At 40.5% G+C, this 57,671-nt stretch carries 37 protein-coding genes (1 of these 37 running past the window's edge); 10 read left to right on the forward strand and 27 right to left on the reverse strand.

What is annotated here, in order from left to right:
• Positions 1-339: 339 nt before the first annotated feature.
• The gene (locus tag NF418_RS06685) at positions 340-10,905 is read right to left on the reverse strand and encodes a MucBP domain-containing protein (RefSeq protein ID WP_256778936.1); all 10,566 of its coding nucleotides are present in this window, start codon (positions 10,903-10,905) and stop codon (positions 340-342) included.
• Between the two features lie 512 nt (positions 10,906-11,417).
• Entirely contained in the window at positions 11,418-13,697 is a 2,280-nt protein-coding gene (gene pcrA, locus NF418_RS06690) for a DNA helicase PcrA (protein ID WP_256778937.1), read from the reverse strand.
• A 212-nt stretch (positions 13,698-13,909) separates the two neighbouring features.
• Between pcrA and NF418_RS06695 the strand changes: the two genes are divergently transcribed.
• The 4 genes from NF418_RS06695 to aroB are packed head-to-tail and all read left to right on the forward strand — an operon-like array spanning position 13,910 to position 17,958.
• Positions 13,910-14,932: a 3-deoxy-7-phosphoheptulonate synthase gene (locus tag NF418_RS06695; RefSeq protein WP_256778983.1), complete on the forward strand. Its 1,023-nt coding sequence runs from the start codon at positions 13,910-13,912 to the stop codon at positions 14,930-14,932.
• Between the two features lie 9 nt (positions 14,933-14,941).
• Positions 14,942-15,967, forward strand: a complete 1,026-nt coding sequence (locus tag NF418_RS06700; RefSeq protein WP_256778938.1) for a 3-deoxy-7-phosphoheptulonate synthase — start codon at positions 14,942-14,944, stop codon at positions 15,965-15,967.
• A gap of 41 nt (positions 15,968-16,008) precedes the next feature.
• Entirely contained in the window at positions 16,009-16,878 is an 870-nt protein-coding gene (locus NF418_RS06705; protein WP_256778939.1) for a shikimate dehydrogenase, read from the forward strand.
• 12 nt (positions 16,879-16,890) lie between these two features.
• A complete protein-coding gene (gene aroB / locus NF418_RS06710) occupies positions 16,891-17,958 on the forward strand; it encodes a 3-dehydroquinate synthase (protein WP_256778940.1) in 1,068 nt (355 codons plus the stop codon).
• A gap of 43 nt (positions 17,959-18,001) precedes the next feature.
• On the opposite strand, the gene NF418_RS06715 is transcribed toward aroB, so the two are convergent.
• The 12 genes from NF418_RS06715 to NF418_RS06770 all read right to left on the reverse strand — a co-directional run bounded on the left by NF418_RS06715 (position 18,002) and on the right by NF418_RS06770 (position 35,312).
• The gene (locus NF418_RS06715) at positions 18,002-18,802 is read right to left on the reverse strand and encodes an ABC transporter ATP-binding protein (RefSeq protein WP_256778941.1); all 801 of its coding nucleotides are present in this window, start codon (positions 18,800-18,802) and stop codon (positions 18,002-18,004) included.
• 9 nt (positions 18,803-18,811) lie between these two features.
• Entirely contained in the window at positions 18,812-19,705 is an 894-nt protein-coding gene (locus NF418_RS06720) for an ABC transporter permease (protein ID WP_105145274.1), read from the reverse strand.
• Between the two features lie 50 nt (positions 19,706-19,755).
• Positions 19,756-20,730, reverse strand: a complete 975-nt coding sequence (locus NF418_RS06725; RefSeq protein ID WP_256778942.1) for an ABC transporter substrate-binding protein — start codon at positions 20,728-20,730, stop codon at positions 19,756-19,758.
• Between the two features lie 21 nt (positions 20,731-20,751).
• Positions 20,752-21,711 (reverse strand): ABC transporter substrate-binding protein, encoded by a 960-nt coding sequence (locus NF418_RS06730; RefSeq protein ID WP_256778943.1) that lies wholly within the window; start codon positions 21,709-21,711, stop codon positions 20,752-20,754.
• A gap of 433 nt (positions 21,712-22,144) precedes the next feature.
• Positions 22,145-23,146 carry a tagatose-bisphosphate aldolase gene (gene lacD / locus NF418_RS06735; RefSeq protein WP_172000282.1) on the reverse strand — a complete coding sequence of 334 codons (1,002 nt, stop codon included), beginning with the start codon at positions 23,144-23,146 and terminating at the stop codon, positions 22,145-22,147.
• Positions 23,147-23,168: 22 nt separating this feature from the next.
• A complete protein-coding gene (gene nagA, locus NF418_RS06740; RefSeq protein WP_256778944.1) occupies positions 23,169-24,314 on the reverse strand; it encodes an N-acetylglucosamine-6-phosphate deacetylase in 1,146 nt (381 codons plus the stop codon).
• Positions 24,315-24,510: 196 nt separating this feature from the next.
• The gene (locus NF418_RS06745) at positions 24,511-30,354 is read right to left on the reverse strand and encodes a discoidin domain-containing protein (RefSeq protein ID WP_256778945.1); all 5,844 of its coding nucleotides are present in this window, start codon (positions 30,352-30,354) and stop codon (positions 24,511-24,513) included.
• A gap of 493 nt (positions 30,355-30,847) precedes the next feature.
• Complete coding sequence (locus NF418_RS06750) at positions 30,848-31,186, reverse strand: YlbF/YmcA family competence regulator (RefSeq protein ID WP_256778946.1); 339 nt, start codon at positions 31,184-31,186, stop codon at positions 30,848-30,850.
• A 12-nt stretch (positions 31,187-31,198) separates the two neighbouring features.
• Positions 31,199-32,302: a prephenate dehydrogenase gene (locus NF418_RS06755; RefSeq protein ID WP_256778947.1), complete on the reverse strand. Its 1,104-nt coding sequence runs from the start codon at positions 32,300-32,302 to the stop codon at positions 31,199-31,201.
• A gap of 7 nt (positions 32,303-32,309) precedes the next feature.
• The gene (gene aroC, locus NF418_RS06760; RefSeq protein WP_256778948.1) at positions 32,310-33,476 is read right to left on the reverse strand and encodes a chorismate synthase; all 1,167 of its coding nucleotides are present in this window, start codon (positions 33,474-33,476) and stop codon (positions 32,310-32,312) included.
• Position 33,477: 1 nt separating this feature from the next.
• Complete coding sequence (gene aroD, locus NF418_RS06765; protein ID WP_256778949.1) at positions 33,478-34,152, reverse strand: type I 3-dehydroquinate dehydratase; 675 nt, start codon at positions 34,150-34,152, stop codon at positions 33,478-33,480.
• Positions 34,149-35,312 (reverse strand): class I SAM-dependent rRNA methyltransferase, encoded by a 1,164-nt coding sequence (locus NF418_RS06770; protein WP_256778950.1) that lies wholly within the window; start codon positions 35,310-35,312, stop codon positions 34,149-34,151. Before NF418_RS06770 ends, aroD begins: the two co-directional genes overlap by 4 nt.
• A gap of 215 nt (positions 35,313-35,527) precedes the next feature.
• Here NF418_RS06770 and NF418_RS06775 point away from each other — a divergent pair, with 215 nt between their 5' ends.
• The gene (locus NF418_RS06775; RefSeq protein WP_256778951.1) at positions 35,528-37,726 is read left to right on the forward strand and encodes an LTA synthase family protein; all 2,199 of its coding nucleotides are present in this window, start codon (positions 35,528-35,530) and stop codon (positions 37,724-37,726) included.
• A gap of 673 nt (positions 37,727-38,399) precedes the next feature.
• Here NF418_RS06775 and NF418_RS06780 read toward each other — a convergent pair.
• From NF418_RS06780 to NF418_RS06790, 3 genes are read right to left on the reverse strand one after another with little or no spacing between them, the layout of a single operon-like run.
• Positions 38,400-39,440: an ArsR/SmtB family transcription factor gene (locus NF418_RS06780; RefSeq protein WP_256778952.1), complete on the reverse strand. Its 1,041-nt coding sequence runs from the start codon at positions 39,438-39,440 to the stop codon at positions 38,400-38,402.
• An 11-nt stretch (positions 39,441-39,451) separates the two neighbouring features.
• A complete protein-coding gene (locus tag NF418_RS06785; RefSeq protein WP_256778953.1) occupies positions 39,452-40,723 on the reverse strand; it encodes an MFS transporter in 1,272 nt (423 codons plus the stop codon).
• A 35-nt stretch (positions 40,724-40,758) separates the two neighbouring features.
• On the reverse strand, positions 40,759-42,027 hold the full coding sequence (locus NF418_RS06790; RefSeq protein WP_256778954.1) for an MFS transporter: 1,269 nt from the start codon (positions 42,025-42,027) through the stop codon (positions 40,759-40,761).
• A gap of 273 nt (positions 42,028-42,300) precedes the next feature.
• Between NF418_RS06790 and NF418_RS06795 the strand changes: the two genes are divergently transcribed.
• Complete coding sequence (locus NF418_RS06795) at positions 42,301-43,788, forward strand: DUF1846 domain-containing protein (protein WP_256778955.1); 1,488 nt, start codon at positions 42,301-42,303, stop codon at positions 43,786-43,788.
• Positions 43,789-43,846: 58 nt separating this feature from the next.
• Here the strand turns inward: NF418_RS06795 and NF418_RS06800 are convergent, their stop codons facing one another.
• Positions 43,847-45,517, reverse strand: a complete 1,671-nt coding sequence (locus NF418_RS06800; RefSeq protein ID WP_256778956.1) for a formate--tetrahydrofolate ligase — start codon at positions 45,515-45,517, stop codon at positions 43,847-43,849.
• A 216-nt stretch (positions 45,518-45,733) separates the two neighbouring features.
• Between NF418_RS06800 and NF418_RS06805 the strand changes: the two genes are divergently transcribed.
• The 4 genes from NF418_RS06805 to NF418_RS06820 all read left to right on the forward strand — a co-directional run bounded on the left by NF418_RS06805 (position 45,734) and on the right by NF418_RS06820 (position 49,335).
• On the forward strand, positions 45,734-46,429 hold the full coding sequence (locus NF418_RS06805) for a phosphopantothenate--cysteine ligase (RefSeq protein ID WP_256778957.1): 696 nt from the start codon (positions 45,734-45,736) through the stop codon (positions 46,427-46,429).
• The gene (gene coaC, locus NF418_RS06810; protein ID WP_256778958.1) at positions 46,422-46,967 is read left to right on the forward strand and encodes a phosphopantothenoylcysteine decarboxylase; all 546 of its coding nucleotides are present in this window, start codon (positions 46,422-46,424) and stop codon (positions 46,965-46,967) included. The genes NF418_RS06805 and coaC overlap by 8 nt, the downstream gene beginning before the upstream one ends.
• Positions 46,957-47,526, forward strand: a complete 570-nt coding sequence (locus NF418_RS06815) for an ECF transporter S component (RefSeq protein WP_256778959.1) — start codon at positions 46,957-46,959, stop codon at positions 47,524-47,526. The genes coaC and NF418_RS06815 overlap by 11 nt, the downstream gene beginning before the upstream one ends.
• A gap of 90 nt (positions 47,527-47,616) precedes the next feature.
• Complete coding sequence (locus NF418_RS06820; protein WP_256778960.1) at positions 47,617-49,335, forward strand: phospho-sugar mutase; 1,719 nt, start codon at positions 47,617-47,619, stop codon at positions 49,333-49,335.
• A gap of 148 nt (positions 49,336-49,483) precedes the next feature.
• Here the strand turns inward: NF418_RS06820 and tnpA are convergent, their stop codons facing one another.
• From tnpA to NF418_RS06865, 9 genes are all read right to left on the reverse strand, one after another.
• The gene (gene tnpA, locus NF418_RS06825; RefSeq protein WP_029172398.1) at positions 49,484-49,948 is read right to left on the reverse strand and encodes an IS200/IS605-like element ISSsu4 family transposase; all 465 of its coding nucleotides are present in this window, start codon (positions 49,946-49,948) and stop codon (positions 49,484-49,486) included.
• A 411-nt stretch (positions 49,949-50,359) separates the two neighbouring features.
• On the reverse strand, positions 50,360-51,727 hold the full coding sequence (locus tag NF418_RS06830; protein ID WP_256778961.1) for an AAA family ATPase: 1,368 nt from the start codon (positions 51,725-51,727) through the stop codon (positions 50,360-50,362).
• 15 nt (positions 51,728-51,742) lie between these two features.
• A complete protein-coding gene (locus tag NF418_RS06835) occupies positions 51,743-52,774 on the reverse strand; it encodes a hypothetical protein (RefSeq protein ID WP_256778962.1) in 1,032 nt (343 codons plus the stop codon).
• A gap of 2 nt (positions 52,775-52,776) precedes the next feature.
• Positions 52,777-53,415 (reverse strand): hypothetical protein, encoded by a 639-nt coding sequence (locus tag NF418_RS06840; protein WP_256778963.1) that lies wholly within the window; start codon positions 53,413-53,415, stop codon positions 52,777-52,779.
• Between the two features lie 54 nt (positions 53,416-53,469).
• Positions 53,470-54,258 (reverse strand): nucleotidyltransferase domain-containing protein, encoded by a 789-nt coding sequence (locus NF418_RS06845; protein ID WP_256778964.1) that lies wholly within the window; start codon positions 54,256-54,258, stop codon positions 53,470-53,472.
• Between the two features lie 2 nt (positions 54,259-54,260).
• Entirely contained in the window at positions 54,261-54,662 is a 402-nt protein-coding gene (locus NF418_RS06850) for a hypothetical protein (RefSeq protein WP_256778965.1), read from the reverse strand.
• The gene (locus NF418_RS06855) at positions 54,625-55,272 is read right to left on the reverse strand and encodes a tetratricopeptide repeat protein (RefSeq protein WP_256778966.1); all 648 of its coding nucleotides are present in this window, start codon (positions 55,270-55,272) and stop codon (positions 54,625-54,627) included. The genes NF418_RS06850 and NF418_RS06855 overlap by 38 nt, the downstream gene beginning before the upstream one ends.
• 298 nt (positions 55,273-55,570) lie before the next feature.
• Positions 55,571-56,527, reverse strand: a complete 957-nt coding sequence (locus NF418_RS06860; protein WP_256778967.1) for a DNA/RNA non-specific endonuclease — start codon at positions 56,525-56,527, stop codon at positions 55,571-55,573.
• A gap of 754 nt (positions 56,528-57,281) precedes the next feature.
• Positions 57,282-57,671 carry the 3' end of a hypothetical protein gene (locus NF418_RS06865; RefSeq protein WP_256778968.1) on the reverse strand. Its footprint extends 684 nt past the window's final position, so only the last 390 of its 1,074 coding nucleotides appear in the window; its start codon lies off the right edge, out of view; it ends in the stop codon at positions 57,282-57,284.

Consider the following 57,671-nt stretch of genomic DNA (forward strand, 5'->3'; position numbering starts at 1 on the left):
GCGGCGAGATTGGGGAATAGTCAATGGGACGATGGGCTGAGACATAATAAATCCTCCAGTTTGTTTTTTATAACAGTATACCGGAGGAAGGAGTGAGTGGATAGATACCTTGTTATTGGGCGGTTACTTTTTATAACAGTATACCGGAGGAAGGAGTGAGTGGATAGATACCTTGTTATTGGGCGGTTACCCTTGTTATTGGGCGGTTACTCAGCTTATCTCCTAAAAACAAGAAAGAGAGAACGAATTTCGTCCTCTCTAGATGTTAGCTTTTCGTCTACCCACTACAGTTGACAAAGAGCCTATTATCTTAATGTTAGATATACATATGATTTCCAATTAGTCTTCTTTACGACGACGTTTAGCTGTAAGAGCAAATGTACCTAATAACATTGTCGCACCAATTACTCCAGCAGCCGCTGATGAAGACTCGCCAGTATTTGGCAACTGTGCTGTACCAGGTCTAGTTGGAGTTGATGTAGTTCCATCTGGACGTACAGGAGTCGTTGGTTGCTCTGGCTTAGCTGGTGTTGGTGTTTCTGGTTGTGTCGGTGTAACAGGTATTTCAACCTTACGATAGATGTGTGTGGTATTACCGTCTGAATCTGTCACAGTCTTAACAAATTCGTAGCCTGGGATTGACTTGCTTGATGTTGTACCTTCCTCTTGCGGTGCAATTGGATTGCCGTTTTCATCTACGTGGTTAGTTACAACCTTCTTAGCTGGTGCTTCAACCTTACGATAGATGTGTGTAGTATTACCGTCAGAGTCTGTCACAGTCTTAACAAATTCGTAGCCTGAGATTGACTTGTTAGGTGTTGTACCTTCCTCTTGTGGTGCAATTGGGTTACCATTTTCATCTACGTGGTTGGTTACAACCTTCTTAGCTGGGGTTTCAACCTTACGATAGATGTGTGTGGTATTACCGTCTGAGTCCGTCACAGTCTTAACAAATTCGTAGCCTGAGATTGACTTGTTAGGTGTTGTACCCTCTTCTTGCGGTGCAATTGGATTGCCGTTTTCATCTACGTGGTTAGTTACAACCTTCTTAGCTGGGGTTTCAACCTTACGATAGATGTGTGTGGTATTACCGTCTGAGTCCGTCACAGTCTTAACAAATTCGTAGCCTGAGATTGACTTGTTAGGTGTTGTACCTTCCTCTTGTGGTGCAATTGGGTTACCATTTTCATCTACGTGGTTGGTCACAACCTTCTTAGCAGGTGTTTCAACTTTACGGTAGATGTGAGTTGTGTTTCCGTCTGAGTCCGTTACTGTCTTACCTGTGAACTCATATCCTGGGATTGACTTGTTAGGTGTTGTACCTTCCTCTTGTGGTGCAATTGGGTTACCATCTTCGTCAACGTGGTTTGTCACAACCTTCTTAGCAGGTGTTTCAACTTTACGGTAGATGTGAGTTGTGTTACCGTCTGAGTCCGTTACTGTCTTACCTGTGAACTCATATCCTGGGATTGACTTGTTAGGTGTTGTACCCTCTTCTTGCGGTGCAATTGGGTTGCCATCTTCATCAACGTGGTTGGTTACAACCTTCTTAGCAGGTGTTTCAACTTTACGGTAAACGTATGTGACAACTGTTTCGCCCTCTACAACTATTCCGTTTTCAGTTCCTTCTGTACGAACGAGTTCGTAAGTTGTACCATCTGCGGTTGTAATTGTAGCTGGTTTGTTGTCTCTTGTATCGTAAGATGTACCTACTTCTGAAGCTGGAGTATCTGTCACTGGACTTGCAAGGACTGTACCATCTTCTTTGACGTAATGAACAACAACTGTACCTTGTTTTGTGACAGGGGTTGGACTAGAAATCTTACGGTATACATAGGTAATTTGAGTTGTTCCTGCTACGACTTTACCTGATTCTTCGCCTTTGGTCAATACAGGAAGGAGTTCATAAACCGAGCCGTCCTCTGTAGTGATAGTTGTTGGCTTATGATCTGTTGTGTCATAGTTAGTACCAGTTGATGAAACTGGTGTGTCAGTGACAGGTGCTTTGATAACATTACCTTCTGTATCGATATAGTTGACAACTACATCACCAGTAACTTCTTCATAAACATAAGTAACTTGCTTATCTTCTCCTGAAGTGATGGTTCCGTTTTCTTCCCCAGTAGTTAATTTTGGAACGATTTGGTAAGTTTTACCATCTTCAGTTGTAATAACTGCTGTTTTTTGTTCTTCAGTAGAATATGTCTTACCTGGTTCGGCATTCACTTCGTCTTTAACTGAAGGCTTGATGACTGAACCATCAGTCGTTACATAATTCACTGTTACAGACCCTGCTGGCTCGTAAACGTATTGAACTATCGTAGTCCCCTCTATTACTCTACCTTTCTCAGCAGCTGATGTGTCTTTCACTTCTTTGTAGAAGTAAATTATACCCTCTTTGGTAATCGTTGTTGGCTTATAATCTAGAGTTTCATAAACAGTGCCAATCGTAGTTTCTGGAGTATCTACAACATCCTCAGCAATTTTCTCACCGGCTGTATTGTAGTATTCAACCACTACATTACCAGTCTGAACAACTGGGGTTGGGCTTGAAACTTTTCGATATACATAAGTTACTTGAGTCGTACCAGCGACTACTTTACCTGATTCCTCGCCTTTAGTCAATACAGGAACTAGCTCATAAACTGAACCATCTTCTGTAGTAATCGTTGTTGGTTTGTTATCAGTTGTATCGTAAGTTGTTCCTGTTGATGTTAGATTAGTATCTGTTACAGGAGCTTTAATAACATTACCTTCTGTATCGATATAGTTGACAACTACATCACCAGTAACTTCTTCATAAACATAAGTAACTTGCTTATCTTCTCCTGAAGAGATTGTTCCATTTTCTTCACCAGTCGTTAATTTTGGAACGATCTGATATGTCTTACCATCTTCAGTAGTAATTGTAATTGGCTTGCTATCTTCTGTTGTGTATGACTTACCAGGTTCAGCATTCTCTTCATCTTTAACTGGAGTCTTGATAACTGTACCATCAGTCGATACATAATTAACGGTTACAGAACCAGCTGGCTCGTAGACATATTGGACGGTTGTAGTACCTTCCACAACAGTACCAGTTTCACTTGCAGACGTACCTTTTACTTCCTTGTAGAAGTACTTCACACCATCCTTAGTGATAGTTGATGGTTTAAATTCAGTAGTGTCATAAGAAGTACCAGTTGTTGTTTCTGGTGTATCTACAACATCCTCAGCAATTTTCTCACCAGCTGTATTGTAGTATTCAACCACTACATTACCTAATTGAACAACTGGTGTTGGACTTGAAACTTTACGGTAAATATAAGTTACCTGAGTTGTTCCTGCTACAACCTTGCCTGATTCTTCACCTTTTGTCAACACTGGAATCAATTCATAAACTGAACCATCTTCCGTAGTGATTGAAGTAGGTTTATTATCAGTTGTATCATAAGATGTACCCGTAGAAGATACCGGTGTATCTGTTACCGGTGCTTTGATGATATTACCTTCCGTATCAATATAGTTTACTACTACATTACCAGTAATTTCTTCATAAACATAGGTAATCTGCTTATCTTCACCTGAATCAACTGTTCCATTCTCCTCACCTGTAGTCAAGTTTGGCACAAGTTTGTAAGTCTTACCATCTTCAGTAGTAATTGTAGTTGGCTTGTTGTCTTCAGTTGTGTATGTCTTACCTGGTTCAGCGTTTTCTTCATCCTTAACTGGAGTCTTAATCACTGTACCGTCAGTTGTTACATAGTTAACTGTTACAGAACCTGCTGGCTCGTAAATATAAGTCACTTCGGTTGTTCCTTCTATTACTTTTCCAGTCTCATTGTCACCAGTCTTCACTTCTTTGTAGAAATACGTTACACCATTATGCTTGATAACTGCTGGTTTGTAATCTGTTGTATCGTAAGCTGTATCAAGTGCCGCATCAGTTGTATCATTCACTGATGTTGCAATTGTTTCACCATTAGTGTTCACATAGTTAACGACAACGCTACCGTTTGGATTTGGAGCTGGAGTTGTTACTTTTTGGTAAACATATGTTACTTGAGTTGTACCTTCAACAACAGATCCATTTTCTTCACCCTTAGTCAATACCGGAACAAGTTTGTACTCAGTACCATCTTCAGTTGTGATTGTTTCTGGCTTGTTATCTGTTGTATCGTAAGCTGTACCTGTTGATGTAGATGATGTATCTGTTACAGGTGCTTTGATGACATTGCCTTCAGTATCGATGTAGTTAACAACAACGTCACCTTTCACTTCTTCGTAAACGTAAGTGACTTGCTTGTCTTCACCAGAAGTGATTGTTCCATTTTCTTCGCCTGTAGTCGCGTTTGGAACAAGTTTGTAAGTCTTACCGTCTTCTGTTGTGATTGTTTCTGGTTTGTTGTCTTCAGTTGAGTATGTATTACCTGGTTCAGCGTTCTCTTCGTCCTTAACTGGAGATTTGATTACTGTACCGTCAGTTGTTACATAGTTAACTGTTACTGAACCTGCTGGCTCGTAGACGTATTGAACAGTTGTAGTCCCTTCAACAACAGTACCTTTCTCAGCAGCTGATGTGTCTTTCACCTCTTTGTAGTAGTAAGTTACACCATCTTTAGTGATCGATGCTGGTTTGAAATCAAGCGTTTCATAGATAGTTCCAGTTGTTGTTTCTGGGGTATCTACAACATCCTCAGCGATTTTCTCACCTGCAGTATTGTAGTATTCAACCACAACGTTACCTGTCTTAGCTGCTGGAGTTACTTTTTGGTAAACATATGTTACTTGAGTTGTACCTTCAACAACAGAACCATTTTCTTCACCCTTGGTCAATACTGGAACAAGTTTGTACTCCGTACCATCTTCAGTTGTGATTGTTTCTGGCTTATTATCTGTTGTATCGTAAGATGTACCTGTTGCTGTAGATGGTGTATCTGTTACAGGTGCTTTAATTACATTGCCTTCTGTGTCGATGTAGTTAACAACAACGTCACCTTTCACTTCTTCGTAAACGTAAGTCACTTGCTTGTCTTCGCCTGAAGTTACGGATCCATTTTCTTCACCAGTAGTCAAGCTTGGAACAAGTTTGTATGTCTTACCATCTTCAGTAGTGATTGTAGTTGGCTTGTTGTCTTCAGTTGAATATGTCTTACCTGGTTCAGCGTTCTCTTCGTCCTTAACTGGAGATTTGATTACTGTACCGTCAGTTGTTACATAGTTAACTGTTACTGAACCTGCTGGCTCGTAGACGTATTGAACAGTTGTAGTCCCTTCAACAACAGTACCTTTCTCAGCAGCTGATGTGTCTTTCACCTCTTTGTAGTAGTAAGTTACACCATCTTTAGTGATCGATGCTGGTTTGAAATCAAGCGTTTCATAGATAGTTCCAGTTGTTGTTTCTGGGGTATCTACAACATCCTCAGCGATTTTCTCACCTGCAGTATTGTAGTATTCAACCACAACGTTACCTGTCTTAGCTGCTGGAGTTACTTTTTGGTAAACATATGTTACTTGAGTTGTACCTTCAACAACTGAACCATTTTCTTCACCCTTAGTCAATACTGGAACAAGTTTGTACTCAGTACCATCTTCAGTTGTGATTGTTTCTGGCTTATTATCTGTTGTATCGTAAGATGTACCTGTTGATGTAGATGGTGTATCTGTTACAGGTGCTTTGATGACATTGCCTTCAGTGTCGATGTAGTTAACAACAACGTCACCTTTCACTTCTTCGTAAACGTAAGTCACTTGCTTGTCTTCGCCTGAAGTTACGGATCCATTTTCTTCACCAGTAGTCAAGCTTGGAACAAGTTTGTATGTCTTACCATCTTCAGTAGTGATTGTAGTTGGCTTGTTGTCTTCAGTTGAATATGTCTTACCTGGTTCAGCGTTCTCTTCGTCCTTAACTGGAGATTTGATTACTGTACCGTCAGTTGTTACATAGTTAACTGTTACTGAACCTGCTGGCTCGTAGACGTATTGAACAGTTGTTGTTCCTTCTACAACCTCACCTGTTGTTGAAGCTGAAGTGTCTTTCACTTCTTTGTAGTAGTAAACTGTACCGTCTGCTGTTGTGATAGTATTTGGTTTGTGGTCTTCGTCAGTGTTGTATGCTGTACCTGTTGATGTTGATGGGGTATCAACTTCTTTAGTATCTACAGCTTTACCTGAGTCAGATAGACCTGAAATCAAGTTGCCTTCTGTATCGTAGTACTCAACTACAACGTCACCTTTCACTTCTTCGTATACGTAAGTGATTGATGTTGTACCTTCTACAACGTCACCTGTCTCGTTACCTTTTGTAAGAGTTGGCACGATGCGGTATGTCTTACCGTCTTCTGTTGTGATAGTAGTTGGTTTGTTGTCTGTTGTGTCGTACGGTGTACCTGTTGATGTTGATGGTGTATCTTCAACTGGTTGCTTGATCACTGTACCGTCAGTCGTGATGTAGTTAACAACAACGTTACCTTTCACTTCTTCGTAAACGTAAGTGATTTCTTTTGTTGTACCTGCTTCAACTGTACCTGTTGTTGAATCAACACCTGTTGCAGTACCATTACCAACTGAAGTCAAGTTGTTATCATCTGAAACTGTACCTACGTTATAAGTACCTGCTGGAACGAGTTTGTAGGTCTTACCATCTGCTGTTGTGATAGTTGTTGGCTTGTTGTCCGCTGTAGCGTACTCAGTACCAGCTTTCTCGTTAGTTTCGTCAGCTACTGGTGCTTGAATTGGGTTACCATCTGTATCAACATAGTTAACGTTAACAGATCCAGCTTTTTCATAAACGTATTGAACAGTTGTTGTACCTTCTACAACTGTACCATCTTCAGCTGCTGAAGTTGATTTCACTTCTTTGTAGTAGTAAACTGTGCCATCAGCTGCTGTAATTGTTGCTGGTTTTTGATCCAAGGTATTGTATGGTGTACCTGTTGATGATGTCGGTGTATCAACTACAGTTGTAGCGATGACATTACCATCTGTATCGTAGTACTCAACAACAACGTCACCTTTCACTTCTTCGTAAACGTAAGTGATTTCTTTCGTTGTACCTGCTTCAACTGTACCTGTTACTGAATCAACACCTGTTGCAGTACCGTTACCAGCTGCTGTCAAGTTGTTGTCGTCTGAAACTGTACCTACGTTATAAGTACCTGCTGGAACAAGGCGGTACAATTTGCCGTCTGCTGTAGCGATTGTTTCAGGTTTGTTATCTACAAGAGTGTCATAGTCTGAACCTGGTTTACCATCCGTCACATCCGCAACTGGGTCAAGTAGTGGTTTACCGTCTGTATCTACATAGTTAACATTAACGCTACCAGCTTTTTCGTAGATGTAAGTAACTTCAGTTGTACCTTCAACAACTTTTCCAGTTTCATTGTCACCAGCTTTAACTTCTTTGTAGTAATAAACATCGCCGGTTTCATTGTTAACGATTTTCTCTGGCTTGTTATCAGTTGTGTCGTAAGCAGTACCTGTGTCTGTGATTTGTGTATCTGTTACATCGTCTGCAATTGTGTTGCCTTCTGTATCAACGTAATGAACAACAACATCACCTTCAACCAACTCATAGACATAAGTAATCTCTGTTGTACCAACAACAACTTCACCAGTTTCGTTACCTTTTGTTGCTGCTGGAACAAGGCGGTAAACTTTACCATCGGCTGTTGTGATGGTGTTTGGTTTAAGGTCTTTTGTATCGTATGGAGTACCTGTTGAGCTTTCTGGTGTATCTGTTACTGTGCTTGCTGTTGTTGTACCTGCATCTGTTGTACCTGAGATTGGATTACCATTTTGGTCAACGTAATGAACAATAACGTCACCTTTTACTTCTTGGTAAACATAAGTGATTTCTTTAGTAACACCTGACTCAACAGTACCAGTTGTGCCATCGATACCTGTGGCAGTGCCGTTGCCAACTGTAGTTAAGTTATTACCTTCGCCTACTGTACCAACGTTATAAGTACCTGCTGGAACAAGTTGGTAAGTTTTACCATCGGCTGTTGTGATTGTTGTTGGTTTGTTATCAACTACAGTATCATAGTTTGAGCCTGGTTGACCATTTGTCACATCTGCTATTGGATCTTGAAGTGGCTTACCATCTGTGTCCACATAGTTAACGTTAACGCTACCTGCTTTTTCGTAGACATAAGTCAATTCTTTAAGCGTATCTTGTGCTACTGTACCAACTTCTTCGGTAATTTTTTCAATTGTACGTTTCTCAGTGTCTGTATTACTTGAAGCTGGGTTAAGTCCTGTTGTATCGATTTCTTTGTAGTAATAGACTGTACCGTCAGCTGCTGTGATCTTTTCATCTTTTACAGACTTCGTATCATATGCTGTGTTTGTTGCTTCATGATCATAAATAGACTTAGAGTCTTGTAAAACGTTACCCTCAGTATCAACGTAATAGACTTTAACGCCACCTTTTTCAGCGTAGTAGTATTTTTGGTTATTAAAGTTAGCACCATTTGAGTTAAACATGCTCAATTGATGTCCTTTAAATGTCATTGTTGTGTTAGTATACGGGTTAATAACAGGCTTACCATCTTGATCTAAAATTGTCAAAATACCTGTATTTACGTTGTTCCAGATAGCTTTTGGATATCCTTGGTACTCTCCAACTTTAGATGACAATGTAGCAGAAGTAACATTGTTTGCAGAGAATTTATATTTTGTTGATGTATAATTCCACTCATCTAGACCTGTAACTACATCGGCTGTATCATTATAGTCAAATGGATCAAGATTTTCACCTGAGTAAGTGAGGAAGAACTTGTCATCTGCTGTGTTAATTTTAGCTGTTGCTTCTGTTCGGAGTGCTTGGATCTTAGTTGCTTTTTCTGAATCAGATAGTGTTGTGTCAGCATTAACAGCAGCAATGTCAGCTTCTACTTTTTCTACGATAGCAATACGTTCAGACAAACGGAAAGCTGTCTCACCTTCAGCTTGGAAATCTGTTTCAGACATCGTTTTATACTTAGCATATGTCTCAAGGAAATCCGGGTGATCTGGATTGACTAAGAACTGTAGGTAGCGGGAACTTCCGTCATCTTTTGTAATATACTGTACTTTGGATTGAAGAGAAGAACCATACCAACGAATTAAAGACGTTCCTGCAACATAGTCGGAAGCCAACGTACCACTTGTTTTTGTAGGTGATTCAATTAGTTCGTATTTATCAAAAACCGACTCACTCGCAATTGTAAAACTATCTCCAGATAAGTCTCCTTTTTGAGTATATTTCGCAAGAAATTCTTCGTCACGAAGATCTGTAGCTTTTACAAAATATGATGTAACCTGACGTGGTGTGTAAGTCGGTGCTGTACCAGAGTAATCATTGTAGTCCCCACGTGACGCGGTCTGGTTGTGATAGACCAATGTATTTAATGCTTTTCCACCCATACCTGACTTCAACTGCATATTACGTAAAACTTTTGATTCACCAGCAGCGTTTTTAAACACAGTTTCTGTCAATGACAATGTGTACTTAAACTTATCAGTTAACGTTGATTTTTTTGCAAAGGCATTCAACCCTGTAAGTTCTTTGTTTTGACCTACAGCTACTGCAAGTTCTTCTTGGATTTTATTACCATTATCATCTAGTGCAATCTGACCAGTTTTTTTGTCGTAAAGATTAAGATAGATAAAATCACCATCAGTACTCGAGCGGTTCGTAGAAAGAACCATATAAAGATCTGTTCCACGACGCAGGTTAAACGAACCATCTGTTGTACCAGGTTGAACAGTTGAATCTTGTAATCCTGACAAGCTATAGATCATGAAGGTTGTACGGTTGGTGTTTGGATCCCCAACATAACCAGCTGGAAAATCTTGAGAGCTTGGCGATAGTGTCGCAGATGCAGCTGCTTCTTCTTTGTTTAATACAGTTTCATCCTCAACCCAAGTCCCCGGTACACCATTACCATTTTCCATGGTTGTAGTTGTTGTCAAGGCTACTTGGATAAGGTCAGTTCCTAAGAACTTACGCAATTCCAAAGCAAGAGCTTCAACGTTTGTACGTACAGCGTCGATTTGAGCGTTAACAGATTCAAGGGTTGCTGCTGAATCGTTCAAGACTGTAGTCGCTTCAGTTGCAGTCAATTTCGTTGCTGCAGCAGCTGCTTTCAAGGCAGTGTTGTCACTATCCGATGCTGCTACAAGTCGTTCTGCTTCGTTAGCCAATACCTCTGCTTCTGAAGTAACTTGCTCAAGAACTACTTTTGCTTCTTCAACAGTTACTGGTGTTTTTACTGTTTCTGCTACTTCTGACGCAGTTGTAGTAGTACTCGTTTCAATTGCTGTTTCGCTTGCTACAGTTGCAGTTGCCTCAGAAGTTGCTGTCGTAGCTGTCGCTTCAACTTTCTTAACAACTTTTACAGTTACAACATTTTCTGCACCTTCTGTCACCTCTTGAGAAAGTGAAGCTGACTGACCAGAAGCCAATTCATAGCCTGCTGGAAGTTCTAGGCTGATTCCAACAGTGGCTGTTCCAACAGCATCTGTTGTTGGGATAGTAATCGTCTGAAGTGCTGCGTCAACTAGACTACCAGCTTCATCAATATATTGAATAATATAATTGATTGTAGCCTTACGCTCTGGCGAACTTGTTACCGTTTCAGTGCTTTCAGCCAGAGTATCACTTGCATTATCAACTGATTCTGCTACAGTTGCACTCGTTTCAGTTGAGGCAGTTGTGCTTGTTTCGGATGACGGAGTACTTTCAGTGGATGATACAACTGTTGTGCTAGAGGCTAAAGTCTCAGAAGCTACAACAGTATCTTCAGCTTGAACAGTTGTGCCAGTCCCAACTGCCAAAGACATACCTAGCAAGACACTGGCTGCACCAAAATGATACTTACGGATTGAGAAATGCTGTCTCGTTCCATACCAGTCAAATGATTTTTTCTTTATTTTGCGCATAAAGATAAATTCCCCCTAAAAATTTCCCCACATTTAGTATACTCAGAAATAAATGCTTAGGATTTAATTACATTAAATTATATCATTATCCACCACAATTAGACAAGAATTTTTACTCAAAATGTCCAATGTTTTAGAATGTTTTAAGGTATATTTATTGGCAAATATAGATTATGTCATTGCCTTGTAATTCATCTGCAATATTTCCGGAATATACTTCAAAAATTTATAATATCCCAGTTATAAACATCATAATTTATTTAACCTTCTCTAATCCTTGAATGGTTTAGATACAATCACTAGGAATCAAAAATCGCCTATCAAAAAATCACCTAGTTCAACTGACTAGATGATTTTGCAATTTTAATGATAGGAATAACCCTTCAGACCAGTAACCGAAGTTCCGGTTGCCAGTAAAACCTAGTGACTAACCTCATTTAACAATAAAACGTGCAAAGCGAGACACTTACGTAGTATAGCGCATGTTTACACCGCTTATTCAAATGTCAATATTACTCTTCCTTACTTATCGGTGCCAGGCTAGCCAAGACCTTCTTAAGCCCCATTTCTGGGAAATTGATTTTAAGTTCTTGGTTGCTACCCGAACCTGATACTTCAAGAACTGTTCCGCGTCCCCATTTCTTATGGATAGCGATGTCACCAACTGACCAGTTGGTGCCTGAGCTTGACGATTTGTTGCTTGATGCGAAAGGCATACTGCCTCCGAGCTTGGCAGATGGCTGTACGGTTGCTTTTCGGCTTTGCAAGGCTTGTTGTAAGCTCATGCCTTGTCCAAACTGTGTCGCTCTGCCATTGACATAAGAAGCCTTAAAGCTGGTATTAGCAGGACGAGCAAGACCTTGATAGTCCAATAGATCGCTGGAAATTTCACGAATAAAGCGGCTTGGCTGATTGTAATTGCTGCGACCAAAGAGCAGGCGGGAGTTGGCGTTGGTCAGATAGAGGGTCTGCTCAGCACGGGTGATGCCTACGTAAGCCAAACGACGTTCTTCTTCCAACTCGTCCTCTTCTTCTGCTGCGCGACTGAGTGGGAAGACATTTTCCTCCATACCAATTAGGAAGACAACTGGAAATTCCAGACCCTTGGCTGCGTGGAGGGTCATAAGGGTCACTTCTGATGACTCGGTATCGCCGTCGTCAGTATCTGCAATGAGAGCCAAATCAAGTAGGAAACGAGTCAAGCGATCCAGACCTGTTTCTTCCTCCTCAATATCCTTCTCATCGAAGTTTTTGGTAACAGATAGAAATTCCTGAATGTTCTCAATACGGGCATTGGCTTCCAGCGTGTTTTGAGCTGCAAGGGCATCGATGTAGCCTGTTTCTTTTAAGACAGCCTCAACCACCTCTGTCACTGTCAAATTGTCCAGTTGATTGCGAAGATTAAAGAGGAGATTGGCTAGGTCGAATACTGCCTGTGCCGCCTTGCCCTTAACTGGTGACAACATGATATCCTGCGAAGCTTCCAGTAAAGACATACCATGTGTGTTGGCAAAATCACGGATTTTATCAACCGTACCTGGTCCCACGCCACGTTTTGGCTCATTGACAATGCGTTCATAGGAAATATTATCCGATGGATTTGCGATGATATTCAAATAAGAAATCACATCTCGAATTTCCTTACGGCTGTAGAACTTGGTGCCTCCAACCATGGTATAAGGGATATTAGATTTGAGCAGGGCTTCTTCAATGGTACGGGATTGGGCATTGGTACGGTAGAGTACTGCAAAATCCTTATAAGCCTTGCCTTCTCGGTGCAACTGGTCAATCTGCCCTGCGACAAAGATCGCCTCGTCATTTTCATCTCTGGCACGATAATAGGTAATCAAGTCCCCTTGAGCATTCTGAGTCCAAAGTTTCTTAGGACGACGGTTGCGGTTGTTCTCGATGACTTCATTGGCTGCCTGTAGGACGGTCTTGGTGGAGCGATAGTTCTCCTCCAAGAGCACGACCTTGCTCTCTGGATAATCCTTTTCAAAGTCCAGGATATTTTGCATATCCGCTCCACGCCAACCATAGATAGACTGGTCCGCATCTCCGACCACGCAGATATTCTTGAAACGTGATGCCAGGAGCTTGACCAATTGGTACTGGGCATGGTTGGTATCCTGATACTCATCGACATGGATATACTGGAATTTCTGCTGGTAATAGGTCAGGACCTCTGGATTTTGGTCAAAAAGGCGGAGCGTCAGCATGATCAAATCATCAAAGTCAACGGCCTCTGACTGTCTTAGTTCCTTTTGATAAGCCGTGTAGCATTTTGCAACAATCTGCGTGTATAGGTCGCCTGCCTGGGCTTCAAATGCCTTGTCATCAATCAAGTCGTTTTTGGCATTAGAAATGGTTCCAAGGATAGAACGTTCACTCCACTTTTTCGGATCTAAATTAAGATTTTTCAAAATCCGTTTCATGAGACTGCGTTGCTCACCTGGATCAACAATGGTAAAATTGCGATTGTAGCCGATATAATCAGCGTCTCGGCGTAAAATACGGACACACATAGAGTGGAAGGTCGCAATCAAACAGTCTTGCGTTGCAGGATTGAGGGCGTAGGCCCGCTCCTTCATCTCACGCGCAGCCTTGTTTGTAAAGGTAATAGCTAAAATATTCCAGGGATTGACCATTTTCTCATCAATCAAGTAGGCGATGCGGTGGGTTAAGACTCGCGTCTTACCTGAACCAGCACCTGCCATAATCAAGAGCGGACCTTCAGTTGTCTGCACCGCTTCCGCCTGTCTGTCATTCATTCCGTTTAATAATGGGTTCATTATCTCTTACTCTCTCTAAAAAATTCATTCTCTCCATTATACCAAAATTTCCAAATACTGCTGAAGATTATCCTCAGTCAATCTATACGGTCATCATGTAGAATAAATTTTCAGAATTTACTGTAAATTGCACTTGAAAATCCATATCTTTGTTTAAAAATCTTAAAAATCATGGTATAATTGAAAAAATCTAGGAAAGAAAGAGGACTTCTATATTGTTTACACCAATCAGTGAAAAAATCGACATCAATCAAGTGCGAGAGCATTCTAAATTATCTCCCGAAACTCTTGACAAAAAACAAGCCCGTGACCGTGAATTAGAAGCCATTCTAAAAGGTGAGGATGACCGGCTTCTCTTGGTTATCGGCCCATGTTCTTCTGACAATGAAGAGGCCGTTTTGGACTATGCTCATCGCCTGGCAAAACTTCAAGAAGAAGTCAAAGATAAAATTTTTATGGTCATGCGGGTCTACACTGCCAAGCCTCGTACCAATGGTGACGGCTACAAGGGCCTCATGCACCAACCTGATACTGATGCAGCACCAAGTCTGATCAACGGCATCAAGGCTGTTCGTAATTTGCACTACCGCGTCATTACCGAAACGGGTTTGACTACAGCTGACGAAATGCTTTACCCAGAAAACCTACCATTGGTTGATGACTTGGTTTCTTACATTGCCGTTGGTGCTCGTTCTGTTGAAAACCAACAACACCGCTTTGTTGCTTCTGGTATTGACGTTCCAACTGGTCTTAAAAATCCAACTTCTGGAAACCTTAAAGTTATGTTTAATGGTATTTTTGCCGCTCAGAAGAAACAATCCTTCCTCTTCAACAATACCGAAGTTGAAACATCTGGCAACCCGCTTGCTCACGTTATCCTTCGTGGTGCAGTCAATGAAAATGGCAAATATTTACCAAACTACTACTATGACAACCTCTTGGAAACCATTGAACTCTATGACCAATTTGGTTTGAAAAATCCATTCATCATCATCGATACCAACCATGATAACTCTGGCAAAAATTATATGGAGCAAATCCGCATCGTACGCCAAACCTTGATTAACCGTGACTGGAATGAATCCATTCGTAAGTATGTTCGCGGCTTCATGATTGAATCTTACATCGAAGATGGTCGCCAAGATAATCCAGATATTTATGGCAAATCCATTACAGACCCATGCTTAGGCTGGGAAAAAACGCAAGAACTCATCCGAGAAATCCACAGTAGATAGGAAAAGATTATGGGAATTCACAAACGTAGCACCAGTCTAGACATTGATAAAGTAAAAGAACTCTCCAAGTTAGAAGGCGAATTTTTAGCCGCTAAAAACCAACGTGACGAAGAATTAAAAGGCATCATACGTGGTGAAGATGACCGCCTGCTCTTGGTCATTGGTCCATGTTCTTCTGACAATGAAGAAGCAGTTTTAGAATACGCCAATCGCTTGTCCAAGCTTCAAGATGAAGTCAAGGATAAAATTTTCATGGTTATGCGTGTCTATACTGCCAAACCACGAACTAATGGCGAAGGCTATAAAGGACTAGTTCACCAACCAGACACTTCTAAGTTGCCAGACCTCATCAACGGTATCGCCGCTGTTCGTAACCTGCACTACCGTGTCATTACTGAAACAGGACTAACGACTGCTGACGAGATGCTTTACTCTGCCAACTATCCACTGGTAGAAGATTTGGTGTCCTACCACGCTATCGGAGCTCGTTCTGTCGAAGATCAAGAGCACCGTTTTGTTGCCTCCGGTATTGATATGCCGACGGGTATGAAAAACCCTACTTCTGGCAATCTTAAAGTCATGTTCAACGGTATCTACGCTGCCCAAAACAAACAAAACTTTATCTATCGTGATGCCGAAGTCGATACAGACGGCAATCCACTTGCCCATGCCATTTTACGCGGTGCCGCAACCGAACAAGGTACATACGAGCCAAACTACTACTACGATATTCTATTAAAAACTATCAAACAGTATGAACAGTTTGGTCTACAAAATCCATTTATCGTGATTGATACCAACCACGATAACTCTGGAAAAAATTATTTGGAACAAATCCGTATCGTCCGTCAAACCCTCATCAACCGAGCTTGGAACGAATCCATTCGCAAGTACGTTCGTGGCTTCATGATTGAATCCTACTTGGAAGACGGGCGCCAAGATAGCCCCGAGGTTTTTGGGAAATCCATTACCGACCCTTGCTTGGGCTGGGATAAAACAGAAGCACTTATCCGTGAAATCCACCAGACCTTATAAACTCAACAATATAAAAAATCATATGAAAATGGAGGAAACCTGTGACTATTGATGGATATACTCGCCTGGCTGCCGTTGTAGCCAAGCCAATCAAGCACTCTATCTCTCCCTTCATACATAATCTGGCATTTAAAGAAACAGGTGTAAATGGAGTATACGTCGCTTGGGAAATTCCAGAGGATGATTTGGCTGTTTCGCTTGAGAATATCAAACGCTATGACATGTTTGGTATCAATTTGTCCATGCCCTACAAACAAGCCGTTATTCCCTACCTTGATGACCTAACCCCAGAAGCTCGCTTGATTGGAGCCGTTAATACCGTTATTCACAAAGACGGTAAACTAATCGGACACAACACCGATGGAATTGGTTTTTTCAAGAGCTTGGAAAGATTAAAAGGCTTTCAAGTTAAGGACAAGCGACTAACCATCCTAGGAGGTGGCGGTGCTTCTACAGCTATCATTGCCCAGGCTGCTCTGGAGGGCGCCAAAGAAATCACCATTTTCTGCCGCCAACAAAGCCTGGAACGAACACAGACAAGTGTAGCACCTATTGCACAAGCTACTGGTGTTCCTATGAAAGTTCTAGCCAACAAAGACAGCCAAATAATTCAAAAAGAAATTACTCAATCAGACTTGCTAGTCAATGGAACCAGTGTAGGAATGGATGGAGTTTCTCTACCTATTCCTGCCAACCTACAATTCCCAAAACAACTCTTGGTTGCAGATGTGATTTACAAACCATTTGAAACACCCTTATTAAAACTAGCCCAGTCACAAGGAAATCCAACTATCAACGGTTTGGGCATGCTGCTCTTTCAAGCAGCCGAGGCCTTCCAAACCTGGACTAGAAAGGAAATGCCAACTGACTTGATTTGGGACCAATTAGTCCAGAAATACGACATCAACTAGAGAGGAAACCGGATGAAACTAACCGTCAATCTCCCCCATAATCCCTACGATATCCTCATCGAAAGAGGAAGTTTAGCACAGGCAGGTTCCTGGGTCAAAGGGCTCTGGAAACCTCAGAAAATCGCCATCATCACAGATGACCACGTCGGCTCACTCTATGCTGAAACTGTTCAATCAAGTTTAGAGGAAGCTGGCTTTGAAACCATTGTCTTTGCATTTCCAGAAGGCGAAGCTTCAAAAAATCTTGACACTGTCAATCAAGCCTACGAATTTCTCGTACAGCATGACATGACCCGAAGTGACGGAATTATCGCCCTAGGCGGCGGTGTCGTTGGCGATTTGGCTGGATTTGTTGCGTCAACTTATATGCGTGGCATCCATTTTCTACAAATTCCAACCAGCTTGACAGCCCAAGTTGATTCCTCTATCGGGGGAAAAACTGGCGTCAATACCCCGTTTGCTAAGAACATGGTAGGTACCTTCTGCCAGCCAGACGGCGTTTTAATTGATCCTGATACCCTCAAAACACTTGGCAAACGAGAATTGATTGAAGGAATGGGTGAGGTGGTTAAATACGGCCTAATCGATGACCTTGAACTCTGGGAAAAACTAGCTCAACTTGACGGATCTGTCAAAAGCATTTTAGAGAACGCTGACTACATCATCTACCACTCCTGCGAAGTCAAACGCAAGGTTGTTGTCGAAGATGAATTAGACAACGGTGTCAGACTCTACCTCAACTTCGGTCACACGATTGGACATGCCATTGAAGCGACTGCTGGTTACGGCCAAGTCATGCACGGTGAAGCTGTTGCCATCGGTATGGTGCAAATCTCACGCGCTGCTGAAAGAAAAGACCTCATGCCAGCTGGTATGACTGAAAAGATTATTGCCATGTGTGAAAAATTCGGACTACCAACTGCTCATCAACCTTGGAATGTAGATGAACTGTACGCAGCCCTGACACGAGATAAAAAGGCACGAGGCAAGTCAATCAAACTTGTCATCGTACCACAATTAGGTCAGGCTGCCATCCATCAAATCCCGATGGAAGAAATGCTAGAATTTTTACAACCATAAGAAAAAAGACTACTGACTTAAATGAAATCAGTAGTCTTATTTTTTATAAAATCATCTCATCGTCAGTGAGCTTTTCACCGCTATTTTTGTAGAAGAGGTCCATCAAGTTTTGAACAGTCAAGTTCTTTTTCTCTTCTCCTGCTACATCGACAACAATCTGACCACGGTGCAACATAACCAAACGATTTCCATATTCGATGGCATTTTCCATGTTGTGCGTAATCATAAGAGCTGTCAACTGGTGACTTTCCACGATTTTTTTGGTCAATTCCATAACCATGTCGCTGGTTTTTGGATCCAGGGCGGCAGTATGTTCGTCCAAGAGCAGAACTTTTGGTTTAACCAGCGAAGCCATCATCAGGGTCAAGGCCTGACGTTGACCACCCGAGAGGAACTGCGTATCCACTTTCATACGGTTTTCCAAGCCCAAACCAAGCTCTTTCAAGGCTTCTTTGAAAATAGCCCGTTCGCTGTCTTTCACACCCCAAGCAAGTCCACGAGATAAACCACGGCGGTAGGCAATGGCCATGTTTTCTTCAATGGTCAAGCGAGAAGCTGTTCCCATCTTTGGATCTTGGAATACTCGACTAATGTCCTTAGAACGTTTAGCAGCTGATACATGCTTAATGGATTTACCTTCAAGCAAAATATCGCCCGAATCAACCGTCAAGGCACCTGCAAGTGAGTTCATGAAAGTTGATTTACCTGCACCATTACCACCGATAATAGAGATAAAATCCCCTTCTTTCACATCTAGGTTCAATCCACGAAGAACATGGTTTTCATTGACCGTCCCTGCTTCGAAGGTTTTATGAATATTTTGTATTGATAAAATAGTAGTCATGGTTTCCTCCTAAGCATTTCCATTCAATTTTGGTCGACGAATGTTGAGCTTCTTCTGCAATTCTGGCACATAAAGGACTGTTGCCAAGAGAATGGCTGAGAAGAGTTTTACAAGATCTGCATCCATGCCTGGAATTTCCAAAATCGCAAGAATAATCAATCGATAAACAACTGCACCAAGTACAACGGATAACAATCTCCAACCCAAGCGCAAGTTGCGTAAAATTACTTCTGCAATAATAACAGAGGCCAGACCGATAACAATGGTACCTGTACCAGAGTTCAAATCCGCATAGCCATTATTCTGTGTCAACAGGGCGCCACAGAGGGCAATCAGCCCATTTGACATCATGTAGCCGTAGATTTTCATATTGTCAACGTTGATACCATTGGCCTCACTCATTGGGATGTTGTCTCCGGTTGAACGAATAGCCAAACCAATTTGCGTATTCAACAAGAGAGTAAGCAGACCTACAACTGCCAAAACAAAAACAAGACCGATAACCAAGACGGCATTTGTTTTGGTCAAACCAAATTCCTGCAATTGAGTTACCAAGGTTTCTTGTTTTAGTAGGGCCACGTTGGCCTTACCCAAAATTTTCAAATTGATAGAGTAGAGACCTGTCAAAGTAACAATACCGGTCAAAAGGGCTGGAATTTTCAGTTTTGTATGAAGCAAACCTGAAATCAAACCTGCTCCCATGCCTGCAACCATTGCCAAGAACGTTGAAAGCAGAGGATTTACTCCATTGACTATCCCTGTTGCACAGACTGCAGCACCGAGGGGATAAGACCCCTCCGCTGTCATATCTGCAATGTCTAAAATACGAAAAGTCAGATAAACCCCAATCGCCATGACTGACCAAAGTAAACCTTGCGATATACTTGATAAAATAATATCCACAATTTTCTCCTTATTTGATAAAAGTAAAACTAGGTTCTATTCTACCACTTTTATTCTGTTACTGAAAGGTTAGAAGTATCAATACCCAATTTCTCAGCCATTTCTTCGTTGACATGAAGGCTAACTGTTTCAGGATATTCTACAGCTGTTTCAGATACCTTAGCACCTTCAATAATCTTAATGGCCATTTTGGCCGTTTGACGACCGAGTGCCTCATAGTTTGTGCCATAGGTCAAGAGTCCACCTTCGTCCACCATATCTGTTGAACCACCGATGACAGGAATCTTATACTCTACAGACAATTCACCAATCATTGTCATGGTTGAAGCAACAGTATTATCGGTTGGGATGAGGAGGGCATCTACATCCTTCATCAAGCTAGTTGTCGCATCTTGGACTTCATTTGAAGATGTGATTCCTTTTACTACTACCTTATAACCTGCTTTTTCTAGCAATTCTTTGGCTTGTTCAACTTGAACTTCTGAGTTCCGTTCGCTGGTAGTGTACAAAATACCTACTGTCTTAGCTTCTGGAACAGCTTGACCTAGCAATTCAACTTGTTTATCAATTGGAGCTTGGTCAGATGTACCCGTCAATAAGCCACCTGGTTTCTCGATAGTTTCAACTAAATCAGCCGAAAGCGGATCTGTAACTGCAGTAAAAACAATTGGCGTTTCCGTTGACACTGTTGCCAAACTTTGAGCAGATGGTGTCGCAATTGCTAAGACAATGTCATTTTCTCCGATTAATTGTTCAGAAATGGTTTGAAGGTTGGCCTGGTCACCTTGGGCATTTTGATAATCCATGACCAATTTTTCACCTTCTTTATAGCCATTTGCTTCTAATTCAGCTACAAAGCCTTCACGCGCTGCTGTCAATGACTCGTGCTCCATATACTGAAGTACACCAACTTTAACCGCTTCAGAAGAGGCTTGTTCTGAAGTAGATGAACAAGCTGCAAGAGTCAAAGCTGCTACACTTACCAATGAAACACTTGCTAATTTTTTTACTAGCTTATTATACATATAATCCAATCTCCTAACTGTTTATTCTTCTAGTAATTTAATGGTTGCTGCATCAATACCAACAGCACTTGCCATTTCTTCGTTAACTGTAATCGCTGCTGAGTTTGGTTTTTCAACTGCTAAATCAGCAGACTTTTCTCCTTCCAAAATCTTAACTGCCAATTCTCCAGCTTGCACACCGATTGCGTGGTAATCTACACCGTAAGTAAAGAGAGCTGCATCAATAACCGCTGCGTCAGATCCCATAGCTGGAACTTTTGCCTCTTTCAAAACATCACCAATGGTTGAAGCTGTTGAGGCTACTGTGTTATCAGTTGGAAGGTAAATTGCATCCACTTTGCCAGCCAATGAAGTGATGGCTTGTTGAACATCATTTGTCGAAGTAACAGTCGTCACTTCTACCTTAATCCCTTTAGCTTCAAGAGCTTTTTTAGCTTGCTCAGCTTGAACTTCAGAGTTTACCTCGCTAGAATTGTAGAAAATGCCGACAGTTTTAGCAGTTGGAACAACCTTGAGCAACATGTCAATCTGACCCTCTACATCAGTCGCATCAATTGATCCTGTCATGGTTCCTCCTGGGGCTTCCAAAGATTCCACCAAGCCGGCCTCCACTGGATCAGTAACTGCTGTGAAGACACCAGGAGTTTCAGCATCTGCGTTTAACATGGCCTGGGCTGCTGGGGTCGCAATAGCAAAGTTAAGGTCATTGTTACCAGCTAACTTTTGAACCATTGTCTGCAAGTTGGCTTGATCACCTTGTGAATTTTGCAAATCAATTGTTAAGTTTTCACCTTCTTTGTAGCCTGCTTCTTCCAATGCTTCCACGAAACCTTCACGGGCCGCAGTTAATGCCTCATGTTCTGCATACTGGATGATACCAACATTTACAGAGTCAGTGTCTGATGAACTTGAGCTACAAGCGGCCAAGGTAATTGCTGATAAGAGTGTTACTGAACTAAGAATAATTTTTTTAAATCCCATGATTTATCTCCTTTTTATATATAAAAAATGAACAAGAAAGGACCGCTTAGACTACACTCTAAACGGTCCTATATTTCAACTGTATATGAAAACAGAAGGAATTACTGTGCCATTTAGATGTATCATCTATGAGGCACATGTCAAAACAACTACAGCCACATAGATACAAACTTTACGTTCCCGTGTTTGCATCCATGTTTACCATGACTACAAACACTATCTAAAATAGCCGTAGAAATAAGTATGATTAGCTGAAAGTTTCTGACACATTTGCAACATTTCTGTTTTCCTTTCTGATGATTTTTTATTCTCATCTATCTTAAATCATTTGAAACAATTTGTCAACAAAAATTGCTTAAATTTTCAGATTTTTCAACTTTTTTAACAAATTTCATGAAAAAAGGAATTGGAGATTGTCCAATTCCTAAAGTTTTTATTTAACCTCAACTTTTTCTGTCCAAGGACGAGCAGTTGTTGCAAGCACTTCGTTAAGTTCTTCTACGTTGCGACGGCCTTGGTCAGCCAACCAAGCTTTAGCTGCTTCTTCCCCTTCGCTTGCAAATATAGCTACTGCATCCTTCCAAGTTGCACGTCCACAAAGAACACCGTTAAAGCTTGAACCTGCTTCTTTAGCAAAGACAAGGGTTTCTTGGAAGAGTTTCGCAGACACGCCCGCACTCAAATAGATAAACGGCAAGTGAGTACTGTCTGTTTGCTCCTTGAAGAAGGCTTTGGCTTCCTCAACTGTATATACTGGCTCTTCATCTGTGTAGCCTTCTACAAAGTTCATGTTAACCGGTACTTCTACCTTGAGGACATCTGCATTGTAGCGTGGTTTACTGAACTCACGCATAGCGCCATTGACCTTGTGTGGTTTGAGGGCTGCGTATTCACGAGAGGTTACATCCATGTCGCTGGCATCGTAGGTCAAGATTTCAACGAAGTAAGGAATATCTTCTGCAACACACTCGCTACCAATACGTTCTACCCAGGCATGCTTGATGTCATTGATTTCTGGCTTGTCATCTACATCATAGTAAAGCAAGATTTTTACGGCATCCGCACCCAATTCTTTGATGCGTTTTGCTGACCAGTTTGGTAAAAGGTCTGGCAAACGACCTGGAGTTGAGGCATCGTAACCTGTTTTTTCATAAGCTGCGATGAAGCCACAATCTGCATGGCGCAATTCTGAAGCTGGAACACCGTATTCCGCATCCAAAAGGATGGAGCTTGCATAAGGGGTCAAATCGCTTGAGATGACTTTCTTGAAGTCAATCAAAATATCATCTCCAAATTCTCCACCACCTGCAGCTGCTGCTAAAAGGCGTTTCAATGCACCACGTTGGTCAATAGCCAAGGCCGCAATGACCTGATCGCTGTTTGACAAGCGCGTCATATGGTCAAACTTAGCCTGTGAAAGTTGTAATTTTGTCATTCTTTTCCTCCTAAGGATTTTATTAACCGAATCGTTTGACTCCATCGAGGTAGGTGGCTTTCAAACGTCCTGCATCATCTACAACGATAAAGTCTGCTGCCCTTCCTTCTGCAATCTGACCACAAACATGGTCGATGTTGACAGAACGAGCTGGTGCCAAAGATGCCATTCGAAGGGCATCCGGCAAGGAAACCAAGCCCCATTCAACCACATGCTGAACAGCTTGAATCAATTCGAGGATTGATCCTGCCAAGCTTCCATTGTGCTTGAGGCGGGCTGTGCCGTCTTTTACAACGACTTCAAATTCTCCAAGTCGAGAATCTCCTTCACCCATTCCTCCAGCTCGCATACAGTCTGTAATCAATACAGTTTCTTCTGCGCCACGCGCTTTAATAACGACTTCTGCTGCCGCTGGATGAACATGGTGACCATCACAAATCATTTCTGCATAAACATTTTTTAAGTTCAGGGCTGCGCCAACCATTCCTGGCTCACGATGATGTAGCCCACTCATACCATTGTAAACATGGACAAAAATATTTGCACCAGCCTTTACAGCCGCTTCTGCTTGCGCATAGGTCGCATCACTATGAGCGAGAGCTGTATGAATGGCCTTGCTGTTGGCAAATTCGATAAATTCTGTCACGCCTTCTCTTTCTGGCGCAATGGCAATTTTGTTGACCAAGCCTTTGGAAAGCTGGTGCCATTTGTCCAATTTCTCAATCGATGGGTCGCTCATATACTTGGGATTTTGAGCTCCCTTGTATTTTTCTGTAAAGAAGGGACCTTCTAAGAAAATTCCTTGGATCTTGGCACCTGTTTCCTGCCCTGCATAGGTTCCAATGGTTTCACAGACGGCATCCAGATTTTCTGTGGAATCTGTTAATGTTGTTGGCAACCAAGAAGTTACCCCGCAGGATAAGAGACCTTCTGAAATGACTTTGATGCCTTCAAAATCATTGTCCATAACATCGTGAGATGCATAGCCATGAATATGGGTGTCCACCAAACCTGGTGCCAGATGATAGTCGGAATAATCAATGATTTCCCCTTCTGGTTTTTCCGTCAGAATCTGCCCGAAGGTGCCTGCTTCTGTTAGTTCTAGATAAGCAGATTGAACCTCACTGTCTGCTAATACAATAGATTTTACTTTAATATATTTGACCATAGCCCCTCCTTAATCAATATATTGTTTATTGAACTGGTTATAACCATATATTAATTGTATTATAGTATGAATTTTGGAAAATGTCAAGTTTTTCATGAGAATTTCTTCTCGCAAATACGAATTAAGAAAAATACCAAAAATTTGCTTCTCCCTCCCTGTTTGATTACTAAGGACTCAAATAAGAGAGGGGAATGGACTAATACTTCTCTTTCCTTTTTTGGAGAGCTAATGCAAGGCAGCCAAGCATGGTGAGACCTGCCAAACTTAATTCAGATGATTGGTCACCTGTTTTTGGCAAGCTCTTTTCTGTTGAACTATCTCTGGTAGAAACCGATTGATTGTTTGAGATGGCATGGTATTGTGCTATGGTATCCAAATCCAGTTCAGGAAGATGGTACTTCACACTCTCTCCCTTGGCTGTAATCAACTTCGTTTCAACTGGGGATATTTCGCCAGTTGGTAATTCCGGAGCTTGTACCCCTTCACCGTGAGTTGATACTTCTTGATAAACTAGAGCATAATAGCTAAAATGTTTTGTCTTGAAAGCAATAGCTGGGATTTCTTGACCATTATCATTCTTAATAACTGTTGGTGTAAAGTCTAAAACTTGGGACTGTTCTAGAGTCGGTAAGTATACAAGCTTCGCAACTTGTTTGCCTAAATCAATCGGAACAACCACCGACACTTCCTGACTTGGCTCAATCACATTATTTTCATGATCGAGTAATTGTAGATCATACAGATCAAAATCTTGACCAAGGAGAGCTAGTGGGGTAGTTGAACCTCCAGCTTCTAATAACTCTACTTTGAGTGCAACGATAGACTTACTTTCTCCTCTTGCCAACTCAACTCGCAAACCTGTCTTACTATCCTTAAATTCACGAAATTCTTCAATAATTGGCTGATTCGTTGGTTTTTCAACAGGCAAATCAACTGGAGTATCTACTGGTTGTTCAGTTGGTTTGTCTGATGGTGCATCTTCTGGATTATCTCCTGAGCTATCTACTGGTTGTTCATTTGGTTTGTCTGATGGTACATCTTCTGGCTTATCAACTGAGCCATCTACTGGTTGTTCAGTTGGTTTGTCTGATGGTGCATCTTCTGGCTTATCTCCTGAGCTATCAACTGGTTGCTCAATCGGTTTGTCAGTTGGGGCTTCTACCGGTTTATCAACTGAAGTATCCGCTGGCTTCTCAATTGGTTTGTCAGCTGGGGCTTCTACTGGGTTATCAGCTGAGCTATCAACTGGTTGCTCATTTGGTTTGTCAGTTGGGGCTTCTACTGATTGCTCTGAGGAATTCCCCTTGTCTGAAACCTCCGACTCTGTTTTGTCATTTTCAGACTGCGGTGTTTCATTAAATGTTGCCAAGGCTGTCTCAATCCATTCATTGATTGCATTGATACTTTCCTTGGTTGGAGATTGGCGAATCAGTTCAATAGTCGCCAAGGCATCTGCTAATATAGCCTTGGACTCAGCATTTTCTTCAGTGGCCGGCAAAGCATTCACTTTGTTTACCAACTGAGCGAGAAGTTCTTCTTGAATCATAGGTAGTGGTGTTTCTGGTTTATTGGTTGGCTTATTCTGGTTGTCGTCAGTCTTGTCTATCGGTTGATTTACTGGCTCTTCGCTAATAGGTTTTTCCTCTACCGAGGACTTGGAGGTTAAGGCAGATAAGCGTGCTTTAGCAGCTTGAATCTGCTCTTTGCTTGCGTATTTATTTTTTAAAACATTATTTATCAGTAACCAATCTGCACTAGTTAGCTCTACTTTTTTCTCTGCAAACTCTCTAGCAAGGCTAGCTTTTTCAGTCCTTGCTAGATCTTGAAAGACTCTCAGCTCTTTGACGGCAATCTCATTTTTTCCTGCCTGACGATTCACACTTTCAAACTTGATGTAGCGAGCAGTTTGTGGAGAGAGAGAAATGGACAAATCCGCCTGAGAATTATTGCTAACTGTATGGATTTCTCTAAAGTTCACCATATCATCCGATGTCAGAATCTTAAAGGCAGTGGCTAACCGTTGAGGATCAAATAAAACTTGAAGAGCAGAGAAGTTTTGAGTTTTTTCTAGGTCAATGATAAAGAAGTCTCGATCGTGGTTACTCGAATTCCATCTTCCCTCACTGGCATCTACATCACCATCCGTTACCCGTAACTTGTAGTAAGGACGAATTTCTTGATTCCAAAAGTTGGAATTGTGGCGATAATCATAAACAGGTTTATGAAGGGCAATATTGACCTTACTGAGATCATCAGTAGCCACCTCATCAGTTGCACTGGTTCTATTGTAAACCTTGATGTCTTTAATATAACCCTTGAATCCTTTAGCGATTTCCTTAAATGGAAGATTGAAACTTGTGCGGAAATTCTTATCTGTTCCAGTTGCCACACCCGGACTAACATCATGGCTGAAGGTGACTATTTTTTCATTATTCAAATATACAGACAAGACCTGTCTCGTACCAGCCAAAGTCAATTTGTATTCTTGTCCCACTTCGAGTTTTGGTCGAATGTGTTGAGAATAGAAATATCGGTTGAACATCAAGCCCTCTTGCACTTGACCAGCTTGATTACGTCCTTTTTTATTCAGATAAATTGCTCCATCTTCACTCAAAAGAAGACTTCCTTGATCAACGTCGGTAGGCTTGAAGGTCATTTCAAGTGTATATGGTAAGCCTATTGTCTCAATGTCTGTTATCAGATGATTGCTACCGTCAAATTTCAACCATTTTTCACCATCCTGCTCAACAACCTCAAGATTTCCTTGAACCTGAACATCATGACCATTTGTACTCAAGTCAATGATTTTCTCGTTTTCGATATGTTTAGCATCGATGTGAACTAAGACTTCTGAATGGCTAGCCAACGGAAGATAATTATCCTTTAGTCTAGTTGCCTCGATTGCCTTCTGATAATCAATGAAGGAACGTTGCGATGTCGGGTTCCATGTTTTGAAACCAATCATAGCCAAAGATTTTTCCAAACGATGATAAAGATCACTTTCTTCAATACCTTCAGCATGCTCATCCCCCCACATGGCCCCCTTGGCACCTAATAAGAGAGGCTCGCCCTCTAAGGCTGCTCGCTTACTTGCATCCCGCATATCAAGATTGAAAACATTTGGTTTCCAATAATCATATACATATTGCTCATTGATAATATCCTTGTGGTTTCGACCTGGTGTAACATAGGTAAATGGCTGTGGCACATTGACTACCCTATAGCCTTCGTTAATTCGATCCATGGTTACTGATTCATACTGTGCCCATTCATCGAAAATAATATCTTTTGATACTGGGGTTCTACCATCAAATTTCGTCAAAGCTCCCCATGTCCGAACTGTTTTCCCCTTGGATTTTGCCAATTCATTCAGTTCATTCATATAGGCACGGAAACTTTCCTTATTTCCATCTGGTTTCCAATACTCATCCACACCTAAATGGATATGTCCATAAGTAAAAACATCGTTATCCAAATAAGAATTTAATAAGTCAGTAATAAAGCGTTTAGCAGCCTGTGTTCTCTCTGGATGATTGGTTTCATTGATTGATAAGAGTTCATAATCACCAGGATAGTTGATTTCCTTGCCCAGATAATCAATCTTATCTGGATTATCAATGGCATACAATGTATAGGCAGCAGAGTGACCAGGTGTATCAATTTCAGCTAGAATATTGACACCAGCAGCATGACTATCTTCCTGGAAAATGCGAAAGGCATCTAAACTATAGGTTGGATTTTTGTAAATTTCCCGATAGAAATCGTATTCACCCTCGTAACGATCATGCTTAAAGTCACTTAAATGAAGGGAAGGAAAAGCTTGGCTTTCCAAACGATGCGCAGCCTCTGTTTTTCTCCATCCTTCTAAATCTGCCCTAGATCCTGGTGGCCACTGGGTATCATTGATGTGTAAATGAAGTTCATTAAGTTTATACCATCTGAATAATCGTGACACTTCTTGAACGAAGTCCAATCTCATCGGAATCCGTGCCACGTCTAAGAGCATGCCACGAATAGCATAGGTTGGATAATCCCGATAGACACCTTTGGTGATTTCTCCATCCGCTTGAAGCATTTGGGCAATGGTTACTGCAGCATAGTTAAAGGCTTTGGCATTGTTGGCAAAAACCTCAATCTTATCACCAACCCTCATCAGATAACCTTCTTCTTTTAGATTATAAGGATCATCTTGAGTCAGTTTGAATAGGACTTTAGCATCACTTTCAGTGCCTGTCCCTAGACCAAAGCCAAGAATCGTTTCCAAATCCTTGTTGAAGAGTTCGCCTTGCTTTTTATAATCAGAGGCAATATAAAATTTGTCACTAGACTGAAGTTTTAATTTGCCTTCACCTGCCAGAAATTCTTGAATTTCCAAAGCAATGGTTGGTTTCTGATTCTGTCCATTGACGATTTCTTGATGATTAGAAGAGATGCGAATGGTTTTATTTTGCTTAGCCGTAGAAACAAGTTCGCCTGTATCCTTGCGACGAGCTGCAACTACCATTTTGACATCTAGGTCATTCAAAACATAGTTAGAAATAACTCCACTATTATCAACCACATATTGATTTGCAGAACCAATAACCTCATAGCTATATTCATCATCAGCTTCGATATTAGTCAATACAACTCGACCATCTCTCACAGCTAGGCTCGCTTGTTCAAGTTTCGTTGCCGGATTAATCGGTGTTGAAATTGTCCCTAAAAGCTGACCATTCACTCGAATATCCTTAATGGATACAGCCTTACCTCCAGCAAAATAATTGACCTTATCAAAATGGAAACGAAGGTAGCGGTCTGACGTTAGCGGTGTAGAAAACTCCATTTTATCTGTTGGGTTTGATTTTTGAGCATCTGGAGCTAGTTGTGTATTGTGATATAGCTCTCTCCAACTACCATCTTGACCAGTTGCAGATGTCAAAATTTTATAATCAGTTGCATAGACCCGCAAATAATAATCTACTTCAATGGAACTTATTTTTGCTTGTGTCCCCAAATCAACCTGCAACCATTGTGCTTGTTGAGGTGTGTTTTCACTGGTCCCATTCTTCATATCCGCAGCGGCGTAACGCGTATTTGGGTTGTTATCAAAAGCACCTTCCGCAGTCGTTCCAGTACCTGCCTCAACTCCTGAGCTAGTAGCTGGACGATTGAGGGATATATTAGAAACTGTAAGTAGGCTAGTCGAATCTCCTGATTGAGGGAGTGTTGCTGGCTGCTCGGTTCCAGCCTGATTTCCTGTCTCTAAAGTCAAAAATTGCCCAAAAACGCGAACTTCATTTACGGATACCGCATGACCTGCAGCGAAGGTATTAAGTTTCTTAAATCTCAATCTCAGATAGCGTTCCACATCACGAGCAGCCTCAAGTTGAATGACATCTTTAGGATTTTGCGTAGTATTGCTGGCTTGTAAATTCTGACTACTTGCAATCTCTTGCCAATCTGTCCTATTGGCTGATGTTTCTACCACATAATCAGTTGCATAGACTTTCCTATAAAAATCAACTTCGACCCGTTCTACTTTGGCTTTGGCACCCAAGTCAACACTTAACCATTGTTCTGTCTGATTTGTAGTGTCAGTGGCTGTCTTCATGTGTTGTGAAGAAAAACGACTAGTAGCATCACCATCAAATGCAAGATTAGGTGTATATTGTGTCCCAGGCTCAACACCAGAAGCTTGAGCAGTTGCTGCCTTCCCCTCAACTAAGTTCACTGTTGCATTCTGATTAGCAGTGCTTGAATTTGCTTCCTCAGACACTGCAAATTCCATACGACCAGTTTCTATTGCTTGATCTTCAATCAAGTCTTTTGTAGTAGGTTGTTCTGTTAGCAGGGTATTTTCAGAAGAAACGTCAACCGTTGAAGAACTTTCCAATTCAACTTGTTTCTCCGTACTTAGTTCGAGCTGGTCTGCCAATACTATATGAGGAGTATTGGCAAATAAAAAGGCACCAACTACAACTGCACCAACCCCTAGACTGGTCTTACGTATAGAGTAGCGGTATGCACGTTCTAGATGAGTTTTTTCTTTTCTTCTCATCCGGATACCTCCAAGAATCCTTATTTTATGTGTATTTACCTATTGTTATATTAACATAAAATAAAAGCGTTTTCAAGGAATTTCCTAACTATGTTAAAAGAAAGTAAAACGATTGAATATGAATTGGTCCTTTGTCGTTCGGTTTCATTTTAGTTCTTGCTCCAAGTAACTGAGAGATTGATGGATGTTGGAATTAAAGACTTATTGACAAACTCTTAGGAGTGGCAGTAGACTTGAGCCCACCCTCAAGTCCAATTGACAAAATATAAAAAGAAAGACTCTATCAAACTGAATTCGAAACAGGACATGTTTAGGGTTCATAAAGTTGAAAATTCTAGAGATTTTTTGGTGCGGTTTCATAACTTGACAACTCAAAATCGCCATTTTTTAATTCAAACTGCTATAAATGACATACAAGGCAAACAGCACCTCAGGTCCTTAGCTGAATGCAAATTCATTCGTGTATACAAAAAAACAGCTTTACAGCTGTTTCTTATAGCAATTCATTCAAAGGTTGGAAAATAATGCGTTCCAAATCTGCAACATAGCTTGCCAACTGTTGTTGTTTGCTAAAGTATTCCGTCAATAGTGGATTAGCCTGAACCTTCTTATTGAAGTCCAACATAGTTTTTTGATCTGCCTCTGTAGGAATGTCTCCAGATTGGATTTTGTTTTGGATATCTTTTTGGAAAGAAATATAGCTATTCAAAATTTCTTTAGCTTCTGGATTTCCCTCAACTGAGACCTTAACAACTTCTACTGCCTTATATTCAGGCAAGTTGCGGATAGCACGTTCCAATTCATTTGCGATATCATAGATATTTGTTGACATTAACTTTCTCCTTTAATCGTGGTAAATTTGATAATTCGTTTGCTCATTCAAACGTTGAGCTGCTTCTTCCAAGTTCACCTTATTTTTAAACGTAATTTGTAATATACCGTGTATATCTTCACGGTTCTCTTCGTTGATACGGATATTGACAATGGAAATTCCACGTAGAACCTCCAAAACCTTCAAAATCGTATCTTCCTCATCGGGAACGCTAAGGAATAAATCATAGAAGGAATCCACCCCTGCTCGCTTATGAATTTCCATAGCCTTGCGGGTTTGACGACCACGTTCAAAGAATTCCCAAATAGCTTCTTTATTCCCGGATTTCAAGACGGTTGAAACTTGGTTCAGTCGATCTTGAAATTCCTCAATCCTATCCAAAATCGCTTCTGGATTGGTCATGAGAATACTGGTCCACATCCCCGGCTCACTTTCAGCAATACGCGTCATATCTCGAAAACCACCTGCCGCAAAATTGTTTGTGAAAGGATGTTCTTTTGCATAGTCACCAGCCTGATTCATCAGACTAGATGCTAAGATATGTGGAAAATGGGAAATTTGACTAGTTACTTTATCATGTTCTGAAGCATCTATTTGGACAAAGCGGGCACCTGTTCCAGATAGTAAATCAGTCAATCTAGGAACAGCATCTGCCTTTGTAGCCTGACAGGGAGTCATGATAAAATAGGCATTTTCAAACAAGTGTATATCTGCTGCAACAGCACCTGACTTGTGACTGCCCGCCATGGGATGTCCACCAAGGAAATTGATGTGTTTGGGAAGCAAAAATTTCTCGGCAGCATCTACAATAGCCGACTTAGTCGAGCCTGCATCTGAAATCAGAACTCCTTCTTTCATGTTCATTTGACTCAGTTTTTCTATCAAATCAAGCGAAACCTGAATAGGAACACATAGCAAAATCACATCTGCTTTAGAAGCTAGTTCAGCTAGATTATCCGATTGTTCATCAACCATCTGTCTTTCCAAGGCTATATTCGCTGATGCTTGATTGGGTTCATAACCCAAAAGATGATAATCTGGATGCTGTTTGCGAATACAGAGAGCGAGAGAACTTCCAATCAGTCCTAGACCGACAATCAAAATAGTTTTTTTCATTCTTGACCTAGAAATTTCTAACGTAGTCTCGGTGACTAGCTACCGCCGCTTTTAATTCTTCCATGTTATCAGAAGAGAATTTCTCCAAGATTTCTGTTGCAATGGTCGTAGCAACGACAGATTCCATAACAACACCTGCTGCTGGAAGAGCCGTTGGGTCCGAACGTTCCACAGTTGCTTTATAAGGCTCATGCGTGTCAATATCAACGGACATCAAAGGCTTATATAGGGTTGGAATTGGTTTCATCACACCTCGGATTACCAATGGTTCTCCATTTGTCATGCCCCCTTCAAAACCACCTAGGTTATTGGTTCTGCGTGTGTAGCCCTCTTGTTGAGACCAAAGAATTTCATCCATGACCTGACTACCTTTCAAGTAACCAGCTTGGAAACCAACACCAAACTCTGCTCCTTTAAAAGCATTGATAGAAACAACTGCCTGAGCCAGTTTAGCATCCAATTTCTTATCCCATTGAACATAGGAACCCAGACCAACAGGTACACCGCCAACAATGGTTTCGACGACACCACCAATGGTATCACCATCACGCTTAATCTGGTCGATATAGGCCTTGATTTCCTCTTCACGTTCCTGGTTAACGATAGATACTTCAGACTTAGCTGCACGTTCCTTGATCTCTGCGACTGTCAATCCATCTGGTACATCAATTTCCTTACCACCAAAAACGACCACATGGTTAGCTATTTCTATATCAAGCTCTTTCAAAATTCGTTTTGCAACGGCACCAACTGCCACACGCATGGTTGTTTCACGCGCACTAGAACGCTCCAAGGAATTTCGCAAATCATCGAAACGATATTTCATGCCACCAACCAAGTCAGCATGACCTGGACGCGGATGTCTAATCCGACGCTTGCTTTTTAGCTTATCTTCAATATCCTCAACAGCCATAATATCCAACCACTTTTGATGGTCCTTATTGGTCACATTAAGTGTAATTGGTGCTCCAGTTGTCTTACCATGGCGAACACCGGCTGTAATTTCAACTCGGTCTGTTTCGATTTGCATACGGCTTCCACGACCGTAACCACCTTGGCGGCGTTTCAAATCCGCATTGATATCTTCTGCAGTCAAAGGAAGACCAGCTGGAACTCCCTCAATAATGGCTGTCAAACGTGGTCCATGGGACTCACCAGCTGTTAAATAACGCATTTTAATTCTCCAAAATTTCCAAAAACTTGCGTGTATTGGCCAAAGACATCTGTCCTGGAGCCGATACTTCATCTAAACTTGCAAAGGTCCAACATGAACCCGTTATTACACCTGCAATCCGAGTGATTTTTCCTAGCTCACCCATGGCAATGGTTGCAAAAGTCTGTTCAGCATTTAAGGTCTTGAAGCCACGAGTGTAGTTCATAACATCCAAGACATCCTGTTCACTCTTAGCCAAGACAGCCATTTTTACTACTGCAGGCGAAAGACTAGTCAATTCAGACATGATTTCCAGATAGTTGCCTGGTGTTTCATCAAAATTATGATAACTCAAGACAAGATTTGGAAACTCCAACATCTGCTCAAAGACTGACTGATAAGAATAATATTCAAAATCAATATAGTCTGGTTGATAGAGGGCTGCAACTTCCTTAATCAAGTCCACATATTCCTGATCTGACAAGTCCAAATAGCCACCCTCACGAGTCGTGCGAATTGTAAAAATAATTTCCTTGCCATTGCATTTTTCAAAAATAGCTGGAGCAACTTTTAGAATATCTTCTTTCGGAAGATAGTCAGCCCTCCACTCAATGAGGTCTGCTTCTGCTAAACGCTCCACATCAAGGGCATCTACTTCTTCCAAATTTCTAGGCATAATAGGTACTACTATTTTCATTTTTCTACCCTTATCGTAAAGACCTTGAGGTAATTACTACTTTCATCATGTTTATTAAATTTAAAATCAGCTGGTAAACGATAGTCAGCAATATAACGATGCTTTATAGAACCAAATCCCTTTTCGATTTGCTGACGGAATTTCTCCACTGTCACATTGGCTGCATTTGTTGATGCAATAATAATTCCATTGGAATTTAGTATCTCTAGTGACTGGGAAATCAGTTTATGGTAATCCTTTGCAACTGAAAAGGTCTGTTTCTTATTTCGGGCAAAACTTGGTGGATCTAAGACAATGACATCATATGACAGTCCTTTACGTTTGGCATATTTGAAATATTCAAATACATCCATCACCACAAAGTGATGATTGTCTAATTCTAGACCATTAACCTTAAAATGAGCTTTAGAAAGTTCACGCGAGCGTTTAGCCAAGTCAACCGAAGTCGTTTCCACTGCCCCGCCCATGGCGGCAGCAATGGAAAAGGCTGCTGTGTAGGAAAACATGTTGAGCAGTGATTTACCAGCTGCTAATCCATCTACCAAAGACCCCCGAACTTCATGTTGGTCCAGAAAAATACCTGTCATCAAGCCATCATTCATGAAAACTTGATAGGCAACCCCGTTCTCTAAAACAGTGAAAAACTCAGGTGCCTCTTGTCCGTATTGAAAGGCTGACTCATGGTCCAATCCCTTAAACCGGATTTTCTCATAGGCCCCCTTCACCTCTGGAAATACTTCTTGAAAGGCTGCTACTATTGTGTCTTTTAGCGAATAAACAAAGGTATTATACCACGAAAAAACTGCATATGTATCATACAAGTCAACAGTCAAACCACCGAAATCATCACCATCTTGATTAAATATTCGAAAAGCGTTGGTCAAATCCGACTCATAAAAACACTGTCTCTTTTGTCGAGCTTTCCTAAACAGATTCACAAAGAAATTTTCTGTCAATTCTTCATGGGAATTGCTATATAGCCAACCAATCCCCTTATTTTGAGGAGAAAGATAAGCCTTTCCAAGATGTTTTCCATCCTGAGAAACCAGGCTTACAACTTCGTCTTCTAATTCTGGAATTTTTGCAAAATCAGCACCATCAAGAAGTTGAATACCTCTATTTATCTTTTGTTCAGTAATACGGTTTACCTTCATTTTCATACATTTATTATACTTTTTAATATCTATTTTTTCAAGAGCTACCCTCTACTTGGAAAAAAAGATCAATGATTCTCTACTTATTTTTATATAAAACTCAGCTAAGGAACTAGCAGATAGCCCTAGTGTATTACGACAGATTCCCACTAAAAATGTTACTTCCAATGAAAGTATGGTATAATGAACTAACTTCTAAGAAAGGACAAGCGATTCTATTTGTGAAAAAACTGTTTCATACCGTTAAAAATCATTTACAAACCAGGCTGGGCTGCATCGCTCTTCTCCTACTTATTTATTGGATAAAATCTATCTGGGCTTACTTTGTCGACTTCAATCTCGATGCTCAAGGATTTTTTCAACACTTTATTGCGATTATCAACCCCGTCCCTATAGGTCTACTTCTCATGGGGATTGCTCTATATTTTAAATCAACAAAAGTATTTTATTCTCTTGCTATAGCTATATACTCTGCCCTATTTCTATGGTTATTTTCTAATGCCATCTATTTTAGGGAGTTCTCTGATTATATTTCCATATCTACCATGGCAGCAACCTCCAGTGTATCTGCTGGACTAGGTGAATCAGCTCTAAAACTCTTCCGTCCTTGGGATATCGTCTATTTCCTTGATCTGATTTTTTTCGGTATCTTAATTTACCGCAAGTCCATTAAGTGGGATTCACAAGCATTTAATAAACAAGCAAGTGTAGCCATTTCTTGTTTCTCTATTTTTTTATTCTCTGTCAATCTCTTTCTTGCGGAAATTGATCGACCAGAGTTACTATCACGAGGTTTTTCAAATAACTATATCGTCAGAGCCTTAGGTCTTCCTGCCTTTCTGGGCTACAATGCCAACCAAACCTATACAGCTCATAAGGATCGTTCAGGTGCAAGCGCAAGCGATCTTGAACCAGTAAAAGAATATGTGAACACTCATTATGCTGCTCCAAACGATAGTTATTTCGGAATTGCTAAAGGAAGAAATGTTATCTACTTACATTTAGAAAGTCTGCAACAGTTTATCATTGACTACAAACTAAATGTTGACGGGGTCGAATATGAAGTCACTCCTTTCCTAAATTCCTTATATCATGATAAGTCAACTTTGGCATTTTCAAATTTCTTCCACCAAGTGAAAGCAGGAAAAACATCAGATGCTGAGACCTTGCTAGATACATCCTTATTCGGTTTAAATCAAGGTTCATATATGGTTCAATACGGTGGGAGCAACACGCAACAAGCAGCTCCCAATATCTTATCCCAGCAGGCAGGCTATACTTCCGCTGTTTTCCATGGCAATTCTGGAAGTTTTTGGAACCGGAACAATACCTATAAACAGTGGGGCTATGATTACTTCTTTGACCAAGGTTATTTTTCAGAACCAACCGAGGAAAATTCTTTCCAATATGGTCTGAATGACAAGGTTGTCTTAACTGATTCAATTCAATACTTGGAACATTTACAGCAACCTTTCTACATCAAGTATCTTTTGGTATCCAATCATTATCCCTATACAAGTAGCTTGCCTGAAAACGAAAAAGGCTTTCCTTTAGCCCAAACGGACGATGAAACCATTAATAGTTATTTTGCCACTGCAAATTATCTGGATTCTGCCATAAAATCCTTTTTTGATTATATGAAGCAAGCAGGAATTTATGATAATTCTATAATTGTTCTCTATGGAGATCATTACGGAATCTCAAACTCACGCAATCCTTCATTAGCCCCATTGATCAATAAGGACCCACAAACTTGGACTGAGTATGATAATGCCATGCTACAACGAGTCCCCTATATGATTGTCGTTCCTGGAATGGCCAATGGAGGTATCTTTGATACCTATGGAGGCGAGGTGGATTCCCTACCAACCATTGAACATCTTCTTGGAATTAAAGCAGATCAATTTATCCAAGTGGGACAAGATTTATTGTCCCCAAGCCGCGATCAAATCGTAGCCTTCCGAACAGCTGGCACCTTCGTTACCCCAACTTATACTAGCTATGGGGGAAAAATCTACTACACTGAAAGTGGATTAGAGATTACTAATCCAGACGAAGAAACCCAGAAAGAAATTGATGCTATCAAAGAAAGAGTTGCAGCTCAGTTAGCTGCTAGCGATGCCGTTCAAACAGGCGACCTTCTTCGGTTCTTTTCCAACGATATAGAAAAAATTTCCCCAGAATCATTTAACTATATTGATTCCTTAGCCAGTCTTTTAGCCAAGGAAAACGAACGGGGACAAGCCTCCACTAGTATTTATAGCAAACAAAATAACATCTCTACTACTCACCTATTCAAAGCTCCAAGCTATGTGGAATTGCACGGAAGTCCAGAATCCAGCTCCTCCACATCAAATCCTTCAAGTACATCTACAAGTCAAGAAACAACTCCTTCAACTACACCGAATGATACTCAATGAAAATCAAAATCAGAGTAGCTCCAAAGGTTTGAGGAACCTTTGGAGGTTGGAAATAGAGCGAATGTAGTTCGTTTCTACTTAGCAGATAGAACCCTGTTACTATTTTGTTTCAAGGTAACAGGCTGAGGCTGGGCAAAAAGCCCAACCTCGCTTCTCAGGGTTCGTGTCAACATCTCAGCGCAGTGGTTGATTGGCAGATTTGTTCGTGTTTTACACTCCAAATCTGACCTAATCAACTGTGCGGGGGCGGGAAGACGAACTCTTTTTTGACCAGTCGAGTTCTTTCCCGCTCCCACTCATCAAATCAAGGCAACAACGTCTGATTTTGATTTTCGAAGAGTATGAATAAAGAAAACACTCGCTAGAACCTAATCTTGCGAGTGTTTTTGTATCGACATTCAGTTAAATTTTTGCATAAAATAATGGTTTGAATTGGAAAGAGAACATCTTTGAATACCCATGTCAGTTGCATATCTTCTTTTAGTTTTCATCCATTACTTAGTTAATACGCCTTACCTAACTCCAGTTATGACTGCAGCTCGTTTCCTAGTACTAAGAGTAAACTAAATGACTATACTTCTCAGACCCAATCTCAAAATATCTTTAGAGCTCTCAAATTCAAAAAGCCATATGTGTTCTGTTTCTGATTCTTTGATCTATAATACTTTCATTCTTACAAATCAAAATCCTCTTTCAACTTGTCAATCACCTGTTGGAGCAAGTCGCGATTGACACTGTATTTGACATTCTTGTCTTTGGCATTAAAGAGAAGCAGGTCGCCGTTAATCAGTTTCTGGGTGTGGAAAGACACTGCCGCCCCTGTAATAGCCAGGCGTTCTGCAATGTCCTTGCTCTTGGCATGAGGCTTGGTCAGTTCCACCAAGACCTGATAGCGCGTGCTATCGCTGATGACTTTAAGAGCCGTTGTCAAATCATCCAGATCCAGCTCGTCATTTGACAGCATAATCTGATCAATTCGACAGGAAGCTAAAAGAGCAACTTTCATATGGTCAAATTGTTCATTGCCATAATAAGCAAACCAATAATTCCACGGACTGAGAACGAAGAATTGGGCAGTTTCTACACCCAAGCTATCCAAGCTAGTCATGGCTAACTGCTTGGAGTCTCGATAGAGTTTCTCAATGTCAAAGTCTCTAGCAAAGGCTTCCCGCTCTGCTCTTGCCCCTTCAAAATAAGGCTGATAGATTGGTAGCAGCTTGTTCAGGAGATCGACAGACCGCTCAACTGTTTCCAGGGGATTGCGGATAGCCAATGACCAGTACCACTTATCTGCCGGCTTTTTATCCGTTTTTTCCAAAAGTTCCATGAGGCTGAGGGTCTTCTCACGATGTCCGTCATTTTCAGACGCTAGCATGGTCCGCATGGCATCTTCTACTTCTTCTTGAGACAGCTTTAAAATCAATTGACAAGCTTCCTCAACTGTCTTTGGATCCTGCCCATCATTCAAGATATAGAAATAAAGACTATGCAAAATGTTAAAAATATGTCCCCAAACAAAGACCTCATTGACTTCCTGACGATAATACGCCAGCTTTTCCTCTATCTCATCTCGAATTTCCAAAGCATCTTTGAGAATGTCTTTTTCTTTCTGTGAAAAATCCGCCTCAAACGGCTCTTCACGTTCCTTGACAATCAAGGGAATAAAGAATTTTTCGACAATCTCGCTTCTATAATCTCGGTAATCTAATTTCATACGCATACTTTCTAAGCTTTAACAACTACTTCATTTTTAGGCCTACGCCCCACAAGAATAGTATAGCTTACTAGTCCCACAGAAAGCAAGAGGAAGATGAGGGAAATGCTTGTGACAGATAAGATTGTCACCATTAGGGCGACCAAGGCTTGACCAGCAAGCATGCCGATATTAAATATGGTCCCCATTCCTGTATTGATGGTCGCCAATTTATCCTCGGGTAGTTCATTCATTATCAGGGCATACAATTTGGGATTGATAATGCCAGTCGTCATGGTAGTGACTAAGATAGTCGCCATCACAATATAAATATTATGAAAATAAAAACCAACAAACAGAATGACCGACAAAACTGTACAACACTTGAGCAGATTGGATAAGCTGATATGTTTGAAGAAAGCCATACCTAGACTAGAGCCAAGGATGTAACCAACAGAAAATAGATTGAATACCAAGGCAAGAGTTATACCAGAATTGACAATCACAAAGTCTGAAAATTCCTTCATAGACAGGATAACCATGGGAGATACGGCGCTAATAACCGTATTGATACCCAAAATGGTCAGAATTGAAACCTTTAGCAGAGGAATCTTTTGAATGGCTTGATAAGATTCTTTGAGACTCTGACCAATTCCCTTGATAAGCCCTGCTTCTGTTTTAGTTTGGTCAGCCTCTTGGATTGGATTTTCTTTCAACAACTTGGCAAAAGCTGGACGCAGACCTGCCATAATCGCAAGACTGACCAAGAAGGTCCCAGCATTGAAAAAGGCAAGATTCTGGTAAGACATATAACCGATTAGAATGGCACCGCTGGATCGAAAGACAATCATCAAGATGCCACCCACGGTGTTCTTAAAGGCCATGGCAGTTTCACGGTCTTCCGCTGCCACAACCCGCAAGCTGACTGGCATATAAAGGCCATTTTCGTATTGACCAGCCAGGTCAGACAGGAAGTTGACCACACAGACGACTGCTACAATCCAGAGGGCTGGTGTAAATCCCATCAATAAGCCAACGAGGGCATAAAGAACAAAACGAAACACCAGAGTAGCCAAAATCGTATCCAATTTATTTTTTGTCCGATCAGCCCAGATTCCCATAAAAAGTCCCGACAAGATCGGCAGAGTTTCAGAAACCGTAATCATGGCCAAGGCAAACTTGGTATCTGGCAGCAACAAGACATAGTTCATCAAAGCTAGGTAGTAAAGCGTGTCTCCAAAGTTGGAAATCACATCCGCTAGGTAGCTTGATAAGAACAATTTATTGTTGAGTAACTTTTTCAAAGCAATTCTCCTTCGTAGTAACCAGAGATTTATTCCTAAGCACTAGCTACAATCTTTTCAGGATTTTTTCCTGTAAAAATGCTATAAGCTAATAGCACCACAGAAAGCAAGAGGAAGATGAGGGAAATACTTGTAACAGATAAGATTGTCACCATTAGGGCAACCAAGGATTGACCAGCCACCATACCGATTTGACAGAAGCTTGTAATACCAGCGTCAACAGTTGCCAATTTATCCTCTGGTAATTCATTCATAACAAGGGCACTCATTTTTGGATTGAAGACACCCAAAGTCATAGCTGTCACAAAAATAACCGTCAATACCACATAAATATTGTGGAGAAAGAAACCCGAGAAAAGTAAAACAGGCATAAGAGTAGAAAACTTGAGGAGATTGATTAAGCTGACATTTTTGAACAAGGCCATACCGATACTTGACCCCAAGATACTACCAACTGAGAAGAGAATGGAAATCAAAGCAACGGTTGTCCCAGCATTGACAATCAGAAAGTCTGAGAACTCCTTCATATTGAGAATAACTAATGGTGATAGTGCGGTAAAAATGGCATTCAGGCTGGCAATGGTCACAATTGACGCTTTGAGAACAGGAATATTCTGAACAGCTTGATAGGATTCTTTGAGACTGTTACGCATGCCCTTGATAAGTCCTGCTTCTGTTTCTGTTTGCTCAGCTTGCTGGATAGGATTTTCCTTCAGTAGCTTGGCAAAAGCTGGACGCAAACCTGCCATAATTGCAAGGCTGACCAAGAAGGTCCCTGCATTGAAGAAGGCAAGATTCTGGTAAGACATGAATCCGATCAGGATAGCACCACTGGCTTGAAAGGCGATTTGCAAAAGTGATCTCACTGTCATCTTAAAGGCCATAGCAGTTTCACGGTCTTCCGCTGCCACAACCCGCAAGCTGACTGGCATATAGAGACCGTTTTCGTATTGACCAGCAAGGTCAGACAGGAAGTTGATGACGCAGACCACCGCCACAACCCAGAGGGCTGGTGCAAATCCCATCAAGAAGCCAACAAAGGCATAGAGACCGACACGAACCAGCAGGGTTGCAAGAATAGTATCCAATTTGTTTCTGGTCTTGTCTGCCCAAATCCCGATAAAGAGGCCTGCCAAAATCGGCAAGGTTTCAGAAGTGGTAATCATAGCCAGGGCAAACTTGGTATCTGGTAAGAGTAAAACATAGTTCATCAAAGCCAGATAATAGAGCGTATCTCCAAAGTTAGAAATCAAGTCCGCCACAAAGCTAGATAGAAATAATTTGCTGTGAATCAACTTTTTCATAAACATCTCCTTAAACAAAAATTAAATATTTATTTAACATTATTTTATACTTTATTTTAATTAAGTCAATACTTAATTTTATTAAAATTAAATATTTTTTAAGCGATTGTTTAATTTTTCTTCTATCTGACTTTTTCTTGACAAGATTAGCACAGTTTGTTATAGTATTGTTCGGGCACCTCTTTTGAGAGGTCGGAGAAAAGGCTCCCTAGTTTTAGGGAGCTATTTTTTGTTTTCCCAGAGATTAATACACATTTGGAGGACATATTTATAATGAAAAAAATCGCATTTGATTCAACTAAATACTTGAATTTGCAACGTGACCACATTTTAGAACGTATTGCCCAGTTCGAAGGCAAACTCTATATGGAATTTGGTGGAAAAATGTTAGAAGATTTCCACGCAGCCCGTGTTTTACCAGGTTATGAACCAGATAATAAAATCAAGCTCCTCCAAGAGTTAAAAGACCAAGTAGAAATCGTCATCGCTATCAACGCCAGCAATATCGAACATTCTAAGGCACGTGGTGACTTGGGTATTTCTTACGACCAAGAAGTCTTCCGCTTGATTGATACCTTCAATGATATTGATATTTATGTTGGTTCTGTGGTCATTACCCAATACCGCAACCAACCAGCCGCTGATGCCTTCCGCAAGCAGTTGGAAAAACATGGTATCAAGTCCTACCTCCACTACCCAATCAAGAGCTATCCTTCTGATATCGACCACATCATCTCACCAGAAGGGATGGGGAAAAATGACTACATCGAAACTAGTCGCAACCTCGTCGTTGTCACCGCACCCGGACCTGGTTCAGGTAAATTGGCGACCTGTATCTCCCAACTTTACCACGACCAACTGCATGGCGTAACATCAGGTTATGCCAAGTTTGAAACCTTCCCAGTTTGGAACTTGCCACTCCACCACCCAGTCAACTTGGCCTATGAAGCAGCAACTGCTGACCTGGATGACCTCAACATGATTGACCCTTTCCACTTACAAACCTATGGAAAAACAGCCGTCAATTACAACCGTGACATCGAGGTCTTCCCTGTCCTCAACCGTACCTTTGAACGCATTTTGAACAAGTCTCCTTATGCCTCACCGACAGACATGGGCGTTAACATGGTGGGCTATTCTATCGTGGACGAAGATGCTGCGATCGAAGCATCTAAGCAAGAAATCATCCGTCGCTACTACCAAACCTTGGTTGATTTCAAGGCAGAGAGAGTTGGTGAGCAAGCAGTCAAAAAAATTGAACTCCTTATGAATGAAGTTGGCGTGACACCAGCCAATCGTAAGGTTGTTATCGCTGCGCGCGAAAAAGCAGAGCTGACAGCCAGCCCTGCCCTAGCTATTCAGTTGCCAAATGGTGAGATTGTCACAGGTAAGACATCCGACCTCCTCAAACCAACTGCCACTGTCCTTCTCAATGCCATCAAGCAAATCGCACAAATCGATGACGAAACCCTTCTTATCGAACCAAACTACATCCGTCCAATTCAAGAATTGAAGGCAGATTATCTGGATAAAAATAATACTCGTTTGGATGCCAGCGAAATCCTTAACGCCCTTGCCATCACTGCACAAGATAGCCCTGTCGCTACACAAGCCATGAAAGAATTGGGCCAATTAAATGGTAGCGAAGCCCACTCAACCGTTATCCTCTCAGATGAAGATAAGAGTGTCCTTCGTAAATTAGGCATCAATCTAACCTTTGATCCAATTTACCAACATAATAAGTTTTATCATGCTAAATAACTTGCCCTTTTAACAAAAAAATCCGCCCAGTCGAGCGGATTTTTTCTATTTCATCAGTTTAGAACAAACCAACTGCTGTCCCATCCTCTGCCACATCCATATTGAGGGCAGCAGGTGCTTTTGGAAGACCTGGCATGGTCATGACATCACCTGTAAGAGCGACAATGAAACCTGCTCCCAATTTTGGAACAAATTCACGGACTGTAATGTCAAAGTCTGTCGGCGCTCCAAGGGCAAACTGATCATCTGAGAAGCTGTATTGGGTCTTGGCCATGCAGACTGGCAACTTGTCCCAACCATTCCTAGCAAATTCAGCCAATTGATTGCGAGCCTTCTTCTCAAAGACAACACCTGTACCACCGTAGATTTGGGTAACAATCTTGGTTACTTTTTCTTCCAGGCTATCTTCTGCCTTGTAAAGTCGTTGGTAGTTGGCTGCTTGATTTTCAATAGTAGCAACAACTGTCTCAGCCAACTCAATACCACCATCAGCACCATTTGCCCACACACTTGCCAACTCGACAGGTACACCAATTTCAGCGCAAAGTTCCTTCAAAGCGGCAAGTTCGGCAGCTGTGTCAGATACAAATTCATTGATAGCGACGACTGCTGGAATACCGTATTTCTGAATATTTTCAACGTGGCGTTTGAGGTTGGCAAAACCAGCTTTTACAGCTTCTACATTTTCAGCAGAAAGTTCTGTCTTAGCTACCCCACCATGCATTTTAAGGGCACGGAGTGTGGCAACAATAACTACTGCATCAGGAGCTTTCGGCAAGTTTGGCACCTTGATGTCGAGGAACTTCTCTGCTCCAAGGTCAGCCCCGAAGCCTGCTTCTGTGACGGTATAGTCCGCCAAACGCAGAGCAGTTGTGGTAGCGAGGACTGAGTTACAGCCGTGGGCGATGTTAGCAAATGGACCGCCGTGGACAAAGGCTGGCGTGCCATAGATAGTTTGGACAAGGTTTGGTTTAATAGCATCCTTCAAAATGAGGGTCAAAGCACCTTCCACCGCCAAATCACGCACATAGACAGGACTGCGGTCGAAACGATAACCAATCACAATATTTGCCAAGCGTTCTTTCAAATCATTGATATCTGTTGCTAAACACAAGATAGCCATAATTTCAGAAGCGACCGTGATATCAAAACCATCTTCACGTGGAATGCCATTAAGCGGTCCTCCCAAACCAACAGTCACCTTACGAAGCGCGCGGTCGTTGAGGTCCACAACACGTTTCCAGATGATGCGGCGCTGGTCAATACCAATCGCATTTCCTTGATGGATATGGTTATCAATCAAGGCAGAGAGAGCATTGTTGGCAGTTGTAATGGCGTGCATATCCCCTGTAAAGTGCAGGTTAATATCTTCCATTGGCAAGACTTGGGCAAAACCACCACCGGCAGCTCCACCCTTGATACCCATAACAGGACCCAAAGAAGGCTCCCGGAGGGCAATCATAGTTTTCTTACCAATTTTTGACAAAGCATCAGCCAAACCGATAGTAATTGTTGACTTCCCTTCACCTGCAGGTGTAGGGTTGATGGCTGTAACCAAGATCAATTTCCCTGGCGCATTGTCTTTCACCGCATTGATTTTTTCAAAGGACAATTTTGCCTTGTATTTTCCATAGAGTTCAATATCGTCATAGCTGATACCAACTTTTTCAACGATTTCAGTAATAGGTTTCAAGGTCACACTTTGTGCAATTTCAATATCTGTTTTCATGAGAGCTCCTAAATTCCTTATTTTTCACAAACATTATACCATAAGAATTTTAATTTTCGCATGTTGCTTATAAATATTGTAAACAACGTACGGATTTAACAACTGTTAAATTTTAAATATACTATTAAGTAAAATAATATTTTGATTTAGTAAATCTTTGTGAAAAATGGGTCGCAGAAACTTTACGAAAAATGGAAATTCTAGTAAAATATGTACATGAAACTATTGATTACATCAGGTGGCACCAGTGAAGCCATTGACCAAGTTCGATCTATTACCAACCACGCCTCTGGCAATCTTGGAAAAATCATTGCTGAGCAGGCTTTGAAACTTGGACATGAAGTGACACTGGTTACAACAAAACAGGCTGTCAAGCCTGAACCACAGAAGAATTTAACCATTATTGAAATCACAAATGTTGAAAGTTTAAAATCAACTTTAGAACCCTTGGTTAAAAACCATGAAGCCCTCATCCATAGCATGGCCGTATCGGATTATACACCTGTTTACATGACCGGCTTGGATGAGGTTCAGGCAACCGAAGATGTTACTAGTTTGTTGGACAAGAAAAATGCTGAGAGCAAGATTTCTTCAAAGGATGACTACCAAGTCCTTTTCCTCAAAAAAACACCTAAGGTTATTTCCTATGTCAAACAATGGAACCCAACTATCCAACTCATCGGGTTTAAACTTTTGGTCGATGTTACACAGGAAGAATTATTTGCTGTTGCCCGCCAAAGCATTGAACGCAATGGAGCAGATTATATTCTTGCAAATGACTTGACAGACATCAAGGGCAATCAACACATTGCCTACCTGGTTGACAAGATTTCGGAAGTTAAAGCAAATACAAAAGCAGAAATTGCCCAGCTGATTTTGGAAACTCTCGAAAAAGGAGAAAAACATGGCTAATATTACCCTTGCCGTTACAGGTTCAATTTCTGCTTATAAGGCAGCAGACTTAACCAGTCAATTGACCAAACTCGGACATCAGGTAACTGTCCTAATGAGCCGCTCTGCTATGGACTTTATCACACCCTTGACCTTCCAATCCCTAACTAAAAATCTGGTCCATACAGATGTCATGTTGGAAGAAAATCCTAGTTCTATCAAGCACATTGATATTGCCAAGGCGACAGACTTATTTATCCTAGCACCTGCTTCTGCCAATTCCATCGCTAAACTAGCCCACGGGCTGGCAGACAATATGGTCACTGCAACAGCCCTGGCCCTGCCCCTTGGAACTAAAAAGCTGATTGCCCCTGCTATGAATACCAATATGTACCTGAACCCTGCCACACAGAATAATCTCAAAACCTTGTCAGAATATGGCTTTGAGGAAATTAAACCACGCGAAGCCCTTCTTGCTTGTGGCGATTTTGGAACAGGGGCCCTTGCAGAAATTGAGATTATATTAGAGAAAGTGAGTTCTACACTGAATGAAAACTAGACGACCAAATCAAGTTGCAACGCTAGCAATTTTTATCGCCATCATGGTGGTCATCGAATCCATCAGTCAAGCAATTTTTGCCGCTTTTGTCCTCCCTATCAAACCAACCATCACACATATTCCAGTTATCATTGCGAGCATCATCTACGGTCCGCGTATCGGGGCACAACTCGGTGGATTCATGGGGATTATGAGTATTATCCGCAATAGTATTATTCTTTCACCTTTGAGCTATGTCTTCTCACCTTTTGTTGAAAATGGAAATCTATTCTCAGTGCTCATCGCACTTGTACCACGGATTTTGATTGGAATTACTCCCTACTTCATCTACAAATTGTGGCAAAATAAGGCTGGTCTTGCACTCGCAGGGTTAACCGGAACAGTCACAAACACCATCTTTGTACTGTCAGGAATTTTCTTTTTCTTCGGCGGGGTCTTCAAGGGTGATATAAAGGCAGTCCTAGCAGCCATTGTTTCTGTCAACTCAATTACTGAAATGGTGATTGCAACCATTCTGACCCTTGCAATAGTTCCAGTTTTACAGAAAGTTAAAAAATAAATATCAGAAAATCACGTGAAAGCGTGATTTTTCTTTTCAAACATGGTATAATGAAAGCGTTTAATAGAAAAATCTTTAAGGAGATATGCGATGACTTATCAAGAAACCTATCAAACATGGCTAGATTTTGCTGGACTTCCAGACTACTTGCGTGAAGAATTAGTTGCAATGGATGAAAAGACCAAAGAAGATGCCTTCTACACAAACCTTGAGTTTGGTACGGCCGGTATGCGCGGCTATATTGGCGCTGGTACCAACCGCATCAACGTATTCGTAGTCCGTCAAGCTACTGAAGGTTTGGCAAAATTGGTAGAATCAAAAGGTGAAGAAGCTAAAAAACGTGGTGTTGCCATCGCTTACGATTCACGTCACTTCTCGCCAGAATTTGCTTTTGAATCAGCTCAAGTTTTGGCAGCGCATGGTATCAAATCTTATGTATTTGAAAGCCTTCGTCCAACTCCTGAGTTGTCATTCGCTGTGCGCCATTACAATGCCATCGCAGGTATCATGGTGACTGCCAGCCACAACCCGAAAGAATTTAACGGCTACAAGGTTTACGGTGAAGACGGTGGACAAATGCCTCCTGCTGATGCAGATGCATTGACCAACTTCATCCGTGCCATCGACAATCCATTTGCAGTTGAACTAGCTGACCTTGAAGCAAGTAAAGAAAATGGTTTGATTACGGTTCTTGGCGAAGAAACTGACGTTCAATATCTGGAAGAACTCAGAGACCTCAACATCAACCCTGAATTGATTGCTGAATACGGTAAAGACATGAAGATTGTCTACACACCGCTTCATGGTACGGGTGAAATGTTGGCGCGTCGTGCCCTTGCACAGGCTGGTTTTGAATCTGTTCAAGTTGTTGAAGCACAAGCAACTGCTGACCCCGACTTCTCTACTGTCGCTTCACCAAACCCAGAAAGCCAAGCTGCATTTGCCCTTGCAGAAGAACTCGGCCGTGAAGTCGGTGCGGACGTCCTTCTTGCAACTGACCCTGACGCTGACCGTGTTGGTGTTGAAGTTCGTCAAGCTGACGGTTCATACTGGAACCTTTCTGGTAACCAAATCGGCGCTATCATTGCTAAGTACATCCTTGAAGCCCACAAGCAAGCAGGTACACTTCCAGCAAACGCTGCACTTGCTAAGTCAATCGTATCAACTGAGTTGGTCACTAAGATTGCTGAAAGCTACGGCGCTACCATGTTTAATGTATTAACTGGCTTCAAGTTTATCGCTGAGAAAATTCAAGAGTTTGAAGAAAAACATAACCATACCTACATGTTTGGTTTTGAAGAAAGCTTCGGTTACCTCATCAAGCCATTCGTACGTGACAAGGATGCTATCCAAGCAGTTCTTATTGTTGCTGAAATTGCTGCCTACTACCGTTCACGTGGCATGACCTTGGCTGACGGTATCGATGAAATCTTCAAGGAATACGGTTACTTCGCTGAGAAAACAATTTCTGTCACACTTTCTGGTAAAGATGGTGCAGAGCAAATCAAGGCAATCATGGCTAAATTCCGTGACAATTCACCAGCCCAATTCAACGCAACTGACATCGCAGTATTTGAAGACTTTGCCCTTCAAACTAAGACAGGCAAAGATGGAAACGTTGAAAAACTCACTACTCCTCCATCAGATGTCTTGAAATACACCTTGGCAGATGATTCATGGTTTGCCGTTCGTCCTTCAGGAACAGAACCAAAAATCAAATTCTACATCGCAACAGTCGGTGAAACACTTGCTGAAGCAGAAGAAAAAATCGCTAATATCGAAAAAGAAATCAACGAATTTGTTGGGTAAGATTAAATCATGACCACCCGTCAAACGGGTGGTTTGAACAAGGGCTATAAGCCCACATCACCAGCCAGCGCCTAAAGACGCTGGCTTTCACTTTGTTCAAGCCTCACTGCTTTTGACTCGTCACTAGCCTCTTAAAGAGACATTCGTACTACTTGCCATTATCCCTAAAGGGATCTTCATACTCTTTTACACTTAACTTATCAAGTGCTATATCATGTTTTTCCTGTTCTTGTATATATTTCTTAATTGTGGCTTCATTAAGTCCAACCGTACTTACATAATATCCCTCTGCCCAGAAATGACGATTGCCAAATTTATATTTGAGATTGGCGTGTTTATCAAACATCATAAGAGCACTCTTGCCTTTTAAATAGCCCATAAAACTTGATACACTTAACCTTGGAGGAATACTGACTAACATATGAACATGGTCTGGCATCAGATGACCTTCTATAATTTCAACACCTTTATAACTACACAATCGTCGAAATATCTCTCCAAGACTACTTCGATATTGATTATAGATAATTTTTCGTCTATACTTAGGGGTGAAGACAATGTGGTATTTACATAACCACTTTGTATGTGATAAACTATGTGCTTTTTGCGCCATATTTTTCTCCTTTCGCTTTACAATAGGATTGAACACCTTTATTGTATCGCGTTTGGAGTTTTTTTGGTATAACCTTCGTCGCGCACCCGCATAGCGGGTGGTTTATTTGTCACGCACCTTACGGAGCGTGACGGACTAAAAGTCACATAAAGCAAAAAGAGTCGCAGACGCGGCTCTTTTAGTATTTTCTAAATACAATATCAATAGAAGGTGAGAAAATTTAGATCGACATTTAAAGTGTAAATACATTTACTTCGACAATCAATCTCAGATGTTATTAAAATTGAGTATAACTCAGAGATCATTCAACCAATTTCAATGTATAGCAAAAAGAAAGACTATTCAATTTATATGCATTCAATAATTTCTGGTCTCCAAATTCGAGAACCTTCTTCCATTTTTCTTTGCAGGTCACATCTCTTGCTGAGTGAAAGACAAGTCATCCGCTGTAATTAGCATCAATTCATCATCATTAATCTGCTCTTTCTGTGCAAGACGATTAGCTTGAAGGGACAATGAAGTTTCAAAAATATTTCGAACTGCTCGGCCATTTGCAAAATTTTGCGGTTTCTTATCACAAATCTCTTGTAAATACTGTTTTAAAATAAGGCTTGCATCGGATGAAATTCGCATCTCATTTGTCTGGCAATATGAGTTAAAAATTTCCAATAATTCTTCAGCAGTGTAATCGGGAAAATGTATCAACTTATTGAAACGCGACCTTAAACCAGGATTTGATTCCAGGAAATCATTCATTGGATCAGAATATCCTGCAACGATAACTACAAAATCATCGCGCTTATCTTCCATGGCTTTTAAAATTGTATCAATCGCTTCTTGACCAAAATCTGTCCCACCTTTAGCCAATGTGTAGGCCTCATCAATAAATAAGATTCCACCCAGTGCCTTGTCAATTACCTCTCGCGTCTTGATTGCAGTTTGCCCAACATAACCAGCAACTAAGTCAGCCCGATCTACTTCAATCAACTGCCCTTCTGATAAAATCCCCAAAGACTTGTAAATCTTAGCAATGAATCTAGCAACGGTCGTTTTTCCAGTTCCTGGATTTCCTAGGAACACCAAATGATTGGAGGTTTTTAGGGTTTTGAATCCCCGTTCTTGTCTCATTTTATTGAGACGTAGTAAGTTTGTTAAATTATGAACCTCTTTTTTTACAGCATCTAGTCCAATCAACTGGTTTATTTGGTCTAACACCTCTTCAATCGTTTCAGCAGTTACAGAAGGAGAACTTTCTTCTAATCCAACCTCTTGTTCTCTTTTGTTGACGACCAACAATTTCTCAGCAACTGCTGCCTCTCCTAAATCCGAAATCAGACCAGCCGTCATATATTGTTGTAGGTATTTCACATGATCAACAAAACCTTGAATATCCGTCAATTTTTTATGATCCTTACTTAGTGTATAGTGTCTTCCAATTGACGTGATTGTTTTTAGATAGAGTTCAGAAAGTACAGATCCTTCACTCTCCTTATTTATTTGATCTATTTGACATAGAAGTTTGAAAGCTGAAGGAATTTTTTCTAGTTTATTAGCATCAGCCTCAGAAACTTCAACTTGAATCCCCGATAGATAAGTGTTAACAAAAAGATTGATTCGCTCTGTGCCATCAGTCAATGATATTCTGTGAATAAAAGTAAGGATTTCTTGAAGAACCAATTGCTTCAATGAAACTGTCAAAGATATTGGTAGCTGTTTGCTTTCAACTTTTTCACATGCAATCAACAACCTATCCATAGCATTTTTGATTTCTAAATCCATTTTCAAACCTCAAATTTAAATCAGAGCGACTTGATCCATGATGGCCTGATAGACTTGACGCGAGGCAGCCGAATCTTGATCTAAAGATTCGTCCAAACTGGATACAATAGTTTCTTTTAGTTCAGCTGTATTAACTTGATTAAAAGTTTGGAAAGTTTGTTGATCATCCAAAGCAAGAATGAGTGCTTGATTATCTTCAACTACCTCCTTCTGAGAAGAAACTTCTTCCATTAATTCTTTGCAGTAGATATCCATTTCAACTGTTGTCATATCAGACTCCAAAAATGCATAGTCTTGTAATCTTTCCAAAAACCAACTTGATTGCAACACATCATATACACCCATCCATCTATCATGAGCAGAATGCCATACACTTCCACTATTTAGTTTTTCCTTATTATTAAAATAGTAGAGCTCATCATAAAAACGTAATGACATGGTTAACATAGAAAGAAGCGAGAAAATTGACAAGATGATTGAACTTTTATCTGTTGCAATTTCCTTCTTAAAAACAGCAATTAATAACTGTAAAACATTGTATAGTTGATCAACTAGTTCACGCATTATTTCTTCAGAATATGGATTTTGGCGTCTTCTTGCATCCAACATGTCAGTATATGAAGAAAGAACTTTATTAAATTCATAGCCAGTCTGAATATCATGTCCTTGTTTTACAGTTTGATGGAGATGTTGAATTTGTTGAGCAATTTCCTCACTCATTTGTTCGAGTTCAGCATATAAAATTGCAAAGCCTGCACAGGTTGCAACCAGATTCAAGCAATTCAATGCAAGGGTTAGATTTTGTAAAACAGTAACATTCTGAAGCAATTGAAGCCCATTATTGGTTAATTGTAAATTTTTATGTATTGCTTGAAAGGCCTGATTTACCAATTGAGCAGCCTCTTTATTTTGAACTTGATTAATCGCAACTTTCTGAATCGCTCGTATTTGTTTATTATTCCCTCGCACCACTATTTCAAGGACATTTTTCTCATTAAGAAAACGATACAGTTCCTGCAGACTATGAATATTTATGACATTAGACATTGCTACTCTCCTTGGTTCTTGCTATTCTTTAACTCACAATAGACGATGATTGTCATGATTAGGTAAAAAACTTCACTTGAATAGATTCCATTCTTTGAGAAAACTTCTGCCACTTGATAGTTCAATTTTTTAGCCTGTTCCTGCTTCATATTGAAAATAATTTTTTCAATAGATAGAGCATCAATCGATAAATCAAAATTTTCAAATTGCTTAGCATCAGATTGGAGAGCAGAATTGTAAAGACAGAACATAACTCTGCAATAATCAATCAATTGATGGACAGAATGGAGACCTTTTTTTCCACTTGCCTTTGCTTTTTCATAATAGCGTCGAGATCTAGGTATAAGATGGGGGGGCATGGCCTTCAAATTGCCTTTTGGTGCTTTGGCAATTTTATTTGAAACCAATTTATCTAAGAAAATACTGTAATAAACCAAGTGTTTTTGAAAAGGTATCTTGGTCTTCAATTCCAATTTTTCTAAATAATCACATAATTTTTCAGAAAAAATATACTGATCAATCCGATTATCCTCCAAAAAGGAAAATTGAATATACTCTCCAATAAGTAAAGCTTTGATATTCTTAAACTCTATAGAACTGAAATCCATTATAGTTTCTTTTATGAAGTCATTATATTTCATACTCTCTTCTCATTCTATACAATAATTTTTCTTTTATTATATCACATTTCACATCTACTCATTTCCCTCTCTCCCCATCCCTAATTCTTCCAAAAAGAAGTTATTCAGAGCTGAAATATCTCGTTTCTCTTCCTGAACAGTTTGGAGATAGGCTTCAATTTCTCGAATGCTTTCTTCCACATAGTTTTGAATCGGAAGTAAGGGTGAAATGAGTGTTTCTTCTGGATGGTTGATTTTCAAGTCCAGCAATGCTGCGACATGGGGTTTCATTTCCTCTGGTAGCAAATCCTGGACAAGGTCTTCAAACAAAATAGGGGGAATGGAATGGTATTTCTCAATCCAACGACATGCCAAAATAGGGCGTAAAGCATAAAAATATTTTTTGGGTTTGACCTGTTCACTAAGTAGGTATTTTTGCATATGGCCTTTTGCAGTGTTGAGATAATGATGGAGCATCTTTTTCTTAGAAAAATAGGTCTGAGCATACTGGCGAATTCGCTCAATAAAATCTGTCTGATGATAGACAATCGGCGACTGCAACCATTCAAATAAGGTTGGGTTTGACTTAAACAAGAGTTTCAAAGTTTTGTCCAAATCCCAACCACTCACATCCCAGGTTTCATCAATAGGCAATTCAATCACATCCCTGTCAGGTGTCAACTTGAGGTAGTCTTGTATCTTGCGTTTATAGATAAATCGAACATCAAAATCACTATCAGGAGACTCAAACCCCCAAGCTCTACTGCCCGACTCTACTGCCCACAAGACTTCGACATCATATCTTTCTTCAATATCCCGTAATTTTTGGGGGACTAAGGTCATCATTTCATTTTGTGTTTTCATTATTACTTTTCTTTCTTTAGATAATCCTCATATGATTTAAAATCATATGGATTATCAGCATACTTGCATTCATTAGAACAGATAAAACGTTTCGTTTTTAGACTGGTAAAATAGGTCAGGTGTCCACAAGAGACACAAGTTCCTCGATGTCTTTGTTCAGCTAGGCCCAATATTGGTAATCTATCCTCATAAAGAGCATCTTTAAAAAGATTAGGGCGAACCTTCTTTTGTTGCTCCCAAACTTCTCTACGATTCCGTAAATAGTTATCAAATTTTTTATGCCAAAAAAGCGTCGGATGCAATTCCTCACATTCTTTACACCAAAAACCATCAATTTCAATATCCACTTCTCCCATTTTTTCCACCTCAAAATAAATCATCCCATTTATTTCTAATACTGTCAAACTGTGGATCTTCCAATAATTTTACAACCTGCTCATAGGCTGATTGGTAATAATACCCTCTGTTTTGCAGCTCGAATTCATACCCCTTCTTTGCAAATACCAAGAACTGATAGGCAAGGTCAAAATTGGTAAAAAGTTGTCCTTCCGGAAGCATAGATTTCCCTAAAGCAAGGCAGAGACTAGGATAGTTTTGCAAGCTATGACACCAGCTAATATCATGTAGGGCCTCTAATGGTTCATCTAAAAGATTGGATGCAGCCAATCGATAATAATAGATAGACAATTCAATGTTCTGTATTCCCCACTTCACAGTTCCATATATGTCACCTAATTTATATGTAGCATCGAGATTTCCTTTTTGAGCAGCCAATTTAAAGTAGGCGATAGCTAATGACAAATTGGGATCAGTATGTCGACCATAGAGATAACAATAGCCTAAATTTGACAGCGCATCAGAATTTCCCATACTGCCTGCCAAATGATAATAGGAAGCTGCAAGACTGTATTGTCCTTCACGGTAATAATTCGCACCTTTGCTATTCAGGTAACGAGAATCATTTCCCTCAATCGCTTTATAATCTGCCGCTGATAATTCTACTGTATTGTTCATTTTGCTTTCCTCCATTTGAGTATTGATTACGATTAATATATTTATTAAAATCCTTTGATTATCCTTTACTTTAATCACTGTTACATATATTATTTTTAATCTTTTTATATTGATTATACCATTAAAATAATAAATAAACTAAAACATATATGCCATGATGACAAGAGGTATTGGCATTTGAATCAACTTTGATATAGTCAATTTCGGCTTACCTTACTCTATTAACAGAAAGTTTAATAGGAGCAGACCAACAGACTACTCCTATTTTTTGTTATATTAAAGTTTATTATTTCAAAAATTATTCTTTAGTTGTGTGCCGTTTTCCTAGCTGAAGTGCTTGCTCCTCAGACATTTCAACAACCTTTGCAAAATTAGTATTGGCAGGCATGTTTTCCTTTTGGTACCAATATACATTAGCTGACCCGTTTCGAGCTACATAAACAACTGGTGCTAGTTGAGTAGCTGGTAGACTGACTTGCGCACTCTCACTTGGTTGTGAATCAGTTACTGCATGAGAGGATGCAGATTGACTACTTTCCTCAATTGGTACTAATGAAGGTGTTGCAGTACCTTTCAAATAATCAATGGATGCATTTTTAGAGTAATTATCTAAAACAACCGTTGTAATCCCATTCCCGTCAATCGATTCCTTCGGACTACCTAGGTTTATGTTTATCAGATTTCCTGATTCATCCAAACCAACATACTGAAGCAAAATTTGTCTAGGTATCAGTTCCTCTCCTGAATAAATAGGAGTGACTTTATAGTCTAACCAAAAATGAGGATGATTCGCTAGCCAATTATCAAGCCGATTTTCATAGTAAAGCATCCCTTCAATATTACTGTCATCCGTCCCCTTGTAATGACCACTATTAGTCCAGGCAGTCAAAGGAACCAGATTTTTCCCCTCATCGGAAAGACCACTGAATTGGTAACCAATTAAATGTCCCCTGTTGAAAAGCCAAGATTTCTTACCTTGGTTTCCATAGGCGAATTTGTAGTTATGCCAACCCACAGGAGTATATTTTATTCGCGGTTCTCTGCGTTTTTTAGGCTCATCCTTATCCTGAAGTTGAATATGTGCTGAGGTTGCCCTCCCTAAATGATCAAATTCACCAAGAAGCAGTTGTTTATTCCCATTAAAGGTAATTAAGTTTAAACTTGAATAATCAATACTAGCTTGTCCAGCTTTGACTGTAAAACCACTAATTACAAATGAAAAAAATACAAATAGAAATAGACTAATTTTTTTCATAATAACCCACCTTGTATTATAGAAAATGACATGATAAACAACTAATCTTTTAAGAATGGGAGCTACATACTAGAATGACTGCAGCTACTTTTCAAATTGAAATAAAGAAATTTGCAATACCATTTTTACCAATAAACAACTATATCTATATATTACATCAACAACTACATAAAATCAACAAATTATTGCATTCTGCTTAATAAAAAACAAGTTTTCATGAGTGGACATTGCAAATATTAAAAAAATGACACCCTGACAATTTTCTAGATTATTAGCATATCATTTCCAAATTTCAACTTAAAAGTAATTCAATTCTAACAAGTTTCACACAATAAATTATCAATATTAATACTCATCATCAGGCTAGATGTTGTCAGATTCTTTCTTCAAAGATTTTATTAATTCTTCTCTAATTAAAGATTATATAAAATAGCAGATTCAAATCCACAAAAGTCGGCAAACACCTAGCCCAACGATAATTAATATAAGAATCAAATATAAACTAATGTAAAAAATCTACAAAATAATCCAAGGCTACATATATCAAAGCCTGAATACAAGTCCTGAACAATTGGAACAAACTGATACGTATTTTAAAGTATATTGCCAGAAAACAAGAGAGCGAGTTGGACAATCTAATTGCGTTTTTCTAACAAACTCACAACTTCAATATATAGTGATAGCAACCCTCTATACTATAGAACGAAAAGTCTAGTTTGGCTTTATTATGATACAAAAGAACGAATTTATAACTCTAAGAAATATAAAAGTCTACCGACAAGTCTTTGTCAGATTCATGTCGTTTCCAAGCTAAATTAAAACCGTATCTATCGCTCCAATCTGGATGCCAATCGACATAATATGGAACACGACTGTATTTGCCAAGTGTCACCTCATCCTCCTCTAATGATTCCTCACAGGTTATCCCAAACTGGATACCATCAAGTTCCCAGGAATTTCCCCAAACATATTCATCAGAAATGACATCAACCCAGCGTGAAGCGTCAATCTCAAAGTCGGTACATAACTTCAACGATTGGAAAGTACTATAGTGAATATTGTGGGGTTTGATATGTACAGCACAGTCAACATGATACTTCTCATAGTTGGTATTCGATAGGATAACTTTCATTGGAATAGGAAC

Source organism: Streptococcus suis, from assembly GCF_024509555.1.
Taxonomy (GTDB): Bacteria; Bacillota; Bacilli; order Lactobacillales; family Streptococcaceae; genus Streptococcus; species Streptococcus suis_AD.

Coding starts and splice junctions, on each gene's coding strand:
- NF418_RS06795 (WP_256778955.1), top strand. CDS start 42,301: ATGAAAAAAATCGCATTTGATTCAACTAAATACTTGAATTTGCAACGT.
- NF418_RS06855 (WP_256778966.1), bottom strand. CDS start 55,272: ATGAACAATACAGTAGAATTATCAGCGGCAGATTATAAAGCGATTGAG.
- NF418_RS06815 (WP_256778959.1), top strand. CDS start 46,957: ATGAAAACTAGACGACCAAATCAAGTTGCAACGCTAGCAATTTTTATC.
- NF418_RS06840 (WP_256778963.1), bottom strand. CDS start 53,415: ATGAAATATAATGACTTCATAAAAGAAACTATAATGGATTTCAGTTCT.
- NF418_RS06845 (WP_256778964.1), bottom strand. CDS start 54,258: ATGAAAACACAAAATGAAATGATGACCTTAGTCCCCCAAAAATTACGG.
- NF418_RS06835 (WP_256778962.1), bottom strand. CDS start 52,774: ATGTCTAATGTCATAAATATTCATAGTCTGCAGGAACTGTATCGTTTT.
- NF418_RS06730 (WP_256778943.1), bottom strand. CDS start 21,711: ATGGGATTTAAAAAAATTATTCTTAGTTCAGTAACACTCTTATCAGCA.
- NF418_RS06715 (WP_256778941.1), bottom strand. CDS start 18,802: ATGACTACTATTTTATCAATACAAAATATTCATAAAACCTTCGAAGCA.
- NF418_RS06800 (WP_256778956.1), bottom strand. CDS start 45,517: ATGAAAACAGATATTGAAATTGCACAAAGTGTGACCTTGAAACCTATT.
- NF418_RS06750 (WP_256778946.1), bottom strand. CDS start 31,186: ATGTCAACAAATATCTATGATATCGCAAATGAATTGGAACGTGCTATC.
- NF418_RS06790 (WP_256778954.1), bottom strand. CDS start 42,027: ATGAAAAAGTTGATTCACAGCAAATTATTTCTATCTAGCTTTGTGGCG.
- nagA (WP_256778944.1), bottom strand. CDS start 24,314: ATGGTCAAATATATTAAAGTAAAATCTATTGTATTAGCAGACAGTGAG.
- aroD (WP_256778949.1), bottom strand. CDS start 34,152: ATGAAAATAGTAGTACCTATTATGCCTAGAAATTTGGAAGAAGTAGAT.
- aroB (WP_256778940.1), top strand. CDS start 16,891: ATGAAACTAACCGTCAATCTCCCCCATAATCCCTACGATATCCTCATC.
- NF418_RS06860 (WP_256778967.1), bottom strand. CDS start 56,527: ATGAAAAAAATTAGTCTATTTCTATTTGTATTTTTTTCATTTGTAATT.
- aroC (WP_256778948.1), bottom strand. CDS start 33,476: ATGCGTTATTTAACAGCTGGTGAGTCCCATGGACCACGTTTGACAGCC.
- NF418_RS06770 (WP_256778950.1), bottom strand. CDS start 35,312: ATGAAAATGAAGGTAAACCGTATTACTGAACAAAAGATAAATAGAGGT.
- NF418_RS06745 (WP_256778945.1), bottom strand. CDS start 30,354: ATGAGAAGAAAAGAAAAAACTCATCTAGAACGTGCATACCGCTACTCT.
- tnpA (WP_029172398.1), bottom strand. CDS start 49,948: ATGGCGCAAAAAGCACATAGTTTATCACATACAAAGTGGTTATGTAAA.
- NF418_RS06805 (WP_256778957.1), top strand. CDS start 45,734: ATGAAACTATTGATTACATCAGGTGGCACCAGTGAAGCCATTGACCAA.
- lacD (WP_172000282.1), bottom strand. CDS start 23,146: ATGACAAAATTACAACTTTCACAGGCTAAGTTTGACCATATGACGCGC.
- NF418_RS06755 (WP_256778947.1), bottom strand. CDS start 32,302: ATGAAAAAAACTATTTTGATTGTCGGTCTAGGACTGATTGGAAGTTCT.
- pcrA (WP_256778937.1), bottom strand. CDS start 13,697: ATGAACCCATTATTAAACGGAATGAATGACAGACAGGCGGAAGCGGTG.
- coaC (WP_256778958.1), top strand. CDS start 46,422: ATGGCTAATATTACCCTTGCCGTTACAGGTTCAATTTCTGCTTATAAG.
- NF418_RS06725 (WP_256778942.1), bottom strand. CDS start 20,730: ATGTATAATAAGCTAGTAAAAAAATTAGCAAGTGTTTCATTGGTAAGT.
- NF418_RS06820 (WP_256778960.1), top strand. CDS start 47,617: ATGACTTATCAAGAAACCTATCAAACATGGCTAGATTTTGCTGGACTT.
- NF418_RS06780 (WP_256778952.1), bottom strand. CDS start 39,440: ATGAAATTAGATTACCGAGATTATAGAAGCGAGATTGTCGAAAAATTC.
- NF418_RS06685 (WP_256778936.1), bottom strand. CDS start 10,905: ATGCGCAAAATAAAGAAAAAATCATTTGACTGGTATGGAACGAGACAG.
- NF418_RS06700 (WP_256778938.1), top strand. CDS start 14,942: ATGGGAATTCACAAACGTAGCACCAGTCTAGACATTGATAAAGTAAAA.
- NF418_RS06830 (WP_256778961.1), bottom strand. CDS start 51,727: ATGGATTTAGAAATCAAAAATGCTATGGATAGGTTGTTGATTGCATGT.